The organism is Mesorhizobium sp. M1399, from assembly GCF_040317735.1.
GTDB lineage: Bacteria > Pseudomonadota > Alphaproteobacteria > Rhizobiales > Rhizobiaceae > Mesorhizobium.
Genome location: NZ_JAMYKZ010000012.1, coordinates 164,548 through 220,114, shown reverse-complemented (window position 1 = coordinate 220,114; position 55,567 = coordinate 164,548). Strand labels below are relative to the sequence as shown.

Annotated in this window: 56 protein-coding genes and 2 tRNA genes (2 of these 58 running past the window's edge); 24 read left to right on the top strand and 34 right to left on the bottom strand. The window is 63.1% G+C overall.

Features of this window, described 5'->3' with window-relative positions; translation table 11 throughout:
- Positions 1-243, top strand: the 3' end of a protein-coding gene (locus NKH05_RS22455; protein WP_352717539.1) for a GumC family protein. The gene continues 2,013 nt to the left of window position 1, outside the view; the window shows 243 of its 2,256 coding nt (coding positions 2,014-2,256); its start codon lies beyond the left edge, outside the window; its stop codon occupies positions 241-243.
- 21 nt (positions 244-264) lie between these two features.
- On the opposite strand, the gene NKH05_RS22450 is transcribed toward NKH05_RS22455, so the two are convergent.
- On the bottom strand, positions 265-1,494 hold the full coding sequence (locus NKH05_RS22450) for a GNAT family N-acetyltransferase (RefSeq protein ID WP_352856110.1): 1,230 nt from the start codon (positions 1,492-1,494) through the stop codon (positions 265-267).
- An 89-nt stretch (positions 1,495-1,583) separates the two neighbouring features.
- Here NKH05_RS22450 and NKH05_RS22445 point away from each other — a divergent pair, with 89 nt between their 5' ends.
- On the top strand, positions 1,584-2,642 hold the full coding sequence (locus tag NKH05_RS22445; RefSeq protein ID WP_352495316.1) for a polysaccharide deacetylase family protein: 1,059 nt from the start codon (positions 1,584-1,586) through the stop codon (positions 2,640-2,642).
- On the opposite strand, the gene NKH05_RS22440 is transcribed toward NKH05_RS22445, so the two are convergent.
- A complete protein-coding gene (locus NKH05_RS22440) occupies positions 2,639-2,866 on the bottom strand; it encodes a DUF2842 domain-containing protein (protein ID WP_023717309.1) in 228 nt (75 codons plus the stop codon). The genes NKH05_RS22445 and NKH05_RS22440 overlap by 4 nt on opposite strands.
- A 151-nt stretch (positions 2,867-3,017) precedes the next feature.
- Here NKH05_RS22440 and NKH05_RS22435 point away from each other — a divergent pair, with 151 nt between their 5' ends.
- Positions 3,018-4,112, top strand: a complete 1,095-nt coding sequence (locus NKH05_RS22435; protein ID WP_353026086.1) for a COX15/CtaA family protein — start codon at positions 3,018-3,020, stop codon at positions 4,110-4,112.
- Here NKH05_RS22435 and NKH05_RS22430 read toward each other — a convergent pair.
- Genes NKH05_RS22430 through speB form a run of 3 tightly spaced genes read right to left on the bottom strand, consistent with a single transcriptional unit; the run spans position 4,102 to position 6,898 of the window.
- Positions 4,102-4,941, bottom strand: coding sequence for an aminoglycoside phosphotransferase family protein (locus tag NKH05_RS22430; RefSeq protein ID WP_023717310.1), 840 nt, complete (start codon positions 4,939-4,941; stop codon positions 4,102-4,104). The two genes, NKH05_RS22435 and NKH05_RS22430, sit on opposite strands and share 11 nt — an antisense overlap.
- On the bottom strand, positions 4,942-5,868 hold the full coding sequence (gene argC / locus NKH05_RS22425) for an N-acetyl-gamma-glutamyl-phosphate reductase (RefSeq protein ID WP_023717311.1): 927 nt from the start codon (positions 5,866-5,868) through the stop codon (positions 4,942-4,944).
- A 22-nt stretch (positions 5,869-5,890) separates the two neighbouring features.
- Positions 5,891-6,898, bottom strand: coding sequence for an agmatinase (speB, locus tag NKH05_RS22420; protein ID WP_352481211.1), 1,008 nt, complete (start codon positions 6,896-6,898; stop codon positions 5,891-5,893).
- Positions 6,899-7,201: 303 nt separating this feature from the next.
- Between speB and NKH05_RS22415 the strand changes: the two genes are divergently transcribed.
- The gene (locus NKH05_RS22415; protein ID WP_023717313.1) at positions 7,202-8,251 is read left to right on the top strand and encodes a glycerophosphodiester phosphodiesterase family protein; all 1,050 of its coding nucleotides are present in this window, start codon (positions 7,202-7,204) and stop codon (positions 8,249-8,251) included.
- A 262-nt stretch (positions 8,252-8,513) separates the two neighbouring features.
- Here the strand turns inward: NKH05_RS22415 and NKH05_RS22410 are convergent, their stop codons facing one another.
- On the bottom strand, positions 8,514-9,386 hold the full coding sequence (locus NKH05_RS22410) for an aldo/keto reductase family oxidoreductase (protein WP_353026085.1): 873 nt from the start codon (positions 9,384-9,386) through the stop codon (positions 8,514-8,516).
- A gap of 95 nt (positions 9,387-9,481) precedes the next feature.
- On the opposite strand from NKH05_RS22410, the gene NKH05_RS22405 reads away from it, so the two are divergent.
- A complete protein-coding gene (locus tag NKH05_RS22405) occupies positions 9,482-10,438 on the top strand; it encodes a LysR family transcriptional regulator (protein WP_353026083.1) in 957 nt (318 codons plus the stop codon).
- A 22-nt stretch (positions 10,439-10,460) separates the two neighbouring features.
- On the opposite strand, the gene rpsI is transcribed toward NKH05_RS22405, so the two are convergent.
- From rpsI to NKH05_RS22390, 3 genes are all read right to left on the bottom strand, one after another.
- Positions 10,461-10,943 carry a 30S ribosomal protein S9 gene (gene rpsI / locus NKH05_RS22400; protein ID WP_023717316.1) on the bottom strand — a complete coding sequence of 161 codons (483 nt, stop codon included), beginning with the start codon at positions 10,941-10,943 and terminating at the stop codon, positions 10,461-10,463.
- Position 10,944: 1 nt separating this feature from the next.
- On the bottom strand, positions 10,945-11,409 hold the full coding sequence (gene rplM / locus NKH05_RS22395) for a 50S ribosomal protein L13 (protein ID WP_023717317.1): 465 nt from the start codon (positions 11,407-11,409) through the stop codon (positions 10,945-10,947).
- Positions 11,410-11,623: 214 nt separating this feature from the next.
- Complete coding sequence (locus NKH05_RS22390) at positions 11,624-12,088, bottom strand: PaaI family thioesterase (RefSeq protein WP_023717318.1); 465 nt, start codon at positions 12,086-12,088, stop codon at positions 11,624-11,626.
- Positions 12,089-12,237: 149 nt separating this feature from the next.
- On the opposite strand from NKH05_RS22390, the gene NKH05_RS22385 reads away from it, so the two are divergent.
- From NKH05_RS22385 to NKH05_RS22370, 4 genes are read left to right on the top strand one after another with little or no spacing between them, the layout of a single operon-like run.
- Complete coding sequence (locus NKH05_RS22385) at positions 12,238-13,059, top strand: enoyl-CoA hydratase (protein ID WP_353026082.1); 822 nt, start codon at positions 12,238-12,240, stop codon at positions 13,057-13,059.
- A 9-nt stretch (positions 13,060-13,068) separates the two neighbouring features.
- Positions 13,069-13,491, top strand: coding sequence for a VOC family protein (locus NKH05_RS22380; protein ID WP_023717320.1), 423 nt, complete (start codon positions 13,069-13,071; stop codon positions 13,489-13,491).
- Positions 13,492-13,503: 12 nt separating this feature from the next.
- Positions 13,504-14,280 carry an AAA family ATPase gene (locus NKH05_RS22375; protein WP_352587938.1) on the top strand — a complete coding sequence of 259 codons (777 nt, stop codon included), beginning with the start codon at positions 13,504-13,506 and terminating at the stop codon, positions 14,278-14,280.
- The gene (locus tag NKH05_RS22370) at positions 14,277-14,798 is read left to right on the top strand and encodes a CoA-binding protein (RefSeq protein WP_023717322.1); all 522 of its coding nucleotides are present in this window, start codon (positions 14,277-14,279) and stop codon (positions 14,796-14,798) included. Before NKH05_RS22375 ends, NKH05_RS22370 begins: the two co-directional genes overlap by 4 nt.
- 55 nt (positions 14,799-14,853) lie before the next feature.
- On the opposite strand, the gene NKH05_RS22365 is transcribed toward NKH05_RS22370, so the two are convergent.
- A complete protein-coding gene (locus NKH05_RS22365) occupies positions 14,854-16,473 on the bottom strand; it encodes a PLL family lectin (RefSeq protein WP_352587760.1) in 1,620 nt (539 codons plus the stop codon).
- Positions 16,474-16,833: 360 nt separating this feature from the next.
- Here NKH05_RS22365 and NKH05_RS22360 point away from each other — a divergent pair, with 360 nt between their 5' ends.
- Both NKH05_RS22360 and NKH05_RS22355 read left to right on the top strand, forming a co-directional pair.
- Positions 16,834-18,117, top strand: coding sequence for an O-acetylhomoserine aminocarboxypropyltransferase (locus NKH05_RS22360; RefSeq protein ID WP_023717324.1), 1,284 nt, complete (start codon positions 16,834-16,836; stop codon positions 18,115-18,117).
- A 5-nt stretch (positions 18,118-18,122) separates the two neighbouring features.
- Positions 18,123-18,473, top strand: coding sequence for a cupin domain-containing protein (locus NKH05_RS22355; protein WP_352640074.1), 351 nt, complete (start codon positions 18,123-18,125; stop codon positions 18,471-18,473).
- A 33-nt stretch (positions 18,474-18,506) separates the two neighbouring features.
- On the opposite strand, the gene NKH05_RS22350 is transcribed toward NKH05_RS22355, so the two are convergent.
- On the bottom strand, positions 18,507-19,754 hold the full coding sequence (locus NKH05_RS22350) for a cytochrome P450 (RefSeq protein WP_353026081.1): 1,248 nt from the start codon (positions 19,752-19,754) through the stop codon (positions 18,507-18,509).
- Positions 19,755-19,949: 195 nt separating this feature from the next.
- On the opposite strand from NKH05_RS22350, the gene NKH05_RS22345 reads away from it, so the two are divergent.
- Positions 19,950-21,053, top strand: a complete 1,104-nt coding sequence (locus tag NKH05_RS22345) for an NAD(P)/FAD-dependent oxidoreductase (protein ID WP_352999685.1) — start codon at positions 19,950-19,952, stop codon at positions 21,051-21,053.
- Between the two features lie 4 nt (positions 21,054-21,057).
- Here NKH05_RS22345 and NKH05_RS22340 read toward each other — a convergent pair whose 3' ends face one another.
- Positions 21,058-21,648 (bottom strand): hypothetical protein, encoded by a 591-nt coding sequence (locus NKH05_RS22340; RefSeq protein ID WP_352856099.1) that lies wholly within the window; start codon positions 21,646-21,648, stop codon positions 21,058-21,060.
- Positions 21,649-21,995: 347 nt separating this feature from the next.
- Here NKH05_RS22340 and NKH05_RS22335 point away from each other — a divergent pair, with 347 nt between their 5' ends.
- The 4 genes from NKH05_RS22335 to NKH05_RS22320 all read left to right on the top strand — a co-directional run bounded on the left by NKH05_RS22335 (position 21,996) and on the right by NKH05_RS22320 (position 27,365).
- Positions 21,996-22,625: an ATP-dependent Clp protease proteolytic subunit gene (locus NKH05_RS22335; RefSeq protein ID WP_023674655.1), complete on the top strand. Its 630-nt coding sequence runs from the start codon at positions 21,996-21,998 to the stop codon at positions 22,623-22,625.
- Positions 22,626-22,929: 304 nt separating this feature from the next.
- A complete protein-coding gene (gene clpX, locus NKH05_RS22330) occupies positions 22,930-24,204 on the top strand; it encodes an ATP-dependent Clp protease ATP-binding subunit ClpX (protein ID WP_006332719.1) in 1,275 nt (424 codons plus the stop codon).
- A gap of 280 nt (positions 24,205-24,484) precedes the next feature.
- Positions 24,485-26,896: an endopeptidase La gene (gene lon, locus NKH05_RS22325; RefSeq protein ID WP_023674656.1), complete on the top strand. Its 2,412-nt coding sequence runs from the start codon at positions 24,485-24,487 to the stop codon at positions 26,894-26,896.
- A 196-nt stretch (positions 26,897-27,092) separates the two neighbouring features.
- Positions 27,093-27,365, top strand: coding sequence for an HU family DNA-binding protein (locus NKH05_RS22320; protein ID WP_006201846.1), 273 nt, complete (start codon positions 27,093-27,095; stop codon positions 27,363-27,365).
- A gap of 87 nt (positions 27,366-27,452) precedes the next feature.
- On the opposite strand, the gene NKH05_RS22315 is transcribed toward NKH05_RS22320, so the two are convergent.
- Complete coding sequence (locus tag NKH05_RS22315; protein ID WP_352856096.1) at positions 27,453-28,475, bottom strand: aldo/keto reductase; 1,023 nt, start codon at positions 28,473-28,475, stop codon at positions 27,453-27,455.
- A 184-nt stretch (positions 28,476-28,659) separates the two neighbouring features.
- Here NKH05_RS22315 and NKH05_RS22310 point away from each other — a divergent pair, with 184 nt between their 5' ends.
- Positions 28,660-29,226: an SIS domain-containing protein gene (locus tag NKH05_RS22310; RefSeq protein WP_352856093.1), complete on the top strand. Its 567-nt coding sequence runs from the start codon at positions 28,660-28,662 to the stop codon at positions 29,224-29,226.
- 5 nt (positions 29,227-29,231) lie between these two features.
- Complete coding sequence (locus tag NKH05_RS22305; RefSeq protein WP_023717331.1) at positions 29,232-29,975, top strand: creatininase family protein; 744 nt, start codon at positions 29,232-29,234, stop codon at positions 29,973-29,975.
- Between the two features lie 7 nt (positions 29,976-29,982).
- Here NKH05_RS22305 and NKH05_RS22300 read toward each other — a convergent pair whose 3' ends face one another.
- From NKH05_RS22300 to NKH05_RS22285, 4 genes are all read right to left on the bottom strand, one after another.
- The gene (locus NKH05_RS22300) at positions 29,983-30,186 is read right to left on the bottom strand and encodes a hypothetical protein (protein ID WP_352856090.1); all 204 of its coding nucleotides are present in this window, start codon (positions 30,184-30,186) and stop codon (positions 29,983-29,985) included.
- 110 nt (positions 30,187-30,296) lie between these two features.
- A complete protein-coding gene (locus tag NKH05_RS22295) occupies positions 30,297-31,214 on the bottom strand; it encodes a carbohydrate ABC transporter permease (RefSeq protein ID WP_353026079.1) in 918 nt (305 codons plus the stop codon).
- A gap of 13 nt (positions 31,215-31,227) precedes the next feature.
- Complete coding sequence (locus NKH05_RS22290) at positions 31,228-32,349, bottom strand: carbohydrate ABC transporter permease (protein WP_352856174.1); 1,122 nt, start codon at positions 32,347-32,349, stop codon at positions 31,228-31,230.
- Between the two features lie 128 nt (positions 32,350-32,477).
- On the bottom strand, positions 32,478-34,142 hold the full coding sequence (locus tag NKH05_RS22285; RefSeq protein WP_023717335.1) for an ABC transporter substrate-binding protein: 1,665 nt from the start codon (positions 34,140-34,142) through the stop codon (positions 32,478-32,480).
- A gap of 293 nt (positions 34,143-34,435) precedes the next feature.
- On the opposite strand from NKH05_RS22285, the gene NKH05_RS22280 reads away from it, so the two are divergent.
- The 3 genes from NKH05_RS22280 to rbsK are packed head-to-tail and all read left to right on the top strand — an operon-like array spanning position 34,436 to position 36,923.
- Complete coding sequence (locus NKH05_RS22280) at positions 34,436-35,494, top strand: ABC transporter ATP-binding protein (RefSeq protein ID WP_352857697.1); 1,059 nt, start codon at positions 34,436-34,438, stop codon at positions 35,492-35,494.
- A gap of 30 nt (positions 35,495-35,524) precedes the next feature.
- Entirely contained in the window at positions 35,525-35,977 is a 453-nt protein-coding gene (locus NKH05_RS22275) for an RbsD/FucU family protein (protein WP_023674665.1), read from the top strand.
- Between the two features lie 4 nt (positions 35,978-35,981).
- On the top strand, positions 35,982-36,923 hold the full coding sequence (gene rbsK / locus NKH05_RS22270; RefSeq protein WP_352909316.1) for a ribokinase: 942 nt from the start codon (positions 35,982-35,984) through the stop codon (positions 36,921-36,923).
- A 235-nt stretch (positions 36,924-37,158) separates the two neighbouring features.
- Here rbsK and NKH05_RS22265 read toward each other — a convergent pair.
- Positions 37,159-37,235 (bottom strand) — tRNA-Asp (locus NKH05_RS22265).
- Positions 37,236-37,452: 217 nt separating this feature from the next.
- Here NKH05_RS22265 and NKH05_RS22260 point away from each other — a divergent pair.
- Both NKH05_RS22260 and NKH05_RS22255 read left to right on the top strand, forming a co-directional pair.
- Positions 37,453-37,528 (top strand) — tRNA-Val (locus NKH05_RS22260).
- A 186-nt stretch (positions 37,529-37,714) separates the two neighbouring features.
- A complete protein-coding gene (locus NKH05_RS22255) occupies positions 37,715-38,053 on the top strand; it encodes a hypothetical protein (protein WP_352495334.1) in 339 nt (112 codons plus the stop codon).
- A 200-nt stretch (positions 38,054-38,253) separates the two neighbouring features.
- Here the strand turns inward: NKH05_RS22255 and NKH05_RS22250 are convergent, their stop codons facing one another.
- The 15 genes from NKH05_RS22250 to NKH05_RS22180 form a co-directional block, all read right to left on the bottom strand.
- Positions 38,254-38,613 carry a GNAT family N-acetyltransferase gene (locus NKH05_RS22250; RefSeq protein ID WP_353026076.1) on the bottom strand — a complete coding sequence of 120 codons (360 nt, stop codon included), beginning with the start codon at positions 38,611-38,613 and terminating at the stop codon, positions 38,254-38,256.
- Positions 38,610-38,909: a hypothetical protein gene (locus tag NKH05_RS22245; protein ID WP_245278517.1), complete on the bottom strand. Its 300-nt coding sequence runs from the start codon at positions 38,907-38,909 to the stop codon at positions 38,610-38,612. The genes NKH05_RS22250 and NKH05_RS22245 overlap by 4 nt, the downstream gene beginning before the upstream one ends.
- Entirely contained in the window at positions 38,906-39,676 is a 771-nt protein-coding gene (locus NKH05_RS22240; RefSeq protein WP_352481192.1) for an SDR family oxidoreductase, read from the bottom strand. The genes NKH05_RS22245 and NKH05_RS22240 overlap by 4 nt, the downstream gene beginning before the upstream one ends.
- Positions 39,673-40,668, bottom strand: coding sequence for an ABC transporter permease (locus NKH05_RS22235; RefSeq protein ID WP_031193507.1), 996 nt, complete (start codon positions 40,666-40,668; stop codon positions 39,673-39,675). Before NKH05_RS22235 ends, NKH05_RS22240 begins: the two co-directional genes overlap by 4 nt.
- Before the next feature lie 162 nt (positions 40,669-40,830).
- Positions 40,831-41,871, bottom strand: a complete 1,041-nt coding sequence (locus tag NKH05_RS22230; RefSeq protein WP_352481191.1) for a sugar ABC transporter substrate-binding protein — start codon at positions 41,869-41,871, stop codon at positions 40,831-40,833.
- 39 nt (positions 41,872-41,910) lie between these two features.
- Complete coding sequence (locus NKH05_RS22225; protein ID WP_023717343.1) at positions 41,911-42,675, bottom strand: ATP-binding cassette domain-containing protein; 765 nt, start codon at positions 42,673-42,675, stop codon at positions 41,911-41,913.
- Positions 42,672-43,838, bottom strand: coding sequence for an ROK family transcriptional regulator (locus NKH05_RS22220; protein WP_352495338.1), 1,167 nt, complete (start codon positions 43,836-43,838; stop codon positions 42,672-42,674). The genes NKH05_RS22225 and NKH05_RS22220 overlap by 4 nt, the downstream gene beginning before the upstream one ends.
- A 111-nt stretch (positions 43,839-43,949) precedes the next feature.
- A complete protein-coding gene (locus NKH05_RS22215) occupies positions 43,950-44,705 on the bottom strand; it encodes an ABC transporter permease (protein WP_023717344.1) in 756 nt (251 codons plus the stop codon).
- Complete coding sequence (locus NKH05_RS22210) at positions 44,702-45,475, bottom strand: ABC transporter ATP-binding protein (RefSeq protein WP_023717345.1); 774 nt, start codon at positions 45,473-45,475, stop codon at positions 44,702-44,704. Before NKH05_RS22210 ends, NKH05_RS22215 begins: the two co-directional genes overlap by 4 nt.
- The gene (locus tag NKH05_RS22205; protein ID WP_023717346.1) at positions 45,475-46,503 is read right to left on the bottom strand and encodes an ABC transporter substrate-binding protein; all 1,029 of its coding nucleotides are present in this window, start codon (positions 46,501-46,503) and stop codon (positions 45,475-45,477) included. The genes NKH05_RS22210 and NKH05_RS22205 overlap by 1 nt, the downstream gene beginning before the upstream one ends.
- Before the next feature lie 90 nt (positions 46,504-46,593).
- Entirely contained in the window at positions 46,594-47,031 is a 438-nt protein-coding gene (locus NKH05_RS22200) for a VOC family protein (protein ID WP_023717347.1), read from the bottom strand.
- Between the two features lie 2 nt (positions 47,032-47,033).
- Positions 47,034-47,774: a FadR/GntR family transcriptional regulator gene (locus NKH05_RS22195; protein WP_353026073.1), complete on the bottom strand. Its 741-nt coding sequence runs from the start codon at positions 47,772-47,774 to the stop codon at positions 47,034-47,036.
- Entirely contained in the window at positions 47,771-49,207 is a 1,437-nt protein-coding gene (locus NKH05_RS22190; protein ID WP_502913256.1) for an FAD-binding oxidoreductase, read from the bottom strand. The genes NKH05_RS22195 and NKH05_RS22190 overlap by 4 nt, the downstream gene beginning before the upstream one ends.
- A 215-nt stretch (positions 49,208-49,422) precedes the next feature.
- Positions 49,423-50,703, bottom strand: a complete 1,281-nt coding sequence (locus tag NKH05_RS22185) for a M23 family metallopeptidase (protein ID WP_352481185.1) — start codon at positions 50,701-50,703, stop codon at positions 49,423-49,425.
- Positions 50,704-50,841: 138 nt separating this feature from the next.
- The gene (locus NKH05_RS22180) at positions 50,842-51,309 is read right to left on the bottom strand and encodes a peroxiredoxin (RefSeq protein ID WP_023717351.1); all 468 of its coding nucleotides are present in this window, start codon (positions 51,307-51,309) and stop codon (positions 50,842-50,844) included.
- A 96-nt stretch (positions 51,310-51,405) separates the two neighbouring features.
- Here NKH05_RS22180 and NKH05_RS22175 point away from each other — a divergent pair, with 96 nt between their 5' ends.
- Entirely contained in the window at positions 51,406-54,783 is a 3,378-nt protein-coding gene (locus NKH05_RS22175; protein WP_353026069.1) for a hypothetical protein, read from the top strand.
- 247 nt (positions 54,784-55,030) lie between these two features.
- On the opposite strand, the gene tyrS is transcribed toward NKH05_RS22175, so the two are convergent.
- Positions 55,031-55,567, bottom strand: partial view of a tyrosine--tRNA ligase gene (gene tyrS, locus NKH05_RS22170; protein WP_352495789.1) — the end only. 717 nt of this gene lie beyond the right edge of the window; the window shows 537 of its 1,254 coding nt (coding positions 718-1,254); the start codon falls outside the window, past its right edge; its stop codon occupies positions 55,031-55,033.

Here is a 55,567-nt window from a genome sequence, read left to right as displayed (position 1 = left end):
ATGCAGTCGCTGACCACCGCCTATGACCTGGTCGTTGTCGAATGCGGGCCAGCGGACGCGCAAGGCATCAGCCGCCTAGTGGGCGAGGGCACCGAGGTGCTGCTCTCCATGCTGGAGCCGGACGACGAGGTGACGCAAGCCGCAGTCGCGCTCATCGAGAGCGGCTATCCCGACCTGACGCTGGTCACGCCAATCGGCCATGTGGCGCCGGGGCCAATGCCGGGGCGGCGCTCGGCCGCCTGAGGCAGTTTTCTCAAATCGAAATCAGCTGTCGTCTTCGCCTGCGGCCGGTGCTGTCTGTCCCACAGCCTTGCGGCGCAGCAGCTTGGTCAGCTTCCAGACCATTGGGCTGTGCTTGATGAATGCTTTCAGGCTTGCGCCGTGCCTGAGCGCAAGCGCCAGCGCGCGGCCCTTCAGCGTCAGCGGAACCAGCACCTCGAAATGCTGCGTTTCGATATCGCACCACAATCGCTTATAGGGTTCGTCGCCGACTGAGAAATCATAGATTTCAAAACCCGTCTCGCAGGCTTCCTGGATGTTCTCGAAGAACAGGAAGTCGCCGGGGCTGGTGTGTGCGAGGTCGTCCTCGGCGATCGCCCCGAATTCGCAGATCAGCCGCTTGCCCGAGCGGCTCGACCCGGTGACCGCACGAAGCTTGCCGGCGACTTCCAGCCCATGCAGCACGAAGCACGGGTTTTCCTCTTGAAGCGCTTCGGCAAACAGCGAGCGGAAAAAAGCGCGCACCTCCGCTTCACCGAAAACATTGACGATGCCCATCTTGCGGAAGCGGAATTCCTTCATCTCGAAAAAGGCGTCGAGCAGCCTGTTCACCTCGTCCGCAGTCCTCGCCTCGATGCGACGATAGCTGCCGACGGCCTCGAACTTGCGCGCCTGCGAGCGATGCTTCTTGCGCCTGCGCTTGCCGCTCACGCGGGTGAGCAGTGCATCAAACCCTCCGACAAGACCGGCGGCCAGCGACAGATTGGGGCTCGAAAAATGCGGCAAGGCGGAGAGCGGGTTGGCAACGCCGTCGAGATCAGGCAGCAGCCGCTCTAGCGCGACAAGATCGATGTCGCGCCGCGCCTTGGCAATCGCGGCCAGCATCGAACGGATCGCCGCGATATCGGCATTCGCCAGCCATTGCAGGTCGGCAGCGGCAAAATTGCCGTTGGCATGGCGCCCGCCCATGAAGCGCGCAACGCGGAATGCTCCGCTGCGGGTGACCTCCAGCGCCAGCGAGAAAACCGGCCTGTCGTCGGCGCGCAGCGTCGCAACGACAACGTCGGCGCCGGTATGTGCGGCCCAGTTCAGGATCCAGCCTGCGCTCTGCGCCGGGGCAAAAAGCGCCGAACGGCAGAATTCGGCGTACGCCGCCAGCGCCGCACTATCGGCAACCGAGGTCGACAGGCCGGCTTTGCCGGCCGGCAAGGCACACGGCGACGCCTCGCTGCTTGCCAGCCGATTGCCGTCAAATGACGCGGTGGCGTCAACCATACCTCAATCCTTAGGGCGTATTCGTCGCGATTGGGGGTCCGCGCAGGCGCATTCCATGCTTGATGAGCTTAGGCGCAAAAGGTGAATGAATGATCGACGGGGGCGAGGCAATCCGCAAACTGGCGCTCAATCTCGCCCGCTATTCCGGTCTTGCGCCGCTGGCCAAGCCGTTCATCGGCGGCCTTGGCGCCATCCTGATGCTGCATCGGGTCACCGCGACGCCGGAAAAGCCGAACGGCGTCAACCGCCACTTGAACATCGCGCCTGGGTTCCTCGACATCGTGATCGCCGACATGAAGGCGAACGGCTACACGTTCGTTACTCTGGACGAGGCAATCGAGCGCATCAAGGCTGGCGACAAGGACGGCCAGTTCGCGACGATCACCGCCGACGACGCCTATCGAGACAACATGACCGAGGCGCTGCCCGTGCTGGAGAAGCACGGCGCGCCGATCACCATCTACGTCGCGCCGGGACTGATCGATGGCGCTGCCGATTTGTGGTGGGACGTGGTCGAGGACATCGTCAATGCGCGCGATCGCCTGACGCTGACGACGCCGGACGGCCCGGTGACGATCGATTGCTCGAACCCAGGAAAAAAGGTCCAGGCCAATGCGCGCCTGCACGCTCATCTGACGCTGAAGGTGCGCGAGCAGGACCAGCGTGCGGTATTGCGCGATCTGGCGCGTTCGAACGGCATCGAGTTGGGCGGTTCGCGCCCGAACACGCTGATGAACTGGGACGAGCTCCGCACCATGGCCGCGCACCCGCTGGTGACGATCGGAGCGCATAGCGTCAATCATTGCAATCTGAAGCGGCTTTCCGAGAGCGACGCGCGGCATGAGATCGGCGACGTCAAGCGCATATTGCAGGCCAAACTCGGCGAGGAGCCGCGCCATTTCGCCTATCCCTACGGTTATGCCAGCGCCGTCGGCCGTCGCGAAGTGGGCCTTGTCCGCGATGCCGGCTATGCCTCGGCCGTGACGACCCGCCACGGCATACTCCGCGCCGAGCATGCCGGGTTCCTGCATGCCCTGCCGCGCATTTCGGTCAATGGCCGCTATCAGAGCGTCGCCCACATCCGAACAATGTTGTCGGGCGTGACGACGCCGCTGGCCAATGCCGGCAAGACGGTGGTGACGATCTAACTGTTGCCTCGGCCCTTCGGCCGCGGCTCCAGGATCAGCCATTTGATGATGCCCATCGCCGGCAGCACCCACAAAAGCCCGCTCAGCAGGAAGAAGATGAAGTGCGCCAGCGGCCCGGACTGTGACAATTGGGCGACTGCCACGATCGAGGCGACCATCGCATAGACGACGACCAGCAGTACCAGCAGGAAGCTTCCGATCAGCTTTTTCAGGCGAATGGGCATAACGCGATCTCGTTGATCGCTATCGCTTAAGCCGAACAGCCAATACGCGCAACCCGCCAGAAACGGCGCGACGGCGTGCCGCGCTGTCCGGTCTTGCAAGCCGGGTTGCGATGGTTCACCAATCCGCGACTTCAACTGCCGGGACAAAGCCATGGCTGCTGCCATATCCGATGCCGTGCCTTTCGCAGCCCGCGATCGCGACCTTCGCAACCGCGCGCTGGTACGTGGTTGGCTCTATGTCGTGCTCCTCGTGCTGTTTGCGCTGGTGGTGGTCGGCGGCGCTACGAGGCTCACCGATTCGGGCCTGTCGATCACCGAATGGCAGCCGATTCACGGCGTCATCCCGCCACTCAATGATGCCGAGTGGCAGGAGGAGTTCCTGCGCTACCAGCAGATCCCGCAATATGCCGAACTCAACAAGGGCATGAGCATCGAGGCGTTCAAGTCGATCTTCTGGTGGGAGTGGGTGCACCGCATCCTGGCGCGTAGTGTCGGCGTGGTCTTCGCCCTGCCGTTGCTGTTCTTCTGGGCGACGCGCCGCATCGAGCGCGGCCTCGGCACGAAATTGTCGGGCATCCTCCTTCTCGGCGCCCTGCAGGGCGCGATAGGCTGGTGGATGGTGGCGTCCGGGTTGGCCGACCGGGTTTCGGTCAGCCAATACCGGCTGGCGACGCATCTGACGCTGGCGGCGCTGATCTTCACGGCGACCATGGTGGTCGCGCGCGGACTGGCCCCACACTCCGAACCGGCCGCCGACCGATCGACGCAACGTCTGGCCGGCTTTCTGGTGCTGCTGGCGCTGGTCCAGATCTATCTCGGCGGGCTGGTCGCAGGGCTCGATGCCGGCTTGAGCTACAACACCTGGCCGCTGATGGACGGCAAACTGGTCCCCGGCGACCTGCTGCTGCTCGAGCCGGCATGGCGCAATTTCTTCGAAAACCCGAAGACGGTGCAGTTCATCCACCGGGTCGGCGCCTACACGATCTTCCCGGTCGCGCTCTGGCACATGATTGCGACACGCCGGCGTCTGCCGGGCACGACGCATGCCCGACGCGCGACGCTGCTGTTCCTGATTGTCGTGGTGCAGGCGTCGATCGGCATCGGCACCCTATTGATGCATGTGCCGCTGCACATGGCCCTGACGCATCAGGCATTCGCGCTGTTCCTGCTGGGTTTTGCCGCCGCGCACTGGCGCGGCACCAAGGGCGCTTATCCGCTGCCCCACGAGATTGCTCTCAGAGGCTGAGCCGCACCGTCCGGATCGCCATGGCGATCGCCAGCTCGCGGTCCTCGTCGACCGCATTGCGATCTTCATGATGCCATGCAGCCGACAGGCAGCCATAGGCGATGGCGTGGTCCAGTATCGCGGGCGGCGACTGGCCGAGCGTTGCGGCAAAGACTTGCGCCATATGGCCGATCCGCCGCGTATCGAGGCAAAGATCGTCTCGGTCGAGTGGGTTGTAGAACATGTTGGCCGCGTCGAAGCCGGGGTCGCCGAGAACGCCCTTCGGGTCGATCGCCAGCCAGCCGCGCGGACCGTGCATGACGTTGTCGTGGTGCAGGTCGCCATGCAGCGGCCGCACGTCATGCGGATTGGACAGCAGCCGTTCCGCGATTTCGGCTGCTTCGACATACAGGCTCTTTTCGCCGGCGGCGCGATCGGCCTTGGCCTTTTTGAACAGGCTGGAGAACCGGGTCCGCAACGGCTGGAGATCCGGCGGGGCAGGGTGCTTCGACGGCGAGACCAGTCTTGCCATTACCTCGGCCGCGATCGCGGTGGCGGCATTGTCGCCTTGTTCGGCAAGATGGTGTGACAGCATCCTGTCGCCGGCGTATTCGAGCAGCATGCGGTGGCCGTCGCGGCCGAGCAGCCGCACCGCGCCTTCGCCGCGTCGCCAGGCGAGGAAATGCTCGCCACGCAACTCGTCCTCGACATCGTCGAAAGGCTTTAGATCCTTGACGATTGCCGGTGAGTCGTCCTCGCGAGCAACCTTCCAGATGCGGCTGCTGAAGGTTTCGGCGATGAGTTCGGGCGCGCCGACCTTCCAGCGCTTCGGAAATGCCGGCGCATCCATTCAGAGGCCGAGCATCAGATCCATGTTCTGCACGGCTGCACCCGAGGCACCCTTGCCGAGATTGTCGTAGACGGCAAGCAGCAGCGCCTGCGCCCTGTCGTCATTGGCAAAGACATAGAGCTTCATCCGGTTGGTGCCGTTGTAGATCTCCGGATCGATGTCAGGCATGCGTTCCTGATGCAGATACGGCGCCACCTCGACCACGCCACGATCAATGGAAGCAAAATGGTCGGCGATCGCCGCGTGAAGCTCAGCGCCGGTCGGTACATGGTCGAGACCGCCGAGTTGCAGCGGCACTACCGTGATCATGCCTTGCGCGAAATTGCCGACTGCCGGCTGCATGATCGGATCCTGCGAAAGCCTGGCATAGGTCCTGAGCTCCGGCACGTGCTTGTGCTGCAGCGTCAGCCCGTAGGGCAGGAATTCCGACGCATCCTCGCCCTTGGCGACATAATCCTCGATCATTGGCCGGCCGCCGCCGGAATAGCCAGAAATGCCGTTGACGGTGACCGGAAAATCGGCTGGCAACAGCCCCGCCGCAACCAGCGGCCGCAGCGTCGCGATCGGTCCTTGCGGCCAGCAGCCCGGATTGGCGACGCGCTTCGCCGAAGCGATCTTCTTCGCCTGGTCCTTGTCCATTTCGGCGAAACCATATTCCCAGCCCTCGGCGACGCGATGTGCCGTCGAGGCGTCGATCACCTTGGTGGTGTCATTGGCGATCAGCGAAACGCTTTCCTTGGCTGCCGCGTCCGGTAGGCAGAGGATCGCGACATCGGCGGCATTGAGGAACTCGGCGCGCGCTGCCGTTTCCTTGCGGCGCTCAGTCGGGATGGAGATGATTTCCAGGTCGCCGCGCTCGGCAAGCAGCGCCCTGATCTGCAGACCGGTGGTGCCGTGCTCGCCGTCGATGAAGATTTTCGGTTTCATTGCCTGCCAAAATTCCTGTTAGCTATATGCCGCTTGCCTGATTCAATCCGGCAACGCTGTGATTGCCCTGGTTCATTTCCTCGAGCCGGGCCTTTCGTTCCGCCAGCAGCCCGAGATAGTGCATGGCCACCATCGAGCCGGCAATTGCCGTTATATCGGCGTGATCATAGGCTGGCGCAACCTCGACGACGTCGGCGCCGACGATATCGACCTGGTTGATCTGGCGCAGCACCGACAGGATCTTTGCCGAAGACGGGCCTCCCGCTACCGGCGTTCCGGTGCCGGGCGCAAAAGCCGGATCCAGGCAATCGATGTCGAAAGTGACGTAGGTCTTCTTGCCGCCCGTACGGTCGACGATGGCATAGGCGATGTCGGACGCCCGCATTTCCTCCACTTCATGGCCATACAGGATCTTGATGCCGAACGTATCGGGCGCGTGGGTGCGGATGCCGATCTGGATCGACCGGTCGGGGTCGATGATGCCCTCCTTGACCGCACGGCCGACGAAGGAGCCGTGATCGATGCGCTTGCCGTCGTCGGGCCAGGTGTCCTGATGAGCGTCGAACTGCACCAGGGCCAGCGGGCCGTAGATGGCGGCATGCGCCTTGAGCAGCGGCCAGGTGACGAAATGGTCACCGCCGAGCGATAGCAGAAAGGCGCCGGATTTCAGGATCCTCGCCGCTTCGCGTTCGATCGTGGCAGGGGTCTTCTGGTGATTGCCGCTGTCGAGCAGGCAATCGCCAAAATCGACCACGGCAAGCTGTTCGAACAGGTCGCGCGAAAACGGATATTGCGGATCGTTGTCGAGGATGGCCGACGCGCGGCGAATCGCCTGCGGTCCGAAACGCGCGCCCGGCCGATTGGTGACCGCCGCGTCGAAGGGAATGCCCCACACCACCGCATCGGCGCCCTTCACGTCCTTCGAATATTTGCGCCGCATGAACGACAGCGCGCCGGCATAGGTCGGCTCGAACGACGCGCCCGTCCTGGAGCGGGTGGTGAAGGCGTGATCGATGGTCCTCGGCGGCATGAAGCGATCTCCTGTGCGTCGACGCGCAACCTTATTGGCCATAATTCTCAGAATTGCGACCCCTTCGGAAGAACATGGCTATTCGGCCCGGTCACAAATCCTTGCTTGCCAGGAGAGCCCCGCATGGCTGGCCCGGAGATTGCCTAGTTAGCAACCGAAAGTAGCCGCTACGGCCGTTTCGGCCGGCATTAACCTGATTTTCCAGCGTTTGCGAAGCCGGCTTCGTTCACTAGGCTGTCACGAGCGTCGCTTAACCGGGTGTCGATCCGGTACGGAGCGATTCTCATGCGAACGACCTGTCTCATGCGAACGACTTGGCTGAGCCTTCTGCTTTCCGCGGCGCTGGCGGCCTCCCTTGGCCATGCATCGGCAGGCGAAACGCGCGCCAGGCAGATTCTCGACCGGTTCGAGCACGCCAACCAATGGCGCGACCATGTGATGGTGGCCGCGCACCGCGCCGGCGGCATGCAGGCCGGCAAGACGCTCTATCCCGAAAATTCGATCGCCGCCGTCGAGGCGTCGATTGCAATGGGCGCCGAAATCGTCGAGGTCGATATCAGGCGCTCGAAGGACGGACAGTTCGTCGTCATGCATGACAGCTGGCTCGACCGCACCACGAACTGCAAGGGCGAGGTGGTCAAGCGCACGCTGGCCGAACTCAAGACGTGCCGGTTGGTGATCGAAGGCACCGGCGCCTTTACGGGCGAGACAGTCTCGACGTTGCGCGAAATGTTGATGGCGACCAGGGACAGGATCCTCATCAATCTCGACAATAAGCTCGATACCGAAAGCCTCGCCGGCATGGTCGCGGTCGCGCGCGACCTCGGCATGGCCGAACAGGTGATCGTCAAGGAGAACCTGTGGGATGCGGAGAGGATCGCCACGGTTGCGGCCGCCATGGACGCGATCGACGGCGGCTTCCAGTTCATGCCGATCATTGCCGACGATGCGGTTCACGACGCCATGTTTGCCGAAAAAGTCAGCCGGGCGTTCCCGGTGCGGGCGATCGAACTGATCAATTGGCGGGCTGGCGCCGAGACACTGACCGAGACCGGCGGCCCGCTGTTCAGCCCGCGCATGCGCGCGCTGGCGGTGAGGGGTGACTGGCACATCTGGGCCGACACCTATGCCATCGTCAACAAGCCGGGTGGCTTCCTCGCCGGTGGCCGCGGCGACGAGCTGGCGGTCGCGGCCAGCCTGCCGCGCGAGACTTATGGCTTCTGGGTCGAGCGCGGCGCCACCATCATCCAGACCGACGAACCGAAGGCCGCCATCGATTGGCTGGCGGCGAACGGTTTTCGCGTGCCCTATGCCGGCCCGGCCGAGCCGGCGAATACGGCCAGCATTAACTAGGAGCGGCGGTCGCGCTGCCAATCTCCCCCTTGTGGGGGAGATGCCCGGCAGGGCAGAGGGGGGCGCTGTCCCTCCAGCCTATCGGGTCGATTGAGATTGCAATTGGCGTCAATTGTCACGCAGGGTTCAACAAGAGGCAGGCGATCCTTCGCGCCCCCCTCTGTCCTGCCGGACATCTCCCCCACGAGGGGGGAGATTGGCTCATCACCGCCTTCGCTAGTCTCCAACACCGGCTGGCGGCACCTCGCGCCTCGTGCGCAGGTCAAGCGGCCATCGCCACGCCCTCTAGCGCCTTGAGCGCATCCTCCGGCAGCGCGAGATCGCCTGCGGCGAGGTTCTCCCTGAGATGCGCAACTGAAGACGTGCCGGGGATCAGAAGAATGTTGGGCGCGCGGCGAAGCAGCCAGGCGAGCGCGACCTGCATGCGCGTGGCGCCGAGGCGTGCGGTGACCTTGGACAAGGTCGACGACTGCAGCGGGTTGAAGCCGCCAAGCGGGAAGAACGGCACATAGGCGATGCCGCCGTGGGCCAGATCGTCGATCAACGCATCGTCGCCCCGATGCGCCAGATTGTACTGGTTCTGCACGCAGACGATCTTGCAAATCCTGCGGCCTTCGGCGATTTGTGCAGCGGTGACGTTGCTCAGCCCGATGTGACGCACAAGGCCCTGTCGCTGAAGCTCGGTAAGCGTTGCAAGCGGGGCCTCGATCGACCCTTCGGCGGGGCCATGCGCGTCGAACATGACCCGAAGGTTGACCACCTCCAGCACGTCGAGCCCGAGATTGCGCAGATTGTCGTGCACCGCCTTGGTCAGCTCGTCGGCCGAGAAGGCCGGCAGCCATGCTCCGTCCCGGCCGCGCCGGGCGCCGATCTTGGTGACGATAACGAGGTCGTCGCGATAGGGTGCGAGCGCTTCGCGGATCAACAAATTGGTGACGTGTGGGCCGTAGAAGTCGCTGGTGTCGATGTGATTGACGCCCTGCGCAACGGCTTCGCGCAGCACGGCCAATGCCGCATCGTGGTCCTTTGGTGGGCCGAAGACGCCGGACCCTGCGAGCTGCATGGCGCCGTAGCCGAGCCGTCTGACTTTGCGGTCGCCGAGGATGAATGTGCCGGACTGGTCGACGCTGGACATAGTCTTTCTCCTTCAGGGAATGGTGCACAGATAGACGGTGTCCGATCTCGCGATAATTGGGTACAATTCGCACGGGCTGTGCGGAATGACGAACAATGCAGATTGATCTCGGGGATCTGAACGCCTTCGTGGCCGTGGCGCGCGCCAAAGGTTTTCGGGATGCGGCACGCGCCAGCGGCGGCAGTGCGTCCGGCTTGAGCGAGGCGGTGCGCCGCCTGGAGACGCAACTCGGTGTCAGGCTGCTCAACCGGACGACGCGCAGCGTCGTCCTGACGGAGGCCGGCCAAGGCTTGCTGGCGCGGCTCGGTCCAGCCTTGACCGAGGTGGAGTCGGCGCTGGACGTGGTGAACGGCTTTCGCGACAGGCCGGCCGGCTCGCTGCGCCTCAATGTGCCGGTCAGCGCGGCGCGACTGGTCCTGCCCAGCATCGTGCCGCGGTTCCTTGCCGCCTATCCCGGTATCCGGCTGGAGGTGATCGCCGAGGAGAGCTTTGTCGACGTGCTGGCGGCCGGCTGCGATGCCGGCATCCGTTACGACGAGCGGCTGGAACAGGACATGATCGCCGTGCCGATCGGGCCGCGCGTGCAGCGCTTCGCCACCGCCGCCAGCCCTGGCTATCTGGATCGTCATGGCCGCCCGCAGCACCCGCGCGACCTGCTCGGCCACGCCTGCCTGCGCGGCCGCTTTCCCAGCGGTGCGATAACGCCATGGGAGTTCGAGCGCGACGGCGAGGTGGTGCGGGTCGATCCGACGGGGCCACTGATTGTGGGGATCGGCGGAGCAGCCGATTTAGCCGTTGATGCAGCGATCGCCGGCACGGGAATCGTGAAGCTGTTCGAGGACTGGCTTCGCCCGCATTTCGAGAGCGGTGCACTCGAACCCGTCCTCGAACCCTGGTGGCAGAGCTTCTCCGGGCCGTTCCTCTACTATCCCGGCCGGCGCCTCGTACCGGCGCCGCTGCGGGCGTTCGTCGACTTCATCAAGGCATTGCCGATGAACTCTGACATCACGGGCACGGCACAAAGAAAAAGGCCACCCGAAGGCGGCCTTTGAACTCTGTGTAGCTTCGCAGCGCTTAGCGCTTGGAGAACTGGAAGCTCCGGCGGGCCTTCGCCTTGCCGTACTTCTTGCGCTCGACCACGCGGCTGTCACGGGTCAGGAAGCCGCCCTTCTTGAGCACGGCGCGCAGCGCCGGCTCGTAATAGGTCAGCGCCTTGGAGATGCCGTGGCGCACGGCACCGGCCTGGCCGGAGAGGCCGCCGCCGATGACGGTGGCAACGATGTCGTACTGGCCGGCGCGGTTGGCAGCGATGATCGGCTGGTTGAGGATCATCTGCAGAACCGGGCGCGCGAAATATTCGGCGAACACCTTGTCGTTGACGACGATCTTGCCGGAGCCGGGCTTCACCCAGACGCGCGCGATGGCGTTCTTGCGCTTGCCGGTGGCATAGGCGCGGCCCGATTTGTCGAGCTTCTGGACATGGACGGGTGCTGCCGGCTGGGTGTTGGTGTTGCCGGTGGCAGTTCCGAGTTCTGCGAGCGAGGAAAGCTCAGCCATCTTACGAAACCTTCTTGTTCTTGGCGTTCAGCTTGGCCACGTCGAGGACGACGGGCTGCTGGGCGACATGCGGATGTTCCGTGCCTGCATAGACGCGGAGATTCTTCATCTGGCGACGGCCGAGCGGGCCGCGCGGGATCATGCGTTCGACGGCCTTCTCAACGACACGCTCGGGAAAGCGGCCCTCGAGCAGCTGCCGCGCGGTGCGTTCCTTGACGCCACCGGGGTGACCGGTGTGCCAGTAATAGACCTTGTCGGTGAACTTCTTGCCGGTGAACACCACCTTGTCGGCATTGATGACGATGACGTTGTCGCCGTCGTCGACATGCGGGGTGAAAGTGGGCTTGTGCTTGCCGCGAAGATGATTGGCGATGACAGTGGCGAGACGGCCGACGACGAGACCCTCGGCGTCGATCAGCACCCACTTCTTCACCACATCCGCAGGCTTCTGCGAAAAGGTTGTCATGGATTGTTGCTTTCGGTTCGGACCTTCAAAAGAAGGCGTTTCTTGTTGCTTGGATTGGCGAAAGGCACTTGCCCGCCGCCAATAACAAAACGGCGGCCTTTGCGGGCCGCTGTTCCGTGAGGGCTTATAGGAGAGAGCGGCGACTACGTCAAGGCGCGTGAAAAGCCATCTCTGGGGTAAAATCAAGCAAAAACAATGATTTGAGCACAAGGTATTATTTTACCACATCTCCAATCCGCTTTGGCGGGATCGAATAGGTGCCCGTTGCGTGCGCTACCGTGTGTCCCTCCGGGCCGGCGACGATGTCGATATCGAACACCATCAGGCTCTTGCCGAGCTTGAGGATGCGGCAATGGCCGTCGATCGGCCCGGCCTCTGCCTTGCGGACAAAATTGATGTTGAGACTGGTGGTGACCGAAAGTGCATCCGGTCCGGCATGCGAGAGCACGCAGACATAACCGCCTATGTCGGCCAGCGTGAACAGCGCCGAACCCGATACGGTGCCGCCGGGACGCAAATGGCGCTCGTCAGCATTGAGCCGCACAACACAGCCGCCTGGAAACACCTCCAACGCCTCGTAGAAGGTGAACTGGTCGTTGAGCTGCGGGAAAACAGTCGCCACAAGCGCGTTGACGTCAGCAGCCGTCAGCACCGGCTTGAGATTGCTTTGAGCAGGCATGGCGGTCTCTCGTTGTGCCTGCCTGTTTGAGCGCAGCGTGCCGTTTCTGGCAACAGCCATTCATTATGGCAGAGGCGGAGTGTTGGACGAAGCGAGACCCGCATACTAGATTAGTCCATCACCGATCCGGAATCGCGGAGGAATGACCCATGGCCGAAATCGTCGCCATCAAGCCTGCCGTTGCTGAAGGGCCGGTCGCCGCCCGGCTGGATAAGGGCGTGTTGCGCCTGACGCTCGCCAATCCGCCGGCCAATGCTCTTTCGCTTTCAGTGATGGCGGCGCTGATGGCGGAACTCGACCGCGCCAAGGCCGACAAGTCCGCCCGCGTCATCGTCCTTGGGGCGGCCGGCAAAGTGTTCTGCGCCGGGCACGACCTCAAGGAGTTAAGCACGCACCGCGCCGATGCCGATCACGGCAGGGCCTTCTTCGAAAAGACGTTTTCCGCCTGCGCTTCACTGATGCAGGCGATCGTTCGCCATCCCAAGCCGGTGATCGCCGAAGTCGACGGCCTGGCGACGGCGGCCGGATTGCAGCTGGTCGCCAGCTGCGATCTCGCCATCGCTTCGCACGAGGCGACCTTCTGCACGCCGGGCGTCAATATTGGACTGTTCTGCTCGACGCCGATGGTGGCGCTGTCGCGCAATGTCTCGCGCAAGCACGCCATGGAGATGCTTTTGACCGGCGAAACGATCGAAGCGGCAACCGCTAAGGAATTCGGCTTGGTCAACCGCGTCGTGCCGCGCGAATATCTGAATCAGATTGTCACCAAATACGCGCAAACCATTGCGTCCAAATCGTCCTTGGTCGTCAAGATCGGCAAGGAAGCCTTTTATGAGCAAGCGGAAATGGGGCTGGCCGAGGCCTATGATTACACCGGGCGCGTCATGGTCGAGAACATGCTGGCGCGCGATGCGGAAGAGGGCATTGGCGCCTTCATTGGCAAACGCAAGCCGGAATGGCCGGAGGAATAGGAGGCGGATATGGAACCGCGCATCTCCATCATCACCATCGCCACCGACGATCTCGACCGCGCCACGCGCTTTTATGAGGCGATGGGCCTGACCCGCCATGCCGGGATCACCGAGGGCGTTGCTTTCTTCCAGATGGGTGGCGCCATCCTTGCCCTGTTTCCGCGCCCAAGCGCCGAGGAGGATTCAGGCGTGACCTTCGGCAACGCGCCGTCGGCCGTCTACCTCGCCTACAACACCCGCTCCGACGCCGAGGTCGATGCAGTGTTGGCGCTGGCCAAGAAGGCCGGCGGCCGTATCGTCAAGCCGGCGCAACGGGCCTTCTGGGGTGGCTGGTACGGCTATTTCGCCGATGCGGACGGGCATGTCTGGGAAGTGGCGCACAATCCGGCTTTTCCGATCGCGGAAGACGGATCGATTTCGCTGCCGGCCTGACGAGGTTCCCCTCTGGCTCATCGCAAGCAACTGACGCGGCTGAAGGCACCCTATCTGAAGCGTATCCTGATCGAGCCCAGCCGGGTCGTCGATTGGGAAAAATATCCCTGGAACCTGCCGATCTTTCACCGCCATGAATTCGAGCTCGAATTCACCACGCCGATCACCATCATCGTCGGCGAGAACGGCACCGGTAAATCGACGCTGCTCGAAGCGATCGGCGCGCTGGCAGGCTACGATGAAGCCGGCGGCGGCAAGGGCTACATGCCGGTCGATCACTCCCGCGCCGTCGACAAGAGCGGCGCAGCGCTGGCGGCGACGTTGCGCGGCCACTGGCTGCCGAAGGTCACCGCCGGCTGGTTCTTTCGCGCCGAATCCTTCTATTCGGTTGCCCGCTATCTAGATCAGGCTGCCATCGACGCCCATGAGGCGCCGCCCGACTTCCTTTCCTGGTCGCATGGCGAGGGTTTCATCAGATTCTTCGAGGAGCGCTGCCGCCGGCAAGGCATTTACATCCTCGACGAGCCCGAAAGCGCCTTGTCGCCGACGCGCCAGATCGAACTTCTCAAGATGCTGCGGCGGATGGACCAGTCCGGCACGGCGCAAGTGATCATGGCGACACATTCGCCGCTGCTGATGGCCTGTCCCGGCGCGCGGCTGTTCCGCATCAGCCGGTCCGGGCTCGACCCGACCGATTTTCACGACACCCATCATTTCCGCATGATGCGCAATTTTTGCAACGATCCAGATGGTTTTCTCGCCGAAGCGCTGTATGAGGACGAGGCATGAACCACGACGCTTACGACAACGCCTATATCGCCGGCATCCTCAATTCGGTGAAGACCATCGCCATGGTCGGCGCGTCGGCTAATGACGTGCGGCCGAGCTATTTCGTGCTGAAATATCTGCTCGGCAAGGGCTTTTCGGTGTTCCCGATCAATCCCGGCCAGGCCGGCAAGGAGATCCTAGGCCAGATGACCTTTGCCAGGCTCGCCGACGTTCCGGGACCTGTCGACATGGTCGACGTGTTTCGCGCGTCCGCTGCCGTGCCGGGCATTGTCGACGAGGTGCTGCGGCTCGATCCGCTGCCGAAGGTCATCTGGATGCAGCTTGGCATACGCCATGACGAGGCGGCCACACGCGCCGAAGCCGCCGGCATCAAGGTGGTGATGAACCGTTGCCCCAAGATCGAATATGGCAAGCTGTCGGGCGAGATCGGCTGGACCGGCGTCAATTCCGGCGTGCTGTCGTCGAAGAAGCCGCTTATGCGGCCGGGATTCCAGAGTTTCGGCGTTCGCCAGAAGTAGGTTCCCGCATCCCCATCTGGGAGAGCGGGAACCTCATCGTGCCGCCCGCCGATCGCTAGTACCGGGTCCACTGTCCGCCTTCGTACCAGAAGGCGGCCGAGATCCGTCCGCCGCCGTCGACCCACCACAGCTCCATGCTACTCGGGATACGGGAGACCGCGGCAATACCGCCATTGGTCGCGGCGCTGCCGTCCGGCGCGAGCTGATAACGGGTCCACTGTCCGCCCTCGTACCAGAACGCGGCCTCCATCGACCCATTCGGCCCCGTCCACCACACTTCCATACTGCCAGGGATGCGGGAAACTGCGGCAATGCCGCCATTGATCGCGGCGCTGCCGTTCGGCGCGAGCTGATAGCGGGTGGGCTGGCCGCCTTCATACCAGAAGTTGGCTTCGACCGATCCGTGCGGCCCGATCCACCAGAGCTCGAGGCTGTTCGGGATGCGCGACAGCGTGGCGATGGTGCCGCCGACGGCGGCGCTGCCGTCCGGTGAAAGCTGATACCGCGTCCATTGGCCGCCCTCATACCAGAAGGCGACTTCGATCGAGCCGTTGGGCCCGATCCACCAGACCTCCATGCTGTTCGGGATGCGCGAGACGGCTGCGATACTGCCGCCGCGCGCCGCGCTGCCGTCCGGTGCCAGCTGATAACGTGTCCACTGGCCCCCTTCGTACCAGAAGGCCGCCTCGATCGAGCCGTTGGGACCGATCCACCAGACCTCCATGCTGTTCGGGATGCGCGATACCGCTACGATGCCGCCATCGGGAGCGGCGCTGCCGTTCGGCGCCAGCTGATAGCGGGTCGGCTGGCCCCCCTCGTACCAGAAGTTGGCTTCGACCGATCCAGCTGGGCCGATCCACCATTCCTCCATGCTTTGCGGGATACGTGAGACGGCGGCGATGGCGGTGCCAGGCGCGGCACTTCCGTCCGGTGCCAGGCGATAGCGGTTCCAACGGCCACCGTCGTACCAGAAGCCGACCTCGATCGACCCGCTGGGGCTGGCCCACCAGATTTCCATGCTTCCCGGAATGCGGGCCAGCGATGCGATGCCCTTGACGCCGGGCACGTCGCGCAACGTCCCGACGAAGGTGATCCGGAAGATCAGCTCGTAGGTTCCGCCGTCGCCTTCGATGATCATGCGCCGGTCCCTGACGCCGAAATCTATCAGGTCTGCCCCCTCCAGCCTGAGCTCCTGCGTGCCGAGATGGTCGTCGTCGAGCGCGAAGGGGATCGGCAGGTCGATGCCGTTCAACACGCTGCCGATGTCGCTGGTTAGCCGCGCCGCGCGATTGCGCGGGTCGGGGTCACCGAGCGACGCCGTAAGCGAGGCCGCCCCCCTGATGCTCACCAGGTTCCGGTATTGATTTGGCGAGCCGTTGTCCTGCTCCATCAGCGAGACGACAATTGCCACGTCGGCCGGATTCTGGATGGGCTGAGGGGTTCCGTTCGTGCCCCAGAACGGTTGCCCGTTCACGGTGACGGGATGCTCGTCATCGTCGTCCATGTCCTCGAAGATGCCGAAGCTGAAGACCTGGAGGTCCGGCACGGCGGGCAGTCCCGGCGCGGTGGGGCGCATGTTCGCCACGCTCACCAGGACGTAGACTTCGTCGGAAGCCGAAAGCTCGTTGGTCTCGTTGAGGCACTTGATGCTTTGCAGATTGATCAGCAGCGTCATTGAGATACTCCTTGAATAATCGCCTTTGTCCATCAGCGGATGCTTGGGAGTCCCATGGTTGTTGCCATGGTCGGAGGCAGTAAATTGCTGCCGACGCGCAGGCTGACAGAGCCGGACTTACGGATGGCTTATGGAAGAAGGCGGCGGCTTCGCGGGGTGGCGAGCCGGCGAAGCAGGCTTGTGGCGGGGAGCCACGCCGGCCCAATCTTTTGCGAGGCGCAAATCCATTCTCCTCAGCCCGCGATGCCCGAGCCGGTTGCACCGAAGGAACAAGTCGGCTGGAATTTTTCTCCTTTGCATTCGCGCCAATGATCGGCCAACAATGCCGGCCGTATCAGTGGGCAGGAGAGGAATATCGACATGGTTCAGCGCACGCCCGGGTTCAACACGCTCGCCGTCCATGCCGGCGCCAAGCCGGATCCGGCGACTGGGGCGCGAGCGACGCCGATCTATCAGACGACCTCCTTTGTCTTCGACGATGCCGACCACGCCGCCTCGCTGTTCGGGCTGAAGGCGTTCGGCAACATCTACACCCGCATCATGAACCCGACACAGGCGGTGCTGGAAGAGCGCATCGCGGCACTCGAAGGCGGCACGGCAGGCCTTGCGGTCGCCTCCGGCCATGCCGCGCAGGTGCTGGTCTTCCACAATCTGATGCAGCCCGGCGACAATTTCGTTTCAGCGACAAAGCTTTACGGCGGCTCGATCAACCAGTTCGGCCACGCCTTCAAGAATTTCGGTTGGCAGGTGCGCTGGGCCGACACCAATGACATCTCGACCTTCGAGAGCCAGATCGACGACAGGACCAAGGCGATCTTCATCGAAAGCCTGGCCAATCCGGGCGGCGTCTTCGTCGATATCGAGAAGATCGGCGACATTGCCCGCAAGCACGGCCTGCCGCTGATTGTCGACAACACGCTGGCCTCGCCCTACCTGCTGCGGCCAATCGAGCATGGCGCCGACATCGTCGTGCATTCGCTGACGAAGTTCATCGGCGGCCATGGCAATTCGATCGGCGGCGCCATTGTCGACGGCGGCACGTTCGACTGGTCGAAGTCGGGCAAATATCCGATGCTGTCGGTGCCGCGCCCCGAATATGGCGGCCTCGTCCTGCATGAGACCTTCGGCAATTTCGCCTTCGCCATCGCCGCGCGCGTGCTCGGCCTGCGCGACATCGGCGCGGCGATTTCGCCGTTCAATGCATTCCTTATCCTGACCGGTCTGGAAACCTTGCCGCTCAGGATGCAGCGCCACTGCGACAATGCGGCGGCGGTCGCCGGATGGCTTTCCAACCATCCCAAGGTCGCCTGGGTGTCCTATCCCGGCCTGCCCAGCGACAAGAACAATGCGTTGCAGAAGAAGTACTCGCCGCTGGGCGCCGGCGCGGTGTTCACTTTCGGGCTGAAGGGCGGCTACGCGGCGGGCATCAAGTTCGTCGAGGCGCTCGAGCTGTTCTCGCACCTGGCCAATGTCGGCGACACCAAGTCGCTGGTCATCCACCCGGCATCGACCACGCATCGCCAGCTTTCCGACGAGCAGAAGATCAATGCCGGGGCAGGGCCGGACACGGTCAGGCTTTCGGTCGGCATCGAGGACGTCAACGACATCGTCGCCGATCTGGAACAGGCTCTCGCCAAGGTCTGATCGCCATGACCACGCCGAGATTTCTTTCCGTCGGCGTCGACACCGTCGCACCGGAACTTGGCGCACCCGCGCCGGATCGCCTGATTTCGGGCGATCCGAAATTCCGCACCTGGAATGTCGAGGAACAGGACGGCGGCCTCTATGCCGGCATTTGGGAAGCGACGCCAGGCAAATGGCGCATCGAATATGATGAATGGGAGTTCTGCCACATCCTGTCAGGGGTTTCGGTGATCGCCGAAGACGGCGGCAAGGCGCGCACCGTCAAAGCCGGCGATAGTTTCGTGCTGAGGCCGGGCTTCAAGGGGAGCTGGGAAGTGCTTGAAACGACTCGCAAGGAGTATGTGATCAAGCTTTGATCGCCTGTCGGCTGAGCCTATCGGATCGAATCCTCAAAAGCCCACGGCGAGCGTTTCCAGCCCATGGAAATGATAGCTGTCGCGAAAGCGTGGTTGTTCGGCAAGATGCAGCTGCGGCAGGCGTTCGAACAAGGTTTTCAGCGACACCTGCAATTCGAGCCGGGCGAGCGGCGCGCCGATGCAGAAATGAATGCCGGCGCCGAACGACAGGTTTTTCTGGTCGGCGCGGTCCGGCCTGAAGGCGAGGGGCTCGGTAAAGGCGACGGGATCGCGATTGGCCATGCCGAGCAGCAGACCGATCGTCTCGCCAGGGCCTACGATGATCCCAGGCCCAGCCTCGACCTCCTGATAGGCATAACGCGTGAACATGTGCAGCGGCGCGTCGAAGCGCAGGCACTCTTCGACCGTCGCGGCTGTTGCTTCCGGTGAGGCGAAGAAGCGGCGCGGGTCGCCGCCTTGCGCAAGGATCGAGCGCACCGCATTGCCGGTCTGGTGGACGGTTGCTTCATGGCCGGCATTGAGCAACAGGATCGCCGACGATACCAGCTCGTCCTCCGACAGTTTCTGGCCATCCTCCTGTGCCGCAATCAGCAGCGACAGAAGATCCTCGCCCGGCCTCTTTCGCCGCTCGGCCACGTAGCCGCGCAAAAAATTCGAAAAGTCGCGCGCGGCGCGATTGGCCGTGTCCTCCGTCTCGCGGGTGCGGCCATGCATGTACATGGCGACCATCCGATGCGACCAGTCGAGCAGCTGCGGACCCATGTCGACCCGTACGCCGAGCATCTCGGCAATGATGGTGATCGGCAAGGGAGCTGCGAACGCCGGCAGCAGGTCGACTTCCCCTGGTTCGAAACGGTCGATCAGTTCGTTGGCCAGCGCCTCGACGCGCGGCCTGAGCCGCTCGACCTGGCGCGAGACGAAGGCGCGGTTGACCAGCGTTCTGAGCCGTGTGTGGACGGGCGGTTCCAGCTCCAGCATCGAATTGGCCTCGATGCCGTCGAAGGCGCCGAGATGCGTGCGATCCTGGCCGATGCCCCGGCTGTCCGGAATGCCGGCCGGGTTCTGCCGGCCGAAGCGGCGATCGCGCAGCAGACGGTTGACGTCGTCGAAGCCGCCAAAGCACCAGAAACCAAATTCTTCCCAGAAGATGGCGCTCGATGCACCGTGCAGGTAAGCGTAGGCTTCGTAAGGGTCCTGAAAAAAAGCCGGCTCGTGCGGATCGAGCCGCAGTCGGCGGGTGGCTGGATCAAAGGCAAGGTAGGGCGGCTTCAATTCGGTCATGCCAGACCATTAGCGCATGACCCCGAAAACCGGAATCGGTTTTCGGAAAGGATCATGCGCAGATTCAAAGTGTTGGAGCGTCCTTTGCGCGTCGAAGGACGCGCGGCGCTCCAAGGCTTGCCAGTCTGGTGCCAGACCGTATGTTGGCCCTCCCGTGAGGTGAGCCACCAAAGCGGTTGTGGAAGGACGGTTTTCATGAATGTGATCGTGGTCGGTGCAGGCATTGCCGGGCTTTCCACGGCGTGGTCGCTGGTCAAGGCCGGTCACCTCGTCTCGATCGTCGAGCAGGGACCGATCCCCAATCCGCTCGCCGCCTCCGGCGACCACCATCGCATCATTCGCCGCGCCTATCGGGCCAGGACGGGCTACGGCCGGCTGATCACCGAAGCCTATCAAGCTTGGGACGAGATGTGGTCCGATCTCGGTGAAAGCCATCTCGATCCACGCGGTTTCATCTGTATTTCGCGCGAGCCGGGAGATGAGGCCGAGGAATACCGCGAAGGCATGGAAGCCGGGAACTACCCGTTCGAATTGTTCGAGCCGGATGCCGCGGTCGAACGCTGGCCGTTCCTGGAACCAGGTTCATTTCGCTATGCGTATTTTTCACCGGACGGTGGCGCCTTGCACTGCCGCAAGATCGCCTCGGGCCTCGCCAGATGGCTGCGCGCGAACGGCGCCAATGTCTTCGAAAACAGCAAGGTGGTCGAGATCGACGCCGACGCCGGACATGTCGTGCTTGCGAGCGGCGAGACGATGCAGGCCGACCGGATCGTCGTCGCCGCCGGCGCCTGGGTGCTAAAACTGTTCCCGGAGCTGGATGGCGAGCTGAAAACCTGGCGCACCGCGCTCGCCTATGTCGAACCGCCAGTGGACCTGAAGGCAGCCTGGCAGGCAGCACCGGTTGTGCTCGACGTCGGTGGCTCCGTCGACGGCTACGTGATCCCGCCCTCCGGCGGCGCCGGCATGAAGTTCGGCTCAGGCCTGCACCGAGTACCGACCAGCGATGCCGACTGGAACCGTCAACCGGTACCAGGCGAGGGTGAGGCGATCCGCAATCTGTTTTCGCCGCCGATTGCCCGTATCGAGGAGTACAAGGTCACCGAAGTGGTCACCTGCGCCTACACCTTTACCGCCGACGAGAAATTTCTGGCCCACCAGAAAGGCAGATGCCTGGTCGTCTCGGCCTGCTCCGGCCACGGCTACAAGTTCGGCGCGGCAGTTGGCAGAAGGGTTGCGGCCTGCGTCGGCAATGGCGATGTCGACGGCCTGAAGAAATGGCTCAGGGCGGAGACGGCCTGAGCGCCTAGTATCGGCAATGCCTCGGAATATGCACGCGCCGCCAGCTGGATGAGCCCTCCCTGACCACCACGCGGCGAGCCACCGTCTGATACGACGCTGGAATGTCGACGATGCGCCGTTGCTCCGGCCGCACCAGCACCTCTTCGGCGACGCTCTCATATTCGGCGGGGAGGACAACGCGCCGCCGGCGTTCCGGCTCAACCACGACGATCTCGGCCACGCGTTCATAGCGCGCCTTGTGCCTGACCTTGCACAGCACCTTGCGGCCATGAATGATGCGCCATTCCCAGGAATAGCCGCCGTCATCGACCCTCACGGAGCGGTAGATGGTGCGGGTGATGGCGGGCACGATCTCGTAGCTGACGCGCGCCGGCGCGATCTGCACCACGCGCTCGCGCGTCCCGTAGATTGGCGCCTCGTATTCCACCTGCTGGCCGGCTGGGCTGACGAGCACGTTCTCATAGACCGTGTCGTAGACGGCCGGCTGGTTGACCTGCTCGTAGCATTCAACCGCGCGTCCGCCGGCCGCCGTTTCGGATGCCATGCCGAGTACGGCGATGCCGGTAAGAGCCAAGGAAGCGGTTTTCCTGATCATCGCACCCCCCCTGTTTGAACTGCGTGAAGCGGGTTCAACGTTGGATTGTAGGGCAAGCCGCGGCTGGAAAAAGCGGTTTCACCGCTTTTCGTTAAGCGATGCGGTTAAGAAACTGCTAAAAAACGGCCAAGCATGAGCGTCCCTTCCGGCGGCAGGAGAGGGCTGCCGGCACGGCGACGGGCGAAACTTGGTTTGGAAACCTTGATTCGACTTAACCGGATGGCTAGGAGAGGCGGCCTTGCGCTAGGGTGAGCCGGCATCCTATTTACACAATAACGATCCAGAACCGATTCTGCCCGATTGCAAATCTCCGGCGCCGGAATCCCATCCTCAAAAAGGGATAGTCCATGAAGAACCCCGTCGAAACCTACATGAACCTCGTTCCGATGGTGGTCGAACAGACCAATCGCGGCGAGCGGGCCTACGACATTTTCTCGCGGCTCCTCAAGGAGCGCATCATTTTCATCACCGGCCCGGTCGAGGACGGCATGGCGACGCTGGTCTGCGCGCAGCTGCTGTTCCTCGAGGCGGAGAATCCGAAGAAGGAAATCAACCTTTATATCAACTCGCCCGGCGGCGTCGTCACCTCCGGCATGGCGATCTACGACACCATGCAGTTCATCAAGCCCGCCGTGTCGACGCTCTGCATCGGCCAGGCCGCATCGATGGGATCGCTGCTCTTGACGGCGGGCCACAAGGACATGCGCTTTGCCACGCCGAACGCCCGCATCATGGTCCACCAGCCGTCCGGCGGCTTCCAGGGCCAGGCCTCCGACATCGAGCGCCATGCCCAGGACATCATCAAACTGAAGCGCCGCCTCAACGAGGTTTACGTCAAGCACACCGGCAAGAGCTACGATGAGATTGAAAAAACGCTCGACCGTGACCATTTCATGACTGCCGACGAGGCCAGGGATTTCGGCCTTATCGACAAGGTCATTTCGTCACGTGAGCCGGTCGAAGGTATTGCCTTATAGGCACGCGGTGGCCCCGCGGTGGCAGTGAGTGGCGGGATCACACGCTTTTGGCGCAGCTTGCGGCATTTCGGCCACAATTGGCTGTTCCCTCGACGGGTGCAATTGCCTACGTTAAGGCTATGTTGATTTTCGACGGCTTAGCTTTGCGTGGGGTTGTTCGAATCATTGCCCCGTTTTCCGATTTGTGTTTCGTACGGAATGCGTTGCGGGAGCCGGGGCACTGGCGGCGGCGGATTCCCGCGATAGATTGAATATGCGCCCTTTCAACCAGACCATCGGCGGGCGGCCATGAAAGGACATGAAAATGAGCAAGGTCGGCAACAACAGCGGTGATTCCAAGAACACGCTTTATTGCTCGTTTTGCGGCAAAAGCCAGCACGAAGTGCGCAAGCTGATCGCCGGGCCGACGGTGTTCATCTGCGACGAATGCGTCGAGCTGTGCATGGACATCATCCGCGAGGAGAACAAGACCTCGATGGTGAAGTCGCGCGAGGGCGTGCCGACCCCGCAGGAAATCCTCAAGGTTCTCGACGACTACGTCATCGGTCAGCCCTACGCCAAGCGCGTGCTGTCGGTGGCCGTCCACAACCACTACAAGCGCCTCGCCCATGCCGGCAAGAACAACGACGTCGAGCTGGCGAAGTCGAACATCCTGCTGATCGGCCCGACCGGTTGCGGCAAGACGTTGCTGGCGCAGACGCTGGCCCGCATCATCGACGTTCCCTTCACCATGGCCGACGCGACGACGCTGACCGAGGCCGGCTATGTCGGCGAGGACGTCGAGAACATCATCCTGAAGCTGTTGCAGTCGGCCGACTACAATGTCGAGCGCGCCCAGCGCGGCATTGTCTATATCGACGAGATCGACAAGATCTCGCGCAAGTCGGACAATCCCTCGATCACCCGCGATGTGTCGGGCGAGGGCGTGCAGCAGGCACTTTTGAAGATCATGGAAGGCACTGTCGCCTCCGTGCCGCCGCAGGGCGGCCGGAAGCATCCGCAGCAGGAATTCCTGCAGGTCGACACCGCCAACATCCTGTTCATCTGCGGCGGCGCTTTTGCCGGCCTGGACAAGATCATCTCGGATCGTGGCAGGAAGACCTCGATCGGTTTCGGCGCCATCGTCGCTTCGCCCGAGGATCGCCGCACCGGCGATGTTTTCCGCCTGGTCGAGCCTGAGGATCTCTTGAAGTTCGGCCTCATTCCCGAGTTCGTCGGCCGTCTGCCTGTCCTGGCGACGCTGGAGGACCTCGACGAGCCGGCACTGATCCAGATCCTGACCGAGCCGAAGAACGCGCTGGTCAAGCAGTATCAGCGGCTGTTCGAGATGGAGAATGTTGACCTGACCTTCCACGAGAACGCGCTGTCGGCGATCGCCAAGCGCGCCATCGAGCGCAAGACCGGCGCGCGCGGCCTGCGTTCGATCATGGAAGCGATCCTGCTCGACACCATGTTCGAGCTGCCGGCGCTGGAAGGCGTGCGCGAAGTCGTTATTTCGGAAGAGGTGGTGTCAGGCAACGCCAGGCCGCTCTACATCTATTCCGAGCAGAAGGAAAAGAAGGGCAACGTCAGCGCCTGACGTGAGCCGGCAATGGATTTTTCTGAAACGGCGCCGCGGGGCGCCGTTTTGCTGTCGCACACCGCGTACGGCGCCGCGTAATGGCTGCGGATTGGAGGGACGGACCGTGTTGACCCTTGATCTTTACCCGCCGTGCCTCCAACTAAAGGCAGAAGGCCGTGGTGCCGAATTCTGTGCTGTAAAACTCCCGTCACAAACGGTGGTAGGCGGAACGATCCCCGGTCGTTAATATGAGATTCGCGGTTGGCCGATTGGCGGCCGCGACATGAAAGGTTGGACAATGGCCAAATTATCCAAGGCTCCCAGCGACGGCGTCTTCGCAGTCCTCCCACTGCGCGACATCGTGGTGTTCCCGCACATGATCGTTCCGCTCTTCGTCGGGCGTGAAAAGTCGATCAAGGCGCTGGAAGAAGTGATGGGTCAGGAAAAGCAGATCCTGCTTGCGACCCAGATGAATGCCGCCGACGACGATCCGGAGCCCGATGCCATCTTTGACATCGGCACGCTCGCCAATGTGCTGCAATTGCTGAAACTGCCGGACGGCACCGTGAAGGTGCTGGTCGAAGGCGCCTCGCGCGCGAAAATCGTCGCGTTCACCGACCGTCCCGACTTCCATGAGGCCCGTGCTGCGGCGCTGGTCGAACCGGAAGAGGAAGAGGTCGAGGTCGAGGCGCTGGCTCGTTCCGTCGTCACCGACTTCGAGAACTACGTCAAGCTGAACAAGAAGATCTCGCCCGAAGTGGTGGGTGCCGCCAGCCAGATCGACGACTATTCCAAGCTCGCCGACACGGTCGCCTCGCATCTTGCCATCAAGATCCCCGAGAAGCAGGAGATGCTCGCCACGCTTTCCGTCAAGGAACGGCTGGAGAAGGCGATGGGCTTCATGGAAGCCGAAATCTCGGTGCTCCAGGTCGAGAAGCGCATCCGCTCGCGCGTCAAGCGCCAGATGGAGAAGACGCAGCGCGAATACTACCTCAACGAGCAGATGAAGGCGATCCAGAAGGAGCTCGGCGAAGGCGAGGACGGCCGCGACGAGGCCGCCGAGATCGAGGCGCGCATCAAGAAGACCAAGCTCTCCAAGGAGGCCCGCGAAAAGGCGGAAGCCGAACTGAAGAAGCTGCGGACGATGTCGCCGATGTCGGCTGAATCGACCGTCGTGCGCAACTATCTCGACTGGCTGCTGTCGATCCCGTGGGGCAGGAACTCCAAGGTCAAGCAGGATCTGGCCTTTGCCCAGAACGTGCTCGATACGGATCATTTCGGCCTCGACAAGGTCAAGGACCGCATCGTCGAATACCTCGCCGTGCAGAGCCGCCAGAAGAAGCTGAAGGGGCCGATCCTGTGCCTCGTCGGACCTCCCGGCGTCGGCAAGACCTCGCTCGGCAAGTCGATCGCCAAGGCGACCGGTCGTGAGTTCATCCGCATGGCGCTGGGCGGCGTGCGCGACGAGGCCGAGATCCGTGGTCACCGCCGCACCTATATCGGCTCGATGCCCGGCAAGGTCATCCAGTCGATGAAGAAGGCGAAGAAATCCAACCCGCTCTTCCTGCTCGACGAGATCGACAAGATGGGCCAGGATTTCCGCGGCGATCCGTCATCGGCTTTGCTCGAGGTGCTCGATCCCGAGCAGAACTCGACGTTCATGGACCATTACCTCGAGGTCGAATACGACCTGTCGAGCGTGATGTTCGTGACGACGGCGAACACGCTGAACATCCCTGCGCCCTTGATGGACCGCATGGAGATCATCCGTATCGCCGGTTACACCGAGGACGAGAAGATCGAAATCGCCAAGCGTCACCTGATGCCCAAGGTGATCCGCGACCACGCGTTGCAGCCGAAGGAGTTCTCCGTCGGCGAGGACGCGATCCGCGGCATCATCCAGACCTACACCCGTGAAGCGGGCGTCAGGAGCCTGGAGCGCGAGCTGATGAAGCTCGGGCGCAAGGCGGTGACCGAGATCCTGAAGACGAAGAAGAAGACGATCAACATCACGGCGGACAATCTTGCCGATTACCTTGGTGTTCCGCGCTTCCGCTTCGGCCAGGTCGAGAGCGACGATCAGGTTGGCGTGGTCACCGGGCTCGCCTGGACGGAAGTCGGCGGCGAGCTGTTGACGGTGGAAGGCGTCATGATGCCCGGCAAGGGCCGCATGACGGTGACCGGCAATCTGCGCGACGTGATGAAGGAATCGATCTCGGCGGCGGCCTCTTACGTCCGCTCGCGGGCCATCGATTTCGGCGTCGAGCCGCCGCTGTTCGACAAGCGCGATATCCACGTGCACGTGCCAGAAGGCGCAACGCCTAAGGACGGACCGTCGGCTGGCGTGGCGATGGCGACGGCGATCGTCTCGGTGTTGACCGGTATCCCGGTCAAGGCCGATGTGGCGATGACCGGCGAGATCACGCTGCGCGGCAGGGTGCTGCCGATCGGCGGCCTTAAGGAAAAGCTGCTTGCCGCACTGCGCGGCGGCATCAAGAAGGTGCTGATCCCGGAAGAGAACGCCAAGGATCTGGCGGAGATTCCGGAGAACGTGAAGAGCGGCATGGAGATCATTCCGGTCTCACGCGTTGGCGAAGTGTTGCGCCATGCGCTGGTGCGCATGCCGGAACCGATCCAGTGGGTCGAACCCGTCAATGCGCCGGCCGTGGTCGATGTCGGAGACGAGGCTGGTAAATCGCTGGCGCATTAGTTCTTGCTAAAGTTGCAATGCACAAAGAGAGAGCCGGGCCTTGAGCCCGGCTTTTTCATGTGAAGAACCCCGGATTTCCGGGCTTTTTTCGACTTTCTTGGCGCTTTTCGACTTGGTTGGCGGAGCGCTTCTTTCTAAAGTCCGTTTCCTGCCGGATGAGTCGAGTGTTCCGGTTTTCTCATGGAAGGGAATTTTTATGAACAAGAACGAACTGGTGTCCGCTGTCGCCGATGCCGCGAGTATTTCGAAGGGTGACGCGCAGTCGGCGGTTGATGCGGTGTTTTCCGTCATCACCGGCGAACTGAAAAAGGGCGGCGATGTCCGGCTTGTCGGCTTCGGAAATTTCACCGTGTCAAAACGCGCCGCGTCGACCGGCCGCAATCCGCAGACCGGTGCGGAAGTGAAGATCCCGGCGCGCACCGTGCCGAAGTTCTCGGCCGGCAAGGGCCTCAAGGACGCGGTCAACTAAGCGCCCTCCTTAAGTCTTTCAGAGAAAAGAAAAGCCGGCATATCCGGTTTTTCTTTTCTGTGCCCGCAGGTCGTTGGAAAGGCGGCGCTATGCCGTCGGCGCATCCGTGCGCATCAAGCCTTCTTTCTTGAGATCGGCCCACAGCGCCGATGGCAGTTTTGTGTCGAGCAGCGAGCGATTGCTTTCGACTTCGCCCGGCCGCTGGCCGCCCGGGACTACCGACACGACCGAAGGATGCAGCAGCGGGAACTGCAGTGCCGCCTCGATCAGGCGCACGCCGTGGCGCTTGCAGACGGCCTCGATGCGGGTGACGCGGTCGATGATATCCTGCGGCGCCTCCGAATAATTGTAGTAGGCGCCGGGCTTCGGCCCGGTTGCCAGGATGCCGGAATTGTACGGCCCGCCGAGAACGATGCCGATGCCGCGTTGCTGGCATAGAGGCAGGAAAGACTGCAGCGCCTCCTGCTCCAGCAGCGTATAGCGCCCGGCAAGCAGGAACAGGTCGAAATCGCCGCGCTCGGCCAGCGTCTGGGCAACCGGCCACTCATTGATGCCGCCGCCGAACGCCTTGATTACGCCCTGGTCGCGCAGTGCCAGCAATCCATAGTAGCCGGAGCTCATGAATTCCTGGATGCGCTGGTCCGAGGCTTCCTTGCTGCCATGGGTGAAGATGTCGACATCGTGCACGAAGAGGATGTCGATGCGGTCGACGCCGAGCCGTTCCAGCGAGGCTTCGAACGAGCGCATGACGCCGTCATAGCTGTAGTCGTAGACCTCGCGGCGCGTCGGCGTGTCGAAGAACTTGCCGATGCCGGTGCGCTGTTCCGGCGGGCAGGCGCGCATGATGCGCCCGACCTTGCTCGACAGCACGTAGTCGTCGCGCCTCTTCGAACGCAGGAACGGATTGAGCCGCGTTTCGGCGAGGCCGAGCCCATAGAGCGGTGCGGTGTCGTAGTAGCGGCAGCCGACCCGCCATGCCGCCTCCAGCGTCGCATTGGCATCCTCATCGGACACGGCGCGATAGAGATTGCCGAGCGGCGCGGTGCCGAAGCCGAGCTCGGTGAAGTTGATGCCGCCATTGCCGATGCGGTCGAAATGCCGTGTCTTCATATGCTGTCGTTTCCTCATTTGCGATTTGCCGTGACACTATCACGGCTGTGGCGCATCAAAAGCACTGCGTGTCGTTGGACACCAATTTTCGCGGTGATAGCATGAATGAAAACAAGCTGTTCGGGGCAAATGTGACTGAGATGTTCATGTGGTTCTCCGGTACCTGCAAGCTGGTGCAAATGTCATGACGGACGACGGCGAAAACCTGTTTGGGATTGCGCTGAGCGAGCTTGGCACCGTGCTGGAGCGTATCAACGAAAGCCGCATTGACGCGGCTTGCGCCATCTTGGCCGGCGCGAAAAAGATCGTCACCTATGGCTGCGGCCGCGAGGCGCTGCAGGTCCAGGGTTTTGCCATGCGGCTCTACCATCTCGGTCTGCCGGTGTCGGTCGTCGGCGACATGACCACGCCGCCGCTGGACGCGGGCGATGTCTTCCTCGCCAGCTCCGGCCCGGGCGAGACATCGACGGTGCTGACCTTGATGCGGGTCGCGCGCGAGGCCGGTGCCGTCGTCCTGCTGCTCACCGCGCAAGCCGACAGCACTGCCGCGAAGCTGGCCGACTTCACGCTGCTTATCCCGGCTCAGACCATGGCCGACGACCAGGGTCCGGAAAAGACATCCGTCCTGCCGATGGGCTCGGTGTTCGAAGGCGCGCTGTTCGTCCTCTTCGAAGTGATGGTGCTGAAGCTCAGGGATCTGACCGGCGTCTCGCCGGAAGCGATGCGCGCCCGCCACACCAATATGGAGTAGGTGTCATGCGCTACGAACTGATGCTGCCGCACCAGATCCGCAAGGCGATCGCCGAGAACCGGCCGGTCGTGTTGCCGCTCGGTGTGCTCGAATATCACGGCGAGCACATGGCCGTCGGCATGGACACGCTGGCCGTGGTCAAGAGCCTGGAACTGTTCGAAACGGAGGCCGAAATCGTCATTCTGCCGCCCTTCTATTACGGCGCGGCAAGCTATGCCGTTGCGGCGCCGGAAGGCAGCGGCTCGGTGCAGGTCGGCGGCAATGTGCTGGCGCCATTTGCGGAAGAATTGTTCTACAGCTTGCTGCGCATTGGCTTCCGCAACATCCACGCCATCATTCACCACCAAACCGAGAATTTTGCTGCCGGCATGCCAACCGATCTCGCCTTCAAGGCCGCCGGCCGACAAGCGATCTTCCGCTTCCTGGAGAAAGAACGCGGCGAAGGCTGGTGGGGCTCTGCGGCGATGGCTGACTATTATGCCGAGCACGCCGAGGGCAGCAATTTCTTCAACTGGGTACAGGTGCATCCGCTGATGCCGGCTTCAATGCACAGCCAGTACCCGTTCGACCATGCCGGCACCGGCGAGACGTCACTGATGCTGGCGCTGTGCCCGGAAGCGGTGGATGCGGGCCGCTTCGCCGACAACACCGGCTGGTACACGGCAAGTGCGCCCGAAGCCTCGGCGGAACTGGGGCAAAAAGGGGTTGCCATGATCCTCGATCATTTGCGGGCAACACTTTTGGGTTAGGTGCTGTCTAGATCCCGGACGACCGGGCTCTTAGCCTTTCCGCCTGATAGTCGGCCATGGTCTTTTCGGGATCGACCTTGGTCGCCGCAGCCCAGATGAACGTGCCGGCGCCGCAGATAGCCAGCAGGACGTAAATCACGATGCCGAGTGCCATCAGGTTCGCGTAGAGGCCGAGAAGCAGCATGATCAAGCCGCCGGCAATCATCGCCATCACAAAAAACCGGCGACTACGGCCCGGCCTTCCCAACTGATCGGCATCACGCCTTTGGCGTAGCCGCTGCCGCGCCTGTTGCGTGCGAACCAGTATTTGTTGGCCATCGCCTATTTCACCGCGCCCGCCGTCATGCCCATGATCAGGTAACGCTCGAGCGCAATGCCGATGACGGCGAGCGGTGTGATGGCCGCGGTGGCAAGCGCTGCCATCGACCACCAGTTGATGCCTTGTGAGCCGGTCTGGCTCGCCACCATGACAGGAATGGTCTTGGCATCGGTCGAGGTCAAAAGCGCGGCGAAGAAATACTCGTTCCAGCACAGCACCATCGCCAGGATGAAGGCCGCGACCATGCCCGGCAGCGCGATCGGCATGACGATGCGCAAGAAGGCACCCCAGATCGACAGGCCATCGACGAGTGCTGCCTCCTCCAACTCGACAGGGATCGAATTGAACTGGTCGCGCATGATCCAGATGACGATCGGCAGTACCATCAGCGTGTAGAGCAGGATCAGCCCGACGCGCGTGTCGAGCAGGCCGACTTCCCGGTAGAGCACGAGGAAGGGCAGGGCCAATACCACCGGCGGCAGGATCAACTGCGACAGGAAGAAGAAGGAAATGTCCTCGTTCCTGAACCAGGCGAACTTGTAACGATAGCGGGTCAGCCCATAGGCGGCGAGGCTGCCGATGACGATGGCGAGGGTCGACGCGCCGACCGAAGTGATGACCGAATTCATGAAGCGCTTGATGAATTCGTCGCGCACCGTCGACGTCCGAAAGATCGAGTCCGGCGACAGGCCAAGCGAACGCCAGCCCTTCCAGTCGGGTTTGAAATCGACGAACGGGATCAGATGGCCCTGGGTGACGTCGACCGCGGTCTTGAACGAGGTGGTTATCGTCCAATAGATTGGGAACAGGCAGATGAAGGCCCAGAAGATGAGGGCACCGTAGACGAAGACGCGGTTGGCGAAGAACGCCGCCGGCGAGCGGATTTCGGAGGCGGCAAAGTCGGTGGTTTGAACGCTCATCTTGCCGGCCCGATCAGTTGACGTTGCGCACGAAGCGGCTGGCGAATTTCAGTAGCCAGGTCACAAACACGATGATGATGATCAAATAGGCCATCGCCAGCATCGTGCCGTAGCCGACATTCGAACGGTCGCGATATTCGCGGTAGATGAAGCTCGACACCGAATCAGTCGCGCCGCCCGGGCCGCCGGAGGTAACGGTGATGATGATATCGGCGAGCTTCAGCTTGAAGATGATGCGCAGGATGACCGCCGTCACCGAGACCGGCAGCATCAGCGGGAAGGTGACCTGCCAGAAGGTCTGCCAGGCGGTGGCGCCATCGACACGCGCTGCCTCGAGCACCTCGCGCGACATCGCCTGCAGGCCGGCAAGCAGCATGATCATCATGAACGGGATGAACGTCCAGGCATCGAGCACCATGATCGAGATGCGGGCGGTGATCGGATTGGAGAAGAAGGCCGGGTTTTCCCAGCCGAGATGCCGCGCCAGCGTTGCGGCCGGCCCGAAGCGGTATTCCATCAGCGACTTGCCGATCATCCACGACACAGCCACCGGCGACAGCATCAGGGGCATGAGAAAGACGACGCGGAAGAATTTTCGCGCCCGGATCTGCGCGTTGAGCAGCAGCGCCAGGCCAAAGGCGATGACATATTCGACGAACACGGCCAGCACGTAGAGCACCATGTTGAACAGGGCGTTGCGATAATAGGCGTCGTTCAGCATCTGCCAGAAATTGTCGAGCCCGTTGAACTGCCGGCCGCTGAAGGAACTGAGGTTCCAGTCGGTCAGCGCGATGTAGAAGCCGAACAATGTCGGGAAGATCACCATGGCAATGGTGAACAGCAGCGCCGGCAGCAGGAACAACGCGCGCTGGCCATCCTCGCCGCGCGTCAGCACCTGGCCGATGCCGAGCGCGACACCCCACAGCACATAGGCGTAGACCACCGGCCGCCACGTCTCGAAGCCGATAGTGTCGACATCGCTCTTGTAAAGGATCTGCAGCGCAATCACCGCCAGAAGGCCTAGCGTTGCAGCAGCCATCAGCGCCCAGCCAAGCCGTTTGCGGCTCCGCGGTATCAGGTCGGATGGCACGGCGCCTGCCGGCCATTCACTTGTCGACAGAGTCTGGTCAGTCAGGGTCCGGTCAGCCACGCGTCTTGCCCGTTCACAGGAGGCTCGATGACCGGCCGAGCCGGTCGAGGCCAAGTCGGTCAAGGGGAGGTCCGGCGGCTGTACGCCGCCGGACCAAGTTTCACTATCTCAACCTACATGCCGAGTGAGGCCTTGTAGAGCTTGATCTGGTTGTCGCGGCCGATCTGGTCGGTCAGCTTCTCCCAGGCGGCTGCGATGGCGTCGGCGCCTTCCTGCGCCTTCATCTTGCCGGCAAAGGTGTTGGCCAAAATGTCCTCGGCGGCGCTGTAATACTGGAAGATGCCGGGGATACGCGGCTCGATCGCCGCGTTCGGATGGTTGTAGCTGTCGGCTTCCGACTTCAGATACGAGGTGATGAACGCCTCGTCGTAGCCCGCCGCCACCCATTCCGGAATGTTGAAATGCGAGTTGCGATAGGGCTGGAAACCCGACGGATAGGCCGCGCACCAGAGCGACAGGTCCTTGCCGCCGAGATGGGCGGCGGCAGACCAGGCCGCCTTCTTCTTCTTTTCGTCGCCGTCGACGCGGGCCATGACATAGACGCCCCAGCCGAGATAGGCGCAGTTCGGCGCATGGTTCGGCCCGCTGGCGAGCTTGTCCCACTGGCCGGTCTTGGAGTTGTAGACATCGTCCGAGCCCGGCAGGATCGAGAAGCCGGTGATGTCGCCGACGACCGAGGAATCGTTGGTCTTGACGTTCGAACCGACGTCGCCCCACCAGGTGACCATCGAACCGGTGCCTGCCAGGAATTGCTGGAAGGCGGTGGTATTCGGGTCGGCGTTGATCTGGTCGGCAGGTTCGGAGGGCAGGGCATCGATGACGTCCTGGATCGCCCGCACCCATGCCGGATTGTTGACGCGCGGCTTCATCGTGTCGGCATCGAACAGCCATGCCTTGTCATCGGGATGCTTGGCGTAGGCGCTGGCGCGGCTGCCGAGGAAATAGAAGCCGAAACCGCCCCAGGGCTTGGGCGCATCGAGGTAGCCAAAGACATCCTGGCCGTTTACCTGCTTGCCCTTGAGGAATTTCGTCACCGCCTGCACCTGCTGCCAGGTCTTCGGCACGCCCCATTCGCCTTCTCCGCCGCCGTCCTTCCAGGCCTTGGCGAGGTCGGCATCGGCGAACACGTCGGTGCGGTAGTTGAAGTTATGCGCGTCGCCGTCAACGGTGACGCGATATTGCTTGCCGTCCCAGGTGCCGACCGGCGGCTGCAGATAGGCCACGACGTCCTTCATGTCGATCTGGTCCTTGACCCAGTCCGGCATCTCGGAGGTGAGACCCTTGCCGCAGACGTCGCCTTCGAACGGTGCTCCCATTTCGATGATGTCGAAATCGACGGTGCCGGTCGCAATCGACTGCTGCAGGCGGGCGTTGTAGTCAGCCTGCGCCAGGTCGATCCAGTTGATCTTGGCGCCGGTATAGGTCTCCCACGGCTTCAGGAAGCCGCGAAACAGCACATTGTGCAGGTTCTGATTGTTGAGGCCCATGAAGGTGAGTTCGACACCGGCGAATTCGCCTTCCTTGACATTGGCCTTGGTGGCGCCCAGGCAAAGCTCGCCGACCTGCTGGAAATCGGCATCGGTCGGCTGACCCTTGCCGACGCCCGGGATCTGCAGGATCTGCGCGCGCAGGTCATCGGCGGCCGCAGCCGGGCGCGTCAGGGCACCAAGTCCGGCGCTTGAGGCCGCGGCGAGGGCGGCCATGCTGGCCGCTCCCTTCAGCACGTCGCGGCGGGTGGCCCCGGCGCGGACAAGTTGGTTATAAAGGCTGACTTTCATCTCGTTCCTCCCAGAAGATCAATCGTGAATTGGTTCAGATGGTGGAGCGCCGATTATGTTCCCCAACGACAGCGACTCCCGTAAATAGCGGCCCGAATTCTCCCTCCCGCGACGCCTCGCATTGAGTGCCGGACAAGCGTACCGGTGCGCCCGGAACAGGGTCATAAGCCGGGCACTGTCACTATTCGCACAACGAAGTGCGGTGTCAACGTGAATGGGTTTTTTATCTATAAGAGACCGACTTGCCCTCGCCGTTTGCGTTGTTTAGCTTCACGGCAACTGAAGGGGGAATGATGGCTCAAGTCGCGATCCGCAATGTGGCCAAGGCGTTCGGAACCGTCAAGGTTCTGCACGATGTCAGCGTCGACATCGCCGACGGACAGTTCGTGGTGCTGGTCGGGCCTTCCGGCTGCGGCAAGTCCACGCTGCTGAGGATGGTGGCCGGGCTGGAAACGGTTTCCGGCGGCACCATCGCCATCGGCGAGCGCGTCGTCAACCATTTGCCGCCGGCCAAGCGCGACATCGCCATGGTGTTCCAGAACTACGCGCTCTATCCGCACAAGACGGTCGAGCAGAACATGGCCTTTGCTCTCAAGCTGCGCAAAACTGATCCGGCGGTGGTCACTGAGCGGGTCAAGCGCGCCGCCGACATCCTCGACCTCAACCCCTACCTCAAGCGCTATCCGCGCCAGCTCTCGGGCGGCCAGCGCCAGCGCGTCGCCATGGGTCGCGCCATCGTGCGCAACCCGCAGGTGTTCCTGTTCGACGAGCCGCTCTCCAATCTCGATGCCAAGCTGCGTGTCCAGATGCGCACCGAGATCAAGGAACTGCACCAACGACTGAAGACCACCACCATCTACGTCACCCACGACCAGATCGAGGCCATGACCATGGCCGACAAGATCGTGGTGATGCGCGACGGTCGCATCGAACAGGTCGGCGCGCCGCTGGAATTGTTCGACCGGCCGGCCAATCTGTTTGTCGCCGGCTTCATCGGCTCGCCCTCGATGAACCTGCTCAAGGGCGTCGTGCGCAAGGGCGACAAGCCCGTCGTCGAGATCGCCGGGACGCCGTTCCCGATCGCATCGAGCAATACCGTGGAAGATGGCCGCAATGTCGTCTACGGCGTGCGGCCCGAGCATCTCGAAATCCATCCAGATGGTGTCCCAGCGAAGATTTCGGTGGTCGAGCCGACCGGTTCCGAGACTCTCGTGTTCCTGCGCTTCGGCGAGGGCGAGATGGTGGCGCTGTTCCGTGAACGCCACGAGTTCAAGCCGGGCGACACACTGCACCTGAAACCGCGGCTCGACCAGGTGCATCTCTTCGACGCAGAGAGCGGCAAGCGTCTCTGATTTCGCCCAGCAAACTTCGCGAGGAATACCATGCTCAAAGGAATCAATCCGCTGCTCAATGCCGATGTGCTGCAGGCGCTGCGGGCGATGGGCCACGGTGACGATCTGATTATCGCCGATACCAATTTCCCGTCCGATTCGGTGGCGCGCCAGACCGTGCTTGGCCGGCTGCTGCGCATCGATGCGTCGGCGGCCGATGTGGTCAAGGCGGTACTGTCGCTCTATCCGCTGGACACCTTCGTCGACGACGCGGCCGCGCGCATGGAGATCGTCGGCAAGCCGGACGACATTCCCGCCGTGCAGCAGGAAGTGCAAAAAGAGATCGATGCCGCCGAGGGCAAGGCCTGGCCGATGATCTCGGTCGAGCGCTACGCCTTCTACGAACGCGCCAAGAAGGCCTATTGCGTCATCCAGACCGGCGAGCGCCGCTTCTATGGCTGTTTTGCGTTCCGCAAGGGCGTCGTGCCACCGGATGCGGAGTAGCGGCATGCCGGCGAAACCGATCGTCATGAAGCCGGTTGTCATATTGGGCGTCTTCGTCGCCGATACGGCCTACCGCGCCGCCCGCCAGCCGCGCATGGGCGAGACGATCCTGGGCACGTCCTTCACGCTCGGCCCCGGCGGCAAGGGCTCGAACCAGGCGGTGGCGGCCGGCCGGCTCGGCGCCGATGTCACCTTCCTTACCCGCCTCGGCGTCGATCCCTTTGCCGAGATGGCGAGACAGACCTGGAACGCGGCCGGCGTGAAGAGCGCTGTCATCGACACACCGGAAAGCTACACCGGTGCCGCCTATATCTTCATCGAGGAGACGAGCGGCAACAACGCCATTATCGTCAGTCCCGGCGCGGCCATGCTGATTTCGCCCGCCGATATCGAGGCAAATGCCGAACTGATTCGCGCGGCCGGGGTCTTCGTCACCCAACTCGAACAGCCGATCGAGGCGGCGCTGCGGGCGCTGGAGATCGCGCGCGGGGCAGGGGTGACCACCATCCTCAACCCGGCGCCGGCGGCCAAGCTTCCGGACCGCATCTACACGCTTTGCGACTATGTCACGCCGAACGAGACTGAGGCCGAGGAACTGACCGGCATCAAGGTATCCTCCATTGACGATGCCCGCCGTGCCGCCGACAGCCTGCTTGAGAAGGGCGTTGGGGCGGTCATCGTGACGCTTGGCGAAAACGGTGCGCTGCTGCACACGGCCGATCGTTCCGAGCATGTCGCAGCGGTCGCCGCCGGCCCGGTGGTCGAGACCACAGGCGCTGGCGACGCCTTCAACGGCGGCCTGGCTGCCGCGCTGTCGAGGGGGATCGAACCTCTGGAAGCGGTGCGCTTCGCCTGCGCCGTCGCCGGCATCTCGGTGACGCGCCCGGGCACCGCGCCGTCCATGCCGACGCTGCAGGAAGTCGAGGCGCTGCTCGCCGAGGGGTGAAGCCCGGCACTGCGGGATGAGACTGTAAGCGGGAGCGAATGGGTTAGACCCGACTCTTGTCCGAGAAGCTATTGTCTTCTGGCTCGACCACAAACAGGCGGGCAGGTCGATGGATGAGGATCAATGCCAGAATTCGAAAGGAATGGACCTAGACTGGGTCACGAAGAAGATGATTTTTGACAAATCAACGTCGACATTTCTCCGACATCAAGGGGACGTGACCCCAAAGGAGAAATGGCGCGAGTGACGGGGCTCGAACCCGCGACCTCCGGCGTGACAGGCCGGCACTCTAACCAACTGAGCTACACCCGCGCATGGACGAGCACGTGTCAGCCGTGTTCGTCGTTGGGGCGGTGGATAAGGGGTAACCCACCGGGTGTCAAGCGGACCCGGACAGCATAACAGCAAACAGGAGAAGGTTTTTTGACAAGCCGAACTTTGTTGCCGAAACCGGCTCCCGGCCAAGCCACTCGCCGCTCATTTGGCCTTGCGAAGCCGGCCCTAACTGCTTAAAGGTCCGGCCCGGGGCGGGCGATTAGCTCAGTTGGTAGAGCGCTTCGTTTACACCGAAGATGTCGGCGGTTCGAGCCCGTCATCGCCCACCATTTTCCTCGATGTGTTCAGTTTGGGCTACACCGCTCAAGCTGATCGCCCAGGTGAGACGCGTCCGACCACTGTGCTACTCGGACTTTGGTCTGATTCAAACTGTCTTTCCGCAGGGACTTAAGTCTGATCTGCTTGCCTCTCATGAGGGAAACGATTGCCGAAAGCTACAACTTGCAGTATCTCAATTGCGTATGGGCATGGGCGGGAGCGAAAATATTCCTGGATGGCTTGCGAGTCATCTTCCGGACGATCCCGTGATCGCAGGAGATCTCGCGGATAAGATATCGAAGGAAGCTGAAAAAAACCGGCTTCCAGGCGAACGGGTTGTGAAGACAACCCGTAACGAAGAAGACACCTTCAAGAAAGAACAAGTCGAAGCTTATCCCGACGCCGCGGTTGCAGGAGTCTTTGCCAGCGGTTCATTCCTCGCCCTGTTGGTATTAGCCATTTATCTGCTTTATGTGCTCTCGATTGTGGCCGGGGGAACGGTCGTGGATGTTCCCTTGCCGCCCATACTGAACTAGTAGACGCTCCGCCAACACTCGGATTAGCCCCGCACCGTGTTGATGCTGGTGACTTTCGTGTCTGCGGTGGAGCACGCGACGAAGGTTTCGTTCCCGCGGCAAAGGTGTTCACGCGGGCAACTGGCTGCTGCAGAACGGCAGCATTGTACTTCCATAGGCCTCCCGGTTCTTTGCAACTTGGGCGATTGGCTTGTCGCAGATCAGCCTGCAATCGCCGGAGCGTGAGCAATCCGTTTCGCCACATAAACACAACGCTTTGATGAATCAGCGTCCTGCACCACCTCAAATCCAATCGCCTTGTAGAACCTTAGCGCGCCATCGTTCTCCGGCATGACTTCGAGGTGGATGCCGGTCGAGCCGCTCGCGGCAAGGAACTGCTCGAGGAAAGCCATGGCGCGCCTGCCGATGCCTCTTCCGCGCGCCTGCGGCAAAAGGTCGATGTGGCCGTGCGACGGATAGGCCGCCAGTGCAGGCGGAACAGCGAAATCGGGGTGGTGGATCCGGTGCCGCGCCCAGTCGCTGCCGCGCCAGCGTGAGCTGTCGGGTTCGGGGTCGGTCACACGCCGCTGAATCTCCGGGTACCATTTTGATGCCAGGCTGGCGTTGAAAGCAACGGTGTCGGCTGCGCCAAGCAGATAGCGGCGGCACCTGAGGGGCCGTCGACTATGAAGGCCAGTTCGGGTTCGAGCACCTGGTAGGGAATGGTGAAGAGCAGGCCGAGCAGGTCCGGGTCGTCCTCGCGGCCGCTGGCGTCCTTGCCGGCGTCGCCGGTCTTGAGACAGATTGCGGCAAGCGCTGCACGATCGGCGGCGGTCGCCCGGCGCAGGAAGAAACCGCCGCCGAAATCGACGATCATGGCGGCAGCAGCCGGAAATCCTTGCCCTCGGGCAAAAGCTGCCCGCCGTCGACGATAATGGTCGTGCCGGTGATGTAGCTGGCGTCGTCGGAGGCCAGGAACAGGAAGGCATTGGCCACGTCGCGCGGGCTGCCGAGGCGGCCGAGCGGGATGGCGTCTTCCATGTTCTTGATGAAGGCCGCACCGCGATGCCGCTCTATGCCTTCGGTGAGGATGTTGCCGGGCTCGACGCCGTTGACGGTGATGCCGTAGCCGGAGAATTCGAGCGCAGCCGAACGGATCAGCCCGTTGATGCCGGCCTTGGTCGCCGAATAATGGCCGTGGCCGGGACTGGTGACATGCGGGCCGGTGATCGAGGAGGTGAACAGCATGCGGCCAAAACGCTGTGCCTTCATCGGCACCAGCGCCGCGCGTGCGGCGACAAAGCTGCCGCGCAAATTCACCGCCATGACCCGGTCCCAATCGTCGGGACTGGTGTTTTCCAGCAATTGCCAGGGATAGATGCCGGCATTCTGGACCATGATGTCGAGCCGGCCGTGATGCGCTAGCGCCAGCGCCACGGCGGCTTGCGCATCGGCCATCTGTGAAATGTCGGTGTGTATGAAGGCGGCGCCGAGCTCGTCCGCAGTCGCTTGCCCGGCCTCAACCTCGGTATCGGCCAGGACAAGCGTCGCGCCCTCTTCGGCAAAGCGTTGTGCGATGCCCTTGCCGATGCCGCGCGCACTTCCGACGATCAGCGCGACCTTACCTTCCAGACGGCCGGTCATGCGAGCCTCTGGCGGATGGTTTGCTTGAAGGCGTCGAGCAGCACGGCGGCGAGGACGAGCAGGCCGTGGATCACCTGGGTGAAGTTGGCCGGCAGGCCCATCAAATTAATCGCCGTATTGATGGCGGAGAGCAGCAGCACGCCGGCATAGACACCGGGCAAGGTGCCGACGCCGCCCTTAAGGCTGACGCCACCGATGACGACCGCGGCGAAGGCGTTGAACAACAGGCCGACGCCCAGATTGGCGGTGGCGCCGGAGGTACGGATTGCCAGCAGCCAGCCGGCAAGGCCGGCGATGGCACCGGCCAGAACAAAGGCTATGACCAGGTTGCGATTGACGCGGATGCCGGCGCGGAACGTCGCCGTCTCGTTGCCGCCGATCATGACCAGGTGCCTGCCAAAGGGCGTCTTGGCCATGATCAGCGAGAACACCACGAAGCACGCAATGGCGATCCAGGCCGTCAACGGCAGGCCGCCCAGGCGCTGGATGCCGAACCAGCGGATTGCCGGCGCAAGGTCTTGTGCCGAGCGGCCACCGGAGATGACCAGCACCAGGCCGCGTACCCAGATGTAGGAGGCCAGCGTGATGATGAAGGCGCTCATCTTCACCCTGACCACCAGATAGCCGTTGAAAGCGCCGATGAGGCCGCCGACGGCAAGCGCGATGAGCAGCGAAACCGGAACCATCAGCCATTGCGGCTGCAACTGGATGCCAAGGCCGATGCCCGACGAGCAGAACAGGATGCCGACCGCCATGGCGCTGAGCGCCGCCACCGATTCGACCGACAGGTCCATATGGCCGGCGATGATGACCAGCGCCAAGCCGATCGACATGACGCCGAGCACGCTCGAGGCCTCGATGATGTTGGCGAAGATGCCGAGCTGAAAATAGTTCGGGATGAGGATGGAAAAGACCACCAGCACGAAGACCAGCATGAACCAGACAAGATTGTCGAGGATGAACTCGAGGGTTTGGCGCGTGCGAGGGTTCATCTGCGGATCCGGTTGGCGCATGACCCGAAGAACCACTCGGTCGTCGGAAAGATCAGGCGCGGTTGAAAATTGCTGCAGCATTCCCGTGCGCGTCCGTTTGAACGCACCGGGCTGCAGGGCTGGGCTCCGGGCCTGCGTGGCCCGGAGCTTCTGGCGAGTTCGCTATTCGACCGGCTTTATGGTTTCGGCCGGCGGCTTCATGTTGCCCCAGAAGGCTGGGTTATCGACATTTTCCTTGGTGATCGCAGCGCCGGGGATCTTGATGTTCGGCCCCCACGCTTCCTTGGTCAGGGTCGATTTCAGGCCAAGCACATCATATTCGCCGGGCTTGATCTCCTGCTTGTTGACCACCTTGTCCATGAACATGGCGACCGCCGCGGCCTGGGCGTAGAGCGGCTGCTCGACTTCGACATTGAGCCAGCCCTTGCGGATCAGGTCGAGGCCGACCGGAGCGCCGTTCGAACTCATCAGCATGACGTCGCCCGGTTTCTTGCCGGCGGCCTCGAGCGAGGCGACGGCAGCGACCGAAAGATGCGCGGCGTGGCTGAAGATCAGGTCGATGTCGGGGTTGGCGAGCAGCTGGTCGTTGACGATGGTCCCGGCTGCATCCGCCGCCCATTGCATGGCCGGCAGGGAGATGATCTTGACGTCCGGGAACGCCTTCATCTTCTCCTCGAAACCCTTCTGGATATCGAGCGTATAGGGATCGCCCGGATCGCCGAGCACCTGCAGGATCTTGCCTTTCACCGAGCCGTTCTTCGCGGTCAGGAGTTTTTGCGCCTGGTCGGCGGCGACGTAGCCGATCTCGACGGTTCCGGCCACCGAGGTGAAGTCGGACGGCGTCGAGGTGATCTGGCGGTCGAACTCGACGACCGGGATGCCGGCGGCACGGGCGGCCTCGATCGACGGTTTCAGCGCATTGAAATCGACGGCGGCAAGGATGATCGCCGCCGGCTTGAGCGCGATGACGTCGTTCATCTGCGATTGCTGAGCGTCGGTCTTATTGTCGGCGTTCAGCGTCTTCATCTCGTAGCCGACCTGCTTCAGGAACAATTCCAGCGCGCTCACCGAGCCGGTCTGGAACTCATCGAGCAGTGTCGGCACCATGTAGTAGACGGTGCCCTTGGACTGAGCGAATGCCGGCGTGAGCGTGGCAAAGGCCAGTGCCAGGATACCGAAGACGGAAAGAAGTATTTTCTTCATGTCGTTCGCTCCTCTTGCGCCGGACCCCTCATTTGTCCCTCAGCTCGCCGGTCCGGCACCGGCAAGCGTCTCTCCGGTGATCATGTTGATCACCGCGTCGGGACTTGTTTTGTTGCGTGCGACATCGCCAGCCACGACGCCTTGCCGGATCACCACGATCCGGTCGGCGACCTGGAAGGCCTGTTGCATGATATGGGTGATGATGACGACGCCGATACCCTGGCTCGCCACCTGGCGGATCATGTCGAGGCCGCGCCGCGTCTGCTCGACGCCGAGCGCTGCGAACGGCTCGTCGAGAAGCACCAACTTGCCGCCAAAATGCACGAACCGGTTGAGCTCGATGGCCTGCCGCTGACCGCCGGAGAGGTGCTCGACATTGGTGCGAAGCGAGGGAATGCGGGTGCCGGCGCTGGCCAACGCCTTTTGCACCACCTGCTCCATGGCGCGCTCGTCGAGCACCGGAATGCCGAGAACCTTCCTGGTGATCTCGCGGCCCATGAAGAAATTGGCGACCACGTCGACATTGGTGCAAAGCGACAGGTCCTGGTAGACGGTCTCGATCCCCGCGGCCTTGGCCTCGGCGGGGGATTTGGCGAGGAATTCCTTGCCTTCGAACAGCATGCGGCCGGAGGTCGGCTCGAGCCCGCCGGCAATGATCTTGACCAGCGTCGATTTGCCGGCGCCGTTGTCGCCGAGCAGCGCCACCACTTCGCCCTTGCCGATAGAAAAGCTGATGCCTTTCAGTGCTTCGATGGCACCGTAATTCTTGGCAACGTTATCGAGCACCAGCAGCGGTTCGCTCATGCCGCGATCCCCTTGTTATGCAAGAGATCCCGCCCGCGTTCGCGTTCGGCGGTGAAGATCTGGCCGAAGCGTGGCGAAAGCACCCCTGAGACGGCAAGCGCTGCGGCGCCGCGCAACACCGCATGCTGGCCGCCGCGCGCGACGCTGACGCGGGGCGTCGTGCGGTCGCTTCGCGCCGAGACCGAGTTGGGCAGGTGCGCAGCTGCGCCGGCCAGTCTTTCGAGCAGGTCGGTGGACGCCAGCCCGCCAAGGATGATGGTTTCGGGGTCGAACAGGTTTTCGATGATGGTGATGGCGTTGCGGAAGATCGGCGCGATCTCGCTCACCCAGTCGGCGTCGGCGACGTTGCGGCGCCGCAGCGCCTCGAGCGAAAGATACCGTTCGAGGCAGCCGCGATTGCCGCACGGGCAGGGCTCGCCGCCCGGCACCACGGGAATGTGGCCGATTTCGCCGGCATTGCCCCAGGCGCCGCGCAATGCGGCTCCGTCATGCACCATGACGCCGCCGAGGCCGACACCGAAATAGAGATAGTAATATTCGGAATAGGCCGTGCCGAGGCCATAGAGGCGCTCGCCGATGGCAGCCGCCGCCATGTCGGTTTCGAAAAAGGCCGGCAGCCCGGTCGAGGCGGCCAGCCGCTCGCGCAGCGCCACATCCTTCCAGCCGGTCATGGTGGTCGGACCGACAAAGCTCATGGACTCCACGCCAAACGGCCCGGGCAACGCCATGCCGATGCCGAGGACGCGGCCACCGGGCCGCAGTGCTGTCAATTCGAGTACCATGGCGCCGATCAGCTCGAAGGCGTGGTCGGGCGTTGCATTTGGGGCCTCGCGGTAGCTGCTCTCGATGACATCGCCGCTGAGGTTGATCAGCGCGGCATTGATGCCCAGCGGGGTGACGTGAATGCCGACGGCATAGCCGCCTTCCGGATTGATCCGCAGCGTTGCCGGGGGCAGGCCGCGCCCCTTGGGCTCTTCGCGCAACGACAGCACGTAACCGTGCTCTTCCAGCTCGCGAACGATGGTCGACACCGTCTGCACGGTGAGCCCGACCCGCCTGGCAATGTCGCCGCGGGCGATCGGCCCGTGAAGGCGGATGGATTCGAGCACGATGCGCCGATTATACGGCCGCCCGAACTCCTGATTGGTTCCCCGCAGTGCCATGCCTTGTGCCCTCGAGAGAGGCCAGACTGGCACTGAAGATTTATTCAGTCAAATGGAATTCAAAAATAAATTTACAGCCCGCGCCTGGCGGATGGCCGCTCGACGGAATGGTCAATAGCGGATGGCACGGCGCTCCAGCAGAACCACGATTGCGAACATCGCGATCGACAAGGACGACGACAGCACGATCGCCGCATAGAGCCGGTCCGACTGATAGTTGAAGGTCGCCTGGATGATGAGCGCGCCGAGGCCCTTATCCGACCCGATCCACTCGCCGACAATGGCGCCGATCACGGCCGTGGCCGAAGCGATTCTCAGCGAGGAGAACAGCATCGGCAATGCTCTTGGCAGGCGCAGGCTCCAGAAGATCTCCCAGCGCGTAGCCGATAGCACCCGGAACAGTTCGTGCTCGTTGTCGCTGGCCGAGTCCAGCCCGCGAATCATGTTGACCAGCGTCGGGAAGAAGCAGATCACCGCCGCGATCACGATCTTCGGCGTCATGCCGAGCCCGAAGATCAGGATGATGATCGGCGACAGCGCCAGGATGGGAATGGTGTTGAAGAACAGCACGATCGGAAAATAGGCGGCCTGCAGGATGCGGCTGTGCACGAACAGCACCGCCAGCAGCACACCGGCAAAATTGCCGATGACAAATCCCGCCAGCGCCTCGATCAGCGTCGGCCAGAGATTGCTGAGTAGCAAAGCAAGACTCTTCCGGAACACGCCTGATATGGCCGTCGGCGTCGGTACGATATAGGCCGGCACGCCGAGCCATGGCAACAGGAACTGCCAGGCGAGCAGGATCGAGGCCGCGCCAAAAACGGGCAGGGCGACGGCCAGCGCCGATGGCAAGGGCGCCTGCCTCATGAGGCCTGTTCCAGCGCGCCGCGCAGTTCGGCCATCGCGGCAACGATCGCCGGATCCTCGCGCGAACAGCGGTTGCCTGCCTGCTTGAACGGCCGCATGTCGAGGTCTCTGGCCAGGCGGCCCGGATTGGCGGCGAGAACGATGACCCGTTCTCCGAGATAGGCGGCTTCGGCGATCGAATGAGTAACGAAAAGGATGGTCGCGCCGGTGCGCCGCCACAACGACAAAAGCTCGTCGTTGAGGCGGTCGCGGGTGATCTCGTCCAGCGCACCGAAGGGCTCGTCCATCAAAAGCAGCCTGGGTTGCCCGAGCAGTGACCGGGCGATCGCCACGCGCTGGCGCTGGCCGCCGGACAATTGGTGCGGCAGACGCTCACCGAACCCGGCAAGCCCCATCAGATCAAGCAGCTCGTCGGTTCGATCGTCTATTGTCCGGGTAAGCCGGCCTTGTCCGACGTCGAGCGGCAGGCGGACGTTGTCGCGCACGGTGCGCCAGGGCAGCAGGGTCGAGTCCTGGAAGACGAAACCGACATCGCGCCGCGAACGGACAGCATGCGGTGTGTCGCCAAGCACGCTGATCGAGCCGCCGAGCGGATCGAGCAAGTCGGCCACCACCCTGAGGAACGTCGACTTGCCGCATCCCGAAGGTCCAAGGATCGACAGGAAGGAGCCGGCCTCGACCGACAGGTCGAGACCGGAGAGCACTTTCACCACCGGCTGCCGGCCGCTATAGCCGACATCCAGCCTGCGGGCCTCGATCGCGTTCGCCATCAAGCCGCGGGCGCGTCGAGCTTGGGTCGGTCGGCGGCCGACAATTCGAGTACCTTGGTGGTGTAGACATCGGCTGCCGCGGGCCGGCCGTTCGGGTATTGGCCGACCTTGTCCAGCAGCGCCAGCTGCTCCTCGATCGAGGCGGGATCGAAGGTTCCCCATCCGTCCTTGGCGGTTGCACCGTCAAAGGAGAGTTTCAGCACCAGATTGATCGTCTTCTGCTCCCAGCCAAGGTCCATTTCCGGATAGGCTTCGACCATCTTCTTGACTGCTTCCTGCGGATTGGCGTGCACCCAGCCCCAGCCCTTGGCGACGGCGCCGATGAATTTCGCCAGCATTTCCGCATCCTGTTCGATCGCTGTGTCGGTAGCGAAATAGACGTCGGCATAGGAGTTCAGCCCGAGATCGCGCACCAGAAGATCGATCCGGTCGTCGCCGACGACGCTCAGCGCCTGGGTGTTGGTGATCCATCCGCCAATCGCGTCGACGTCGCCGCGCACCAGCGGCGCCTTGTCGAAGCCGACATTGACGACGGTGACCTCGGACGGATCAATACCGTTCTTGGCCAGGATCTCATCGATGACGAAGCGCGCCGTCGGCTGGATGCCGATCTTCTTTCCCTTGAGATCGGCCACGCCGCGGATCGGCTTGGCAGGCTTCGAAGTGAAGGCATAGGGACCGGTGCGGAAGCCGCAGGCGATGATCTTCACGGGCACGCCGCTGGCACGCGCCGCGTAGAGCTGCGGCGTTTCGGAAAACTGGCCGAGTTGTGCGGCGCCCGAAATCACCGGCGGCACCGTCGCCGCATTGGGACCGCCCGGGCTGAATTCCACCTCGAGGCCCACCTCCTTGAAATAGCCGTTGGCGACGGCTGCGATGTCGCCGATCTGTCCGTTGGACATCAGCCAATCATACTGGATGACGACCTTTCCGGCAGCCTTGGCGCCCGGCGTCAGCACGAGCTGCATTCCGGCCGAAGCTGCCGCGACGGCGGCGAAGCCGGCTTTCACGAAGCTGCGGCGGTTCATGTCGTAGTCTCTGTTCCCACTCATTTTTCGCTCCTGTTGCAAGACGTTCTCGTCTCTTCATTGCGCGCCGTTCCCGTGGCGCGGCGTCGTCTACGGCTGTTCGTCGTGATAGTCGCCGGGGCCGCCGTCGAGCCAGGCGTATAGTTCCCAAAGCGTGTCGTCGGGATCGGTGAAATATGCGCAGCGCGCGTTCCAGACATAATCCTCCGGCGGGCCGTAGAAGGGCACGCCCTTGGCTGCCAGTTCGCCATGGAGCCGGTCGATCTCGCCGGGCGCGTCTAGCCTGACCGCCACGCAGACCTTGTGCGCCTGGCGCGGCGATCTCAACTTCGAGACGCCGGTGTGCCGGTTGATGTGATCGATCTCCCATGCCGCCAGCGTGACGCCCTCGCCATGAAAGTCGGCAAAGCCCTCGGCGCGACGCCGCAGGCGGAAGCCGAGTTTTTCGACATAGAATTCAACCGTCCGCTCGATATTTTCGACGAGCAGGCAGACGTCCGAAATCGCATATGCGCCTCCGACCGGCATGGCTACCTCCCTGTGCTGTGCGCGGCGCGCGATGCTGGCAGCTTGACGCCGACGCGGTCGGCGGCGCCGACGATGTGGGCGCGCATCGCCGCCTCGGCGGCCGTGGGATCGCCCGCGACCAGCGCCTCGTAGATGCGCACATGCTCCCCGACATTGACTTCGACCAGGTCGTGCAGCGGATTGGTGAGGCGCGCGTAGTGGATCGAGCGGCGGATCTGCTCGCAAACGAAGGAGATAAAGGTGTGGATGTAATTGTTGCCGGTCGCCCGCGCGATCTCGCGATGGAACAAAAGGTCGGCGTCGATGCTGCCTTCTTCCCAGCGCTCCTCGCCGCCCATCCGGTCTAGCGCCGCCTTGATTGCGTCGAGGTGCTCCTGCCGGCGCCGTTCGGCGGCGAGCGCAGCTGACTCGGCTTCCAGTATGCAACGCAGCTCGAACAGCCGCTCCATATTCCCGGTCGCTTTCAGCGCCTCGCCATCGATCCGGATCGAGGCGCGCTGCTCCGGCGCCAGCACGAAGGCGCCGACGCCTTGCCGGGCTTCGATCATGCCATCGGCCCTGAGTTGAGCGATCGCCTCGCGCACCACATTGCGACTGACGCCGAATTTTTCCGAGAGCTGCTGCTCGGTCGGCAGCCGCGTGCCCGGATTGAGGTCGCCGGATTCGATCTCGCGGCTGAGGAATGCGGCGACGCGATGCGGCAGCGCCTCCACCGTGCCGATAGCGGCCAGTCTTTGCTTCATGGAAAGGTCTCCATTGGTGGCAGCAGGCAGCCGGGATTCATTGACCCCTGAGGGTCGATCGTTGTTTTGAGGGCCGTGATGAGCCGGCGATGGGCAGGCGCCAGGCCGGCCCAGAAAGTGCGATGACGGGTGCGGCCGATACCGTGCTCGGCGCTGATCGAGCCGCCAAGCGCGCCGACGATCTGGTAGAGTCCGGCGGTGATCTCCGCGCCCTGGGCACGAGCTTCACCCTCGGCGAGCCCAAGCGGTGGCAGCACGTTGAAATGGATGTTGCCGTCGCCGGCATGACCATAGGCCTGCGGCAGCCAACCAGGATGTTCCAGCGCCACCAATTGGCGGGCCTGATCGATGAGGGCAGGGATGTCCGATATCCTGACCGCAAGGTCGGTGCGCACATGGTAGCCGCGTCTTGCCTGGCCCTCGACCAGCCCTTCGCGGATCGCCCAGAAGGCCCTAGCCTGTGCGACGCTTTCAGCAAGGACGGCCTCGGCAACCAGACCGCTCTCAATGGCTCCGGCCAGGAAATCGACCAGCATGGAGCGCAGATCGACCGTAGCACTTGCGGAGAGTTCGATCAGCACGTGGACGGGAGCTTCGACCGGCGAAACGATGTTGGCATCGATCAAGCGCGCGAGCGCGATGCACTCCGATCCAATGATCTCGAAGGCCGAAATCAGATCGGATGAGGCCCGGCGAGCCTGCCGGAACAGGGTGATGGCCGCTTCGAACGAAACGAGACCGAGATAAGCGGTCTCGACCCGGGCCGGTTTCGGAAACAGCTTGAGCTCGACGCCGGTGATGATGCCGAGCGTTCCTTCGCTGCCGATGAAGAGCTGCTTCAGGTCGTAGCCTCGATTGTCCTTGCGCAGGCCGGAAAAGCCGCTCCACAACTCGCCATCGGGCAGGACGACTTCGAGGCCGAGGATGAGATCGCGCGCCATGCCATAGCGCAGCACGTTGGTGCCGCCGGCATTGCTGGCCGCATTGCCGCCGATCTGGCAGCTTCCCTGCGCGCCGAGCGCCAGCGGAAACAGGCAATCCTCTGCTTCTGCCGCATCCTTGATGTGCTGCAGGATGCAGCCGGCATCGGCCTGGAGGACGAAATTGTCGGCATCGACGAGACGGATGCCGTTCAACCGCTCCAGGCTGACGATTACCGCGCCACGGGTGTCAATGTCGATTGCGCCCGCCACCAGCCCGGTGTTCCCGCCCTGTGGGATGATTCCGAGCCCGAGCGTGCCGCAGAGCCGCACCACAGCCTGGACTTCGCTGACCGAAGCAGGCTTCAGCACTGCAAGGGCTCGGCCGCGATGATCCCCGGACCAGTCCAAAAGGTATTTCGCCATGCCGGCAGCGTCAGCAGCCACGCCGCTTTGTCCGACAGCGCCCTCCAGAGCATTCAGAATTTCAGGCGGGATACCATAAACGGTCATTACAAGCCTGCTGGACTAAGGCATAGGCTTATACATATCATCCTACAACTGCGCCCGAGTCAACGCTGTGGGGCAGAGGCCCTCAAGGGCTGGAGCCGAATGTTTGCTGGGGAGAATAGAGCGAAGGGCGATCGCCCGAGGTGAGGCCGCCTTGGCCTGGCTGCGCCGGCCCGATGCCGCTCAATTGCTGGGTCGTCTGAGGAGCAGCCCGGCTCCTAGAGATACCGCTCGACCTTCTTGCCGACGGTCAAAAACCGCAGCGGGTCGATCGCCTCGCCATTGTGGCGAACCTCGTAGTGCAGATGCGGGCCGGTCGAGCGGCCGCTGTTGCCGGTCTTGCCGATGATGTCCCCGGCATCGAGCTTCTGGCCGACGGCGACGTCGATTTTGCTGAGATGTCCGTAACGCGTCACAAAACCGTTGCCGTGGTCGACCTCGACCATGCGGCCGTAGCCGCCGTTCCAGCCGGCCTTGACGACGACGCCGGCTGCCGTGACCTTGGCCGGCATGCCGACCGGCGCCCTGAAATCCATGCCGGAATGCAAGGCGGCCGTGCCGAGGATGGGGTCGGTGCGCACGCCGAACGGGCTGGTGACGCTATGGCCGGGGGCGGGGTTGGCGAGCGGCAGCCGGCGCGCCTCCTTTTTCAGATGATCCAGCGCGTCAAGCGCCTCGTCCAACTCCTTGACCTTGCTGTCAAAGACCAACGAACTGTCGAGCGGTATCAGCGGGCCGCCGACATCGCTCTTTTCGAATTCGCTGTCGACCGGCAGGCCGGCGGCCTCGAGCGCCTGCGAGATCGCGTCGGCGCTCTTGTAGGCATTGTCGGCAAGTGCCGCGATGCGGGTGAGCTGCTGGCTCTCGATGGTCTTCAGCGAGTTGTTGATCGAAACGAAGAGCTTGTCTGCCCGGTCGGCCGCGCTTTCACTCGGCAGCGGATTGGCGCGGGTCGACCACAGCGAGAACGGCCTCGTGTCGTTGCTGGCAAGGGGCGCAGCAAGGCTGGCGACGGAATAGGCCATCGGCTGGATGCTGCCGGTCGCGTCGGCATGTTCGTCCGGCTTTGCCGTCGGCACGGGCGGCGTTGCGACCTCATTTTCGGCTCGTTCGAGGATCGGGCCGAGGCGGCCGTGACGCAGGCTGAGCTGGCTCTGCCGTTCCAGCAACTCGCTGACCTTGGTTTCCATCAGCTGCTGATCGAGAAGCTGGCGGCTGGTGATGCGGTCGACCTGGCCGCGCAATGCCGAGATGCGGTCTTCATAGGCCTGCTGCATGCGCGCCTGCCGCGCCGTCGTGGCGCCGATCAGGTCGTCGCGCAGCACCAGATAAGAGGTCGCCAGCAGGTAGCCAATGACGATCGCCGCCAGCGCCGAGCCGCAAAATGCGGCCAGCCACGGACGTATGGTGAAATGCCTTATCTGGTCGCCCCGGGCGATGATGACGGTGTGGGGCTCTCTGCGTCTGCCGAAGACCGCTGACTGACTGGCTACGTTCACGGGACCAAGCTTTCGTTACGACACCAACGACGAGCCTGATTACACATTATTAGGGTTAACAAAGTTTTGCCGGACCGAACGACGGGCAAAGGTATTCGCGCAAAACGGGCATCGAATTGCAGCGGCGTGCCGCAGCTCTCAAAGGGCGCGAACCGCCTCCAGCACCGCTTCGGCGTGGCCTTTGACGCGGACGTTACGCCAGATCCTGGCGATGCGTCCGTCCCGGCCGACCAGGAACGTCGCCCGCTCGACGCCCATATAAATGCGGCCGTAGAGCTTCTTTTCGACCCACAAATGGTAGGCCTCGATCACCTTGCGCTCTTCGTCGGCGACCAGGTCGATGCTCAGATCGTATTTCGCCTTGAACTTGTCGTGCTTCTTGACGCTGTCCGGCGACAGCCCGATGACGACAGCGCCGGCCTTTTCGAATTCCGGCTTCAACTGCGAAAAGCCGATCGCCTCGCTGGTGCAGCTTGTGGTGTCGTCCTGTGGGTAGAAATAGAGTACGATGGGTTTTCCCAGCAATGCGGCGAGGCTGAGTGAACCGCCGCCGTCGCGCGGAAGATCGAATTGCGGCGCAACATCGCCCACGTCGAGGTCAGCCATACCGATGCCCTTGTTTGAGGTTACGCGCCAGGCTGCATCGATATAATGTCGAGCGGGGATTCGTCCACGATCGAATTCGTTTCAACGGAAGATTGCGTGGATCAGGAGCTACCGCAGCACGAGAAGATCAGGTTCAGGCGTGACGAGATCACCGACCTGGGAACCTTTCCGTCCGCGTGCCGCGTCCCGCCGCTCGGCCAGGCGTCGATCGGTCGCGGCGTTCGTTTGATGGCGCGGCTGTTTGCCGGCCTCGTCGCCCTTGTGCTGCTGGCTGCGGCCGGTGTCTATGTGATCGGCGTGTCCGGTTTCGGCTCGGAGCGGCTTCGCGCGGAAGCCGAGACGGCAATCGAGAAATTGGCCGGCTTCGATGTCGATGTTGCCGTCGGGCCGGCCCGGCTGACGCTTGACGGGTCGAGCTTCATTGCGCTGCAGGTCAGCGACGTCAGCCTCAAGACCGCCGACGGCAAACCGATGGCCGATGCCGGCCGGGTCCGCTTCGGCATCCGGCTCATCCCGCTGCTTTCGGGCGAGGTGCGGCTCACCAGCGCCCGGATTTCCGACGCGCACATCGTCATGGCGGCAATGCCGTCCGGCGGCGACTGGACGGCCGGGCTGCGCAACCAGGACGGTCTCATCGATCCGGAAAAACTTTCCGTCGCCGTCTTCGCCAACGTCAACCGCGCGCTCGATGCGGTGCGCGAGGATTCGGTGCGCCAGATCGATCTGCGCAACGTCGAGCTGGCACTGCCCGAGACCGGATCGGTCAAGTCGGTCACCATCGCCGACGCCTCCGTGTCGCAGTCGGGACCGGGAAGCATGGAGTTTTCATCCGACGCGGATGTCGACGGCAGGGCGCTCACCATCGCCGCTTCCGCCACCCGCGATCCGGCGACGCGACGCATCGCCACGCTGGACGCCAGCATCCAGGCGGCGGACGCCCACACTGCGGCGGCAGGTGGCAAATTGGGCGCGATCGCCTTGAAGCTGGCGGGGTCGGAAGCGGCCGGCGACAACGGTTCGCGGCTGACCGCCGCCCTGTCGCTGACCGGATCGGTGCTCGACCTCGGTTCGCGCGGCCTGCTTCCGGCCGACGTCGATCTCGATGCAACGCTCGTCGCCGGCTCGAACAAGATCCAGGTCGACGGATTGCTGGTGAAGACCGGCCGCTCGACCTTCGATTTTGCCGGTTCGATCGGGCCCAAGCCGGCGACCGGCACAGCGGGCGAGGAGCCATCCTATCGCTACGACCTGACCAGCGACGGTTCGACCTTGGCGCCGTCGGATTCGCCGGAACCGGCGCTCAGCTTCATTGCCCGTATTGCCGGCGTCTACCAGCCGACGAGCCAAAAGCTGGTCGCCGAGCAGATCGGCGTCCGGTCCGGACCGGGCAGCGAAGTGCTGGGCACGGCTTCGGTTTCATTCGTCGCCAACCAGGCGCCGGGCATATCGGTGGCGCTTAACGTCCACGACATGCCGGTCTCGCACGTCAAGCAATTATGGCCGTGGTTTTCGGCGCGCAATGCCAGGCTGTGGGTGCTTAAGAACCTGTTCGGCGGCCGCGTCGTCGATGGCAGCCTGCAATTCCAGGTCGTACCCGGGCGGCTTGGCAACGGCGTGCCGCTTTCCGCCGATGAAGTCTTCGGCCGTTTCCAGGTCGAAGGATCGCGCTTCGACACGGCCGGCCGCATTCCGCCGATCCGCGATGCCGTCGGCGTTGTCGGCTTCCACGGCAACGACGTCGACGTCGCGCTGTCCTCGGGCAGCGTCTATATGCCGAGCGGCCGTACCGTGGCGGCAAGCAACGGCACGCTCACTGTCAAGGCGGCGAACCATCCGCCGGTGATCGGCGCGCTCGACATCGATGTCGCCGGTGAGGCGCCGGCAATCGCCGAGCTGGCATCCTATGACCCGATCAACGCCATGCGCCATGTCGGCCTGCTGCCGGATGACCTGTCCGGCACGGTGACCGGTCACGTCAAGGCGGATATTCCGCTGCAGTCCGGCGTCGACTCCTCCAAACTCGATTGGCTGGTGGCGCTCGACTACAAGGATCTGTCGCTGGCCAAGCCGTTCGAGGGCCAGACGGTCAGCCATGCCGACGGCTCGATCACCGTCGCGCCCGACCGGGCGGTGATCTCGGCCAAGGCGCTGCTCAACGGCATTCCGGCCGAGCTCGACCTGATCGAGCCGCTCAGGGATGGCGGCCCGCCGCGCAGTCGTAAAGTAGCGCTGGTGCTCGACGACAAGACCCGCGCCACCGCCATGCCCGGCCTGTCGACGCTGCTTTCCGGAACCATCAAGGTGGCGATCGACAAGAGCGGCACTGGCAACCAGAACGTGTCGGCCGACCTGACCAATGCCAGGCTGGACATTCCCTGGGCCGGCTGGAGCAAGGGCCCCGGCATTCCCGCCAAGGTCACCTTCGCCATGGCGAAGACCGGCGACACCACGACGCTGTCCAATTTTGAACTCGACGGCAAGACCTTCTCCATCGACGGCAGCGCGGTGCTGGTCAACGGCGCCTTGTCCTCGGCCCGGTTCAGCAAGGTCACGTTGAACAGGGGCGACGACGTCGCCGTCTCGGTGAAGCGGTCGGGCAAGGCCTATGCGGTCGAGGTTAGCGGCAGCGCGCTGGACGCACGCTCGCTGATCAAGCAATTCACGTCCGACGTCGACACCGCCACCAAGACCACCGGCGTCGATGCGATCTCGGTCAGCGCCGACGTCAGTTCCCTGACCGGCTTCCATGACGAGGTGCTATCGAATCTGAAGCTCGACTACAGCGCCGCCGGCTCCAGGGTGAACGGGCTCAAGGTGAGCGCCACGGCAGATTCGGGAGCCGCTATCACCATCAGCAATACGACCGGCGGCGGCCTGCGCGCGCTCAACATGAAGTCGGCCGATGCCGGTGCCATACTGCGCTTCCTCAACATCTACGAGCACATGGAAGGCGGCTCGATCACGCTGGCACTCACCGGGGCCGGCGACGGGCCGATGAAAGGCCAGGTCGACGCCAAGAACTTCTTTATCGTCAACGAGCCGAAGCTCGCCTCGATCGTGTCGACGACGCCGGCTGGCGACAGCCGTAGCCTCAACGAGGCGGTCAAAGGCAATCTCGACACGTCGAGGGTGAAATTCGAGCGCGGTTTCAGCGAAATCGAGAAGGGCAGCGGCTATCTGAAGCTGCGCAACGGCGTGCTGCGCGGCTCGCGCATCGGCACCACCTTCCAGGGCACGCTCTACGACCAGAACAACAATATGGACATCACCGGCACGTTCATGCCGGCCTACGGCGTAAACCGCATCTTCGGCGAACTGCCGCTGATCGGCGCGCTGCTCGGCAACGGTCGCGACCGCGGCCTGATCGGCGTCACCTACAGGCTCAAGGGCAACGCCAACAAGCCCAACCTGGAGGTAAATCCGCTATCCGTGATCGCGCCCGGGATATTCCGGTCGATCTTCGAGTATCGTTGAGGCGGCCAGGGTAGGCGGGCAGGGTAGGCGGGTGAACACCGACGCTCTGTAGTGATCCTTCGCGCCCCCCTCTGTCCTGCCGGACATTTCCCCCACAAGTGGGGAGATTGGCAGCTTCCACGCTGCGCTCTTCCTGCAACGTTGTAGATTGGCGAAAGCCGGCGCGAAAGCCGATCTCCCCCCTTGTGGGGGAGATGTCCGGCAGGACAGAGGGGGGCGCTGTCCCCCCGGCACCAACGGTTGCGCGTCAAACCGGCCGCACCAGAACGTGCTTCTTCTTGCCGAGCGACAGCTTTGCGACATTTTCCAGGCCCATATCCTGCAGCGTCACCATCCTGCGATCGTCGGCAACGAGCTGGTCGTTGAGGCGCACGGCGCCGCCCTGGATATGCCGCCGCGCCTCGCCGTTTGACCCAGCCAGCCCGGCGGTGACGAACAGCGACAATATTCCGACGCCGGCTTCGAGCTCGGCCCTGCCCACCTCGACGGTCGGCAGTGTTTCGGCGAGCGCGCCTTCCTCAAATGTCTTGCGCGCCGTTTCGCTGGCCTCCTCCGCCGCCTCGCGGCCATGCAGCATGGCGGTGATTTCGGTGGCGAGGATCTTCTTGGCCTCGTTGATCTCCGAGCCGCCGAGCCGTTCGAGGCGCGCGACCTCGGCGAGCGGCAAGGTCGTGTAGAGCTTCAGGAAACGGCCGACATCGGCATCCTCGGTATTGCGCCAATATTGCCAGAACTCGTACGGGCTCAACATCTCCGCATCGAGCCAGACCGCGCCCGAGGCCGA

Bases quoted from the DNA above. Each gene is read 5' to 3' on its own strand.
- NKH05_RS22450 (WP_352856110.1), bottom strand. From the start codon at position 1,494: ATGGTTGACGCCACCGCGTCATTTGACGGCAATCGGCTGGCAAGCAGC.
- NKH05_RS22445 (WP_352495316.1), top strand. From the start codon at position 1,584: ATGATCGACGGGGGCGAGGCAATCCGCAAACTGGCGCTCAATCTCGCC.
- NKH05_RS22440 (WP_023717309.1), bottom strand. From the start codon at position 2,866: ATGCCCATTCGCCTGAAAAAGCTGATCGGAAGCTTCCTGCTGGTACTG.
- NKH05_RS22435 (WP_353026086.1), top strand. From the start codon at position 3,018: ATGGCTGCTGCCATATCCGATGCCGTGCCTTTCGCAGCCCGCGATCGC.
- NKH05_RS22430 (WP_023717310.1), bottom strand. From the start codon at position 4,941: ATGGATGCGCCGGCATTTCCGAAGCGCTGGAAGGTCGGCGCGCCCGAA.
- argC (WP_023717311.1), bottom strand. From the start codon at position 5,868: ATGAAACCGAAAATCTTCATCGACGGCGAGCACGGCACCACCGGTCTG.
- speB (WP_352481211.1), bottom strand. From the start codon at position 6,898: ATGCCGCCGAGGACCATCGATCACGCCTTCACCACCCGCTCCAGGACG.
- NKH05_RS22415 (WP_023717313.1), top strand. From the start codon at position 7,202: ATGCGAACGACTTGGCTGAGCCTTCTGCTTTCCGCGGCGCTGGCGGCC.
- NKH05_RS22410 (WP_353026085.1), bottom strand. From the start codon at position 9,386: ATGTCCAGCGTCGACCAGTCCGGCACATTCATCCTCGGCGACCGCAAA.
- NKH05_RS22405 (WP_353026083.1), top strand. From the start codon at position 9,482: ATGCAGATTGATCTCGGGGATCTGAACGCCTTCGTGGCCGTGGCGCGC.
- rpsI (WP_023717316.1), bottom strand. From the start codon at position 10,943: ATGGCTGAGCTTTCCTCGCTCGCAGAACTCGGAACTGCCACCGGCAAC.
- rplM (WP_023717317.1), bottom strand. From the start codon at position 11,409: ATGACAACCTTTTCGCAGAAGCCTGCGGATGTGGTGAAGAAGTGGGTG.
- NKH05_RS22390 (WP_023717318.1), bottom strand. From the start codon at position 12,088: ATGCCTGCTCAAAGCAATCTCAAGCCGGTGCTGACGGCTGCTGACGTC.
- NKH05_RS22385 (WP_353026082.1), top strand. From the start codon at position 12,238: ATGGCCGAAATCGTCGCCATCAAGCCTGCCGTTGCTGAAGGGCCGGTC.
- NKH05_RS22380 (WP_023717320.1), top strand. From the start codon at position 13,069: ATGGAACCGCGCATCTCCATCATCACCATCGCCACCGACGATCTCGAC.
- NKH05_RS22370 (WP_023717322.1), top strand. From the start codon at position 14,277: ATGAACCACGACGCTTACGACAACGCCTATATCGCCGGCATCCTCAAT.
- NKH05_RS22365 (WP_352587760.1), bottom strand. From the start codon at position 16,473: ATGACGCTGCTGATCAATCTGCAAAGCATCAAGTGCCTCAACGAGACC.
- NKH05_RS22360 (WP_023717324.1), top strand. From the start codon at position 16,834: ATGGTTCAGCGCACGCCCGGGTTCAACACGCTCGCCGTCCATGCCGGC.
- NKH05_RS22355 (WP_352640074.1), top strand. From the start codon at position 18,123: ATGACCACGCCGAGATTTCTTTCCGTCGGCGTCGACACCGTCGCACCG.
- NKH05_RS22350 (WP_353026081.1), bottom strand. From the start codon at position 19,754: ATGACCGAATTGAAGCCGCCCTACCTTGCCTTTGATCCAGCCACCCGC.
- NKH05_RS22345 (WP_352999685.1), top strand. From the start codon at position 19,950: ATGAATGTGATCGTGGTCGGTGCAGGCATTGCCGGGCTTTCCACGGCG.
- NKH05_RS22340 (WP_352856099.1), bottom strand. From the start codon at position 21,648: ATGATCAGGAAAACCGCTTCCTTGGCTCTTACCGGCATCGCCGTACTC.
- NKH05_RS22335 (WP_023674655.1), top strand. From the start codon at position 21,996: ATGAAGAACCCCGTCGAAACCTACATGAACCTCGTTCCGATGGTGGTC.
- clpX (WP_006332719.1), top strand. From the start codon at position 22,930: ATGAGCAAGGTCGGCAACAACAGCGGTGATTCCAAGAACACGCTTTAT.
- lon (WP_023674656.1), top strand. From the start codon at position 24,485: ATGGCCAAATTATCCAAGGCTCCCAGCGACGGCGTCTTCGCAGTCCTC.
- NKH05_RS22320 (WP_006201846.1), top strand. From the start codon at position 27,093: ATGAACAAGAACGAACTGGTGTCCGCTGTCGCCGATGCCGCGAGTATT.
- NKH05_RS22315 (WP_352856096.1), bottom strand. From the start codon at position 28,475: ATGAAGACACGGCATTTCGACCGCATCGGCAATGGCGGCATCAACTTC.
- NKH05_RS22310 (WP_352856093.1), top strand. From the start codon at position 28,660: ATGACGGACGACGGCGAAAACCTGTTTGGGATTGCGCTGAGCGAGCTT.
- NKH05_RS22305 (WP_023717331.1), top strand. From the start codon at position 29,232: ATGCGCTACGAACTGATGCTGCCGCACCAGATCCGCAAGGCGATCGCC.
- NKH05_RS22300 (WP_352856090.1), bottom strand. From the start codon at position 30,186: ATGGCGATGATTGCCGGCGGCTTGATCATGCTGCTTCTCGGCCTCTAC.
- NKH05_RS22295 (WP_353026079.1), bottom strand. From the start codon at position 31,214: ATGAGCGTTCAAACCACCGACTTTGCCGCCTCCGAAATCCGCTCGCCG.
- NKH05_RS22285 (WP_023717335.1), bottom strand. From the start codon at position 34,142: ATGAAAGTCAGCCTTTATAACCAACTTGTCCGCGCCGGGGCCACCCGC.
- NKH05_RS22280 (WP_352857697.1), top strand. From the start codon at position 34,436: ATGGCTCAAGTCGCGATCCGCAATGTGGCCAAGGCGTTCGGAACCGTC.
- NKH05_RS22275 (WP_023674665.1), top strand. From the start codon at position 35,525: ATGCTCAAAGGAATCAATCCGCTGCTCAATGCCGATGTGCTGCAGGCG.
- rbsK (WP_352909316.1), top strand. From the start codon at position 35,982: ATGCCGGCGAAACCGATCGTCATGAAGCCGGTTGTCATATTGGGCGTC.
- NKH05_RS22245 (WP_245278517.1), bottom strand. From the start codon at position 38,909: ATGATCGTCGATTTCGGCGGCGGTTTCTTCCTGCGCCGGGCGACCGCC.
- NKH05_RS22240 (WP_352481192.1), bottom strand. From the start codon at position 39,676: ATGACCGGCCGTCTGGAAGGTAAGGTCGCGCTGATCGTCGGAAGTGCG.
- NKH05_RS22235 (WP_031193507.1), bottom strand. From the start codon at position 40,668: ATGAACCCTCGCACGCGCCAAACCCTCGAGTTCATCCTCGACAATCTT.
- NKH05_RS22230 (WP_352481191.1), bottom strand. From the start codon at position 41,871: ATGAAGAAAATACTTCTTTCCGTCTTCGGTATCCTGGCACTGGCCTTT.
- NKH05_RS22225 (WP_023717343.1), bottom strand. From the start codon at position 42,675: ATGAGCGAACCGCTGCTGGTGCTCGATAACGTTGCCAAGAATTACGGT.
- NKH05_RS22220 (WP_352495338.1), bottom strand. From the start codon at position 43,838: ATGGCACTGCGGGGAACCAATCAGGAGTTCGGGCGGCCGTATAATCGG.
- NKH05_RS22215 (WP_023717344.1), bottom strand. From the start codon at position 44,705: ATGAGGCAGGCGCCCTTGCCATCGGCGCTGGCCGTCGCCCTGCCCGTT.
- NKH05_RS22210 (WP_023717345.1), bottom strand. From the start codon at position 45,475: ATGGCGAACGCGATCGAGGCCCGCAGGCTGGATGTCGGCTATAGCGGC.
- NKH05_RS22205 (WP_023717346.1), bottom strand. From the start codon at position 46,503: ATGAACCGCCGCAGCTTCGTGAAAGCCGGCTTCGCCGCCGTCGCGGCA.
- NKH05_RS22200 (WP_023717347.1), bottom strand. From the start codon at position 47,031: ATGCCGGTCGGAGGCGCATATGCGATTTCGGACGTCTGCCTGCTCGTC.
- NKH05_RS22195 (WP_353026073.1), bottom strand. From the start codon at position 47,774: ATGAAGCAAAGACTGGCCGCTATCGGCACGGTGGAGGCGCTGCCGCAT.
- NKH05_RS22190 (WP_502913256.1), bottom strand. From the start codon at position 49,207: ATGACCGTTTATGGTATCCCGCCTGAAATTCTGAATGCTCTGGAGGGC.
- NKH05_RS22180 (WP_023717351.1), bottom strand. From the start codon at position 51,309: ATGGCTGACCTCGACGTGGGCGATGTTGCGCCGCAATTCGATCTTCCG.